Origin of the sequence: Acinetobacter sp. SWAC5 (assembly GCF_003419885.1) — a bacterium.
Taxonomy (GTDB): Bacteria; Pseudomonadota; Gammaproteobacteria; order Pseudomonadales; family Moraxellaceae; genus Acinetobacter; species Acinetobacter cumulans.
Window position 1 is genome coordinate 1 of sequence record NZ_QUWR01000007.1, and the last position, 55,834, is coordinate 55,834.

Below are 55,834 nucleotides of genomic sequence, written 5' to 3' on the forward strand. Positions count from 1 at the left end.
ATTAAGCAGCATTGGATGGCTGCGTCGGAGTAGGTTTGATTTCGCCCTTGTTTGCCTTTTGATGGCGCATACCATTGCGTAGCAGGATCAAACCAAATGGCAATATTTCCGCGACTCATAAGTGCTCGGTTATATGCGGGCCAATTGGTTGTGCGGTAGATTTTGTGTGTAGGCTTCTTCATTTGAAAATTATATCGCTGAAAAACCCTTTACAGATAGGTTTGTGCAACAAAGCCTACATAAGAGCAAACGATCTTCCAACGGTAATTTATGCGGTCGTCCTTTACCAATATGACCAGGTAAATGCTTATTTAGCTCGGCCAACATGAGGTTAAATGTAGCCCAACTAACACCGGTAAGCCTACGAAACTTAACGTCTGATAATTTTTGAATATCTTTGAATTTCATCCAAGGATTATCTCTTGAATTAAATAATTTTGCTGATTAATTTAAGATCAAATAAATTGTACGTTTTTTGATTTATGACGGAAGTCTATTGTATTAAATGAGGGGAAATGAGCTGAGTTTAAGCATTGTTTGTATAAAGCTCAGAAGCTTAATACAGATAAAATCCTCCTCAATTGATTTATATATTTAAATGAACTTATGCTCTGTAGCGATAATAATTCATCTCACTGTAATGTGAGTCGTTGGGAGTACTACATCTTAGAAGACTTTTATTTAGAAGAGACTTGTGAAAATGGGGGAAAAAGCTTAAAACTTCTTCTACGCGGATTGTAGTTTCATACAAAGTGGCGACATATATAAGACATCTAGTTTAAAAGTTGACTTACCTCATTGGATGAATGAAGTCGCGTGAATTATCTTTTTCATTTTATATGATGAGGCGTAAGAGATGAGTCAAATGGTTCAACTTTTTCTTCGTTATGTAACTGTGCAAAGAAAAACGCCTAATGCTGAGCATTAAGCGTTTAAAAATTCTCTTTCAGATTTGTGTATTAATTCATTCGAATTAATGACGGCGATATTTTTTACCGTGCTTTTTGCTGTATTTACGGCTACTGTTGTCGTATTGCTTATCTTTAGAGATTTTATTCCCTAAAGCAGCACCACCTGCAGCACCAAGGGCAGAACCTACATAACCACCATTTGTGCCACCCATGCTTTTACCTACGGTATAACCCGCACCGCCACCAATAGCACCACCAATCGCAGAATCTGTACGGTTACGACGGTCACTTGCTACCGCTGCACCACCCGCACCGCCAAGTGCTGCACCAATGGTCGCACCCGTGTTGCCACCCATATTTTTACCAATTGCAGTTCCTGCAACACTACCAAGCGCACTAGCAGCGGCAACGCGAGTAGTGCTGTCAGCGTGGGCGCTAACCGTAAAAACTGAAGTGAGTGCCAAAGCACTGCTCAGTAAAAGGGTATTCATTTTCATGGTTAACTCCATGTCCAATCTTATTTGGACTCTTTAATTTCTTTGATGGGGTAAATGTAACAAAAGACTTCTTTAAAAATATGGAGAGCCTTCCCCAAATTAATGTGCTTTGGTGTAAGCAATGTTTCTGTTTGTAACAAATGTGAAAAAACTGCCTTTAATTTCACCCATTGCAGGCAATGATGAATAAATAAAGTAGAACGATGGGCATCACATATTTAAATATGCGACCTAAAAACAGGATTTATCGTAGATATAGAGTGTAACTTGTAATTTTTTTCCGTTTCTATTCATCCTGCTTAGTTTAATTTACCCAATATGCTAAGTTGAACGGCTTAAATTTATCTGAAACCATGATGATTTAAAATACAATTTTGTCGGATTAAAAATTTTAAAGTTAAAGGGACTTTAAAAGTCCACATTCTATATAGATGCTGTGACATATATAGGCCAAAGCGATAAGTCGCTGACTAACAATAAAGATGTCATTTAAAACTGAGAATCTGTAAACTAAGCGCAAAATGAAGATTTGTCTGCTCTAGCTGGATTGTATTTGCTATATCAGGGCAGGCGTTAAAGAGATATTTTGTAAAATGAAAGAATCACTGCGTTTGCGGTTGGATCAATTATCTGACCGTCACGAAGAATTAAATGCCTTACTCGCAGATGTTGAGGTAATTTCAGATAATAAACGTTTTCGTCAACTTTCACGCGAACATAGTGATTTGAGCGAAATTACTGAAGTATGGCACAAATATACTCAAGCTGAGGCAGATATAGAAACTGCTGAAGCTATGTTGTCTGATCCTGATTTTAAGGAAATGGCTCAGGAAGAAATTAAAGAAAATAAAGCTTTGATTAGCACTTTGGAAGCTGACCTTAACATCTTAATGATTCCTAAAGATCCGAATGATGCGAACTCTGCATATTTGGAAATCCGTGCAGGAACGGGTGGTGATGAAGCTGCGATTTTCTCAGGCGACTTATACCGTATGTATAGCAAATATGCCGAATCTAAAGGTTGGCGTATTGAAGTACTTTCAGAAAATGAAGGCGAGCATGGCGGTTATAAAGAAGTCATTTGCCTTGTAAATGGCGAAGGCGTGTATGGCCGTTTGAAATTTGAAAGCGGTGCGCATCGTGTACAGCGTGTACCAGCGACAGAATCACAGGGTCGTGTGCATACTTCAGCATGTACCGTAGCAATTTTGCCTGAAATAGATGTAGACACCACAGTAGAAATTAACGCATCTGATTTGCGTATTGATACTTATCGTGCGTCAGGTGCGGGTGGTCAGCACATTAACAAAACCGATTCGGCAGTTCGTATTACCCATCTTCCAACAGGAACTGTGGTGGAATGTCAGGATGAGCGTTCACAGCATAAGAACAAAGCCAAAGCGATGGCTTTACTTGCTTCACGTCTGGAAAATGCAAAACGTGCAGCTGCAGATGCGACAACGTCTGAAATGCGCCGTGACTTGGTTGGCTCGGGCGACCGCTCTGAACGTATCCGTACCTATAACTATCCGCAAGGCCGTATGACCGATCACCGTATTAACTTAACGCTATATAAGTTAGATGCTGTGATGGAAGGCGACTTAACAGAATTGCTGGATAGTTTGCACCGCGAATATCAAGCCGACCAATTGGCAATGTTAGCTCAGCAGAATGGTGGCTAATGAATATTGCACAGGCGTTGGCCTATCGCGGTGAACCTGAAAGCTATGAGCGTCAGGAAAATGCATGGTTGCTCGAGCACATTACGAAAATTGATTCTTTTGATTTAATCATGAAGAAGGATCAAGCGTTAACCGCAGAGCAAGAACAAGCTTATCTCGCTGGTTTAGAACGTATTGCAGCGGGTGAGCCTTTGGCTTATGTTACGGGTTCACAGCCATTTTGGACTTTAGACTTAAAAGTGACTAAAGACACTTTGGTACCGCGTCCGGATACTGAAGTATTGGTTGAAACCGTGTTGCGTTTAGACTTGCCTGAAGATGCGCGTATTGTAGATTTAGGCACAGGAACAGGTGCCGTTGCTTTGTCATTGGCAAGTGAACGGCCTGATTGGTCTGTTACAGCGTCAGACATTTATGAGCCGACACTGGAAGTCGCAGAATACAATGCCAAAGCACATGATTTAGCGCATGTGAAATTTGTATTGGGTTCATGGTTAAAGCCATTTGGCCGTGAATTCTTTGATGTGATTGTGTCGAATCCGCCGTATATCGATGCAGACGATGTGCACATGAAAGATCTAGCGACAGAGCCTGAGCGCGCTTTAGTGGCAGATAAGCATGGTCTTGCAGATATCGAGCAAATTATTCAGCAAGGCAAAAAGCATTTAACCGTGAATGGCTGGGTTGCGCTCGAACATGGATATGATCAAGGTGAAGCGGTACGTCATCTATTTTTACAAGCAGGCTATCGATATGTCCGTACTGTAAAAGATTATGGCGGAAATGACCGTGTGACCTTAGGGCAATGGCAACAGTAATGTAGCTGAGCCAAAAACAAATTATAAAAGCGCATTCAATGCGCTTTTATTTTGAAAGGCGGTTACTGTTTAATAACGTCTCGCCAGCGAAGTAACCAAGTTTCTAGTGCTTGCATGACACGATCGGTTAACTTACCTAATATTGCCAATAAAATAATCGCTAAAATGACAATATCTGGTCGCGAGGTTTCTCGGCCATCACTAAGTAAATAGCCAATTCCTTGTGTTGCTGCAATTAATTCAGCAGCAATCATAAACATCCAAGATAAACTCAGACCATTACGTAGCCCAGTCAATATGCCTGGGGAGGCTGCTGGTAATATGATTTGCTGTACAACTTGCCAATATTTTAAACGATAGACTTGAGCGACTTCGATTAATTTACGGTCTACGCCTTTAATTGCTGCTACGGTATTGGTATACACAGGAAAAAATGCACCAATTGCAATTAAAGTAATTTTTGAAGCCTCATCAATACCCAGCCAAAGGAGCAAAAGTGGTATCCATGCTAAGCTAGGAATAGACTTAATGGCTGAAAAACTTGGTTCTAAAAAGGCTTCAGCTTGTTTGCTTAGACCAACCCATACTGCAAAAAACAAGGCTAAAAAACTGCCGATTAAAAAGCCAATTAATACACGTAAGCTACTTGTCCAAATATGTTGCCATAAATCTCCAGCTGCCAATTCTGTGAAGCTTTGCCAAAGGCTACTGGGCGCAGGGAGTAAATACGGTTCAATCCAGCCTGCACGAACCAAATATTCACATAATATAAGAACTAAAACTGGGATCGTGAGCGCTTTTGCCCAAGTGCTTAACTTGGGCCTAGATGCTTCACTTTCAATTTTCAGTTTGAGTGAAGTAGGTGCTTTCGGTATTGCTTGAGAATGTGTCATAAGTCAAAAAATGCCTTTTACTTCACAGCATTTTGTGCAAATTTTGCATCAAGTAATTGAGTCACTACTTGGTTTACATCCGTGCCTTTACGTACTAAATCTTCTTCAGTCAAAATATTGCCTGCTTTTTGTAAGGCAGCAATATGTTTTGCAGTTGGAACGTTTTGATCGAAGTTGGTACGGCTAATTTGTAGTTTTGCAACATTTAAAGGAAGCTTAGATTCCTTGGCTAATAGTGTGGCAACTTGATCAGGATGTGCTTTGGCCCATTTTCGTGCTTGTTCATACGCCTTAATCACCGTGGTCACAGTTTCAGAGTTTTCTTTTGCAAAAGCATCTTTTACGCTTAAAACGCTATAGCTATTGAAGCTTACATTGCGGTAAAGCAGTTTAGCTCCAGACTGTAGTTGAGCCGAAGCCATTAATGGATCAAGTCCTGCCCAAGCATCGACTTGGCCACGCTCTAATGCCGTTTTACCATCTGGGTGTTGTAAATGAACCAGTTGTACATCTCGTTTAGTTAAACCAACTGTTTCTAACGCTTGTAAAGTAAATAAATAGGGATCAGTACCTTTGGTTGCTGCAATTTTTTTAGCTTTTAAATCTTTTAAATTCTTAATATTTGAGTTTTTAGCCACCAGTAATGCGGTCCATTCAGGTTGGCTTTGAATATACACTGTTTTAATAGGGCTACCGTTGGCCTTGCTTAATACCGCAGCTAAACCTGCAGTGGAAGCAAAATCGATACTACCACTATTTAAATACTCTAATGAGCGGTTTGAACCTTGGCTAAATACCCATTTGATTTGGCTTTGAGGGAAGGCTTTTTCTAAGAGTTTTTGATCTTTAACCACTCAACTGGTTGGGGCATAGTAGGCATAATCCAGTTTGATTTCTTTTGGTGGTGCTGCCAAAGTCACTGTGGTTACTAAAGCCGTAGTAGCCAAGATAGCAAGTTGACGAATCGTTTTCATATAACCCCGAAAATGTATAGCGCAAAAATAATTCGTTATAAATACGTGCTGAAGTTAAATAGAGCAAAATAGAAAAAGTGATAACAAAATGAAAAATATAAAAATAGAGTATTTTAAATATTAAGTTATTGAAAAATATTTATTTTAAAAATTTAGTATGTGATTTTGTTTTATATATCAAATAGATCATAAAATTTCAGTTAAATTGATAAGTGTAGTTTAGGGCTGTAAAAAGGTTTTTTATACAAAATAAAGCGGCCATGTCGGCCGCCGTATTTTTAATGATTATTGTACTACTGTGATAGATTACATTGGGTAATCTTGTAGACATTCTGCCACTTCAACTTGGTTGAAAGCATCAGTTTCTACTGCAAGACAATAGGCAACAATTTTAGTAGTTGCTGTAATGTAAGCTTCATCTTTTAAATTGGCACCAGCTTGAACTTCTTGAATGGTTTCCGTTGAAATATCCAAGTGTTGTGCAATTTCAAGTGCCTGCTCATTTAAGAAAAATGTAGAGACAATATTGGCTAAATCAATATCAGAAATCTTAAGTAGTTCCTGATGAAACTGAGCTTCAGTCTGTTCAGTTGCTTGAAAAATTGATTCAGAGAAATTTTGTACCAAGCTTTGCTCGAGTACGTCTATCATCTTAAGCATGTGGGAGCCTTCGAGGTGATGAGATCAGGGAGTGAGATACAGCCAAAATAACAATAAGCAAAATGCTTTAAATTGAGTGAAAAATAACCTATTTAAAGGGGGTTGGCAATCTTCTAGCGATGAACGTACAGTCGTATTTGTGTTTTTTAATAAACTATTGATAAATTTGTAAATTTTTCAATTAATCTAAAATTAAGCTTATTTGAGTGATTTTAAATATTAGACTTCTGAAATTTCATTCTGTTGTTTTTGGCGGTACATTCCTGGGTTGACGCCTGTCCATTTTTTAAAGGCACGGTGAAATGCACTTGCATCATGGAAGTTCAGTTGTTCACTAATATCTTGCAAGGTTAAATGGCTTTGTGCGAGCAAATCAATGGCAAGGTCACGTCGTATGTCATTTTTGAGTTGTTGAAAATTAATGCCTTCTTGCTTAAGTCTACGTTGCATCGTGGCTTCCGACATATTAAAAAGGGGCGCTAGTTCGGTCAGTTCTTTCCAATCAGCCGTTGCGGTTTGCATAAAGTGTTTACGAATTTGATGGCCCAATGCATTGGGGTTTTTATAACGCACCAATAAGTTATATGGTGTATGCAGAATAAATTGATGCCAAGTTTTTTGGTCTTGCTTAATGGCTAAGTTTAAGTAGTTGGCATCAAACTGAATATAGTTTTCGTCGGCAGCATATTGAATATCATCACAAAATCGAACTTTATAGTCGTGATCATCGCTCGGCGCAGTGCAACGTAGCTGAATTCGATTCAAAACAATACGTTGTCCACATAACCAGCACATCAGGCCATGAATTAACATTAAATACGTAGCATAACTGAACATGCGTTTGGGCAAGGTATTTTCTTGAATCACAATATATACATAGTGTTCTTCCACAAAAAACTTACTTTTAAAATCATCTAAAATAAGATTTAAAAATTGAAGAATTTGCGTTAGAGCTTGTTTTAAATCAGTGCTTTGCGTAACTGATTTGGATAAGAATGTATAACTGCCTCGGCGCATGGGATGCGAGTCCATCCCAAAAAACTCATCATTCATTGCATCGGCAAGTACAATCCAAAGCTGTGCATATTGGCTTACCGACACACGAGTTTTATCCGAATGCAGCAGTTCAGGTGCAATACCCGCTTTTTGCAGTAAAGCAAAAGTGTCATAGCCTTGTTGTTTTGCATGAAGGAGTGCTTCATGTACAAGGCTAATTGAAATTGTCCCTTTGAAATAGTCGTGATCCAATCTAAATTCCATGATTGAGCTGAAGTATATTTTCTATTGTTCAAATACATCACGCGCGATGCAGTATTTGGAAATTGTACTCAATTTATTCTGTGATTACTCTGTGTCTTAAGTCGAATTTTAAAACATGTTGTTTAGGATAAAAGAAAATGAAAATCCAAGGAAAAGTGTTTGTAGTTACAGGTGGTGCGTCTGGTTTAGGGGCGGCTACAGCTACTTATTTGGTTGGGCAAGGCGCAAAAGTCATTATGGTCGATATGAACCAAGACTTAGGTGAAAGCTTACAACATCGCCTAGGTGAGCATGCTGAATTTGTCATGTTAGATGTAACTAGCGAAGCTGCAACAGAAGCTTTTTTTCAACATGTTGAGAATAAATATGGTCAATTAAATGGTTTGGTCAATTGTGCGGGGATCGCACCTTCTGCAAAAGTATTGGGTCGCGATGGTTTGCATGACTTGGCAATGTTCCAAAAAGTATTGAATATCAATGTGTCTGGTACATTTAATATGATTCGTTTTGGCGCGCGCTTAATAGCTAAATATGAATTAAAAGCGGGTGAAGAAGAGCGTGGTGTGATTGTGAATACAGCCTCTGTGGCAGCTTATGATGGTCAGATTGGGCAATCTGCCTATGCAGCTTCAAAAGGTGCAGTTGTCGCAATGACTTTACCCTTAGCTCGTGAGTTGGCTCGCGAAGCGATTCGAGTAATGACCATTGCGCCAGGGATTATGGAAACGCCTATGCTTAAAGGCCTACCGCAAAATGTACAGGATGCTTTAGGGCAAATGGTGCCATTTCCACCGCGTTTAGCAAAACCAGAAGAATTTGCGCACTTGGTAGGGCATATTTTTGAAAATGGCTACCTAAACGGCGAAGTGATTCGTTTGGATGGTGCAATTCGTATGCAACCTAAATAATTCATTTTAAGGAAAAACTTCTTGTTTCCTTTTGATGGGTGAGCAACGAAACTTAATTTATTGCTGGCTAAATGGGATGTTTGGCCAGCAGGTGGCGCAACCGCCACTGCAATGTATTTGATAGTGAAAATAATTAAATTTTAAAAGGATGTAAGCATGATTTTGAATGATGAACAAAAAATGGTTCAGGAAATGATGCGTGATTATTCACAAAATAAACTGAAACCTACTGCTACAGAACGCGATAAAACTTCGCGCTTTCCAGCGCAAGAATTAAAAGAATTGGGCGCCTTAGGTGCTTTAGGTATGACTGTGTCTGAGCAATGGGGTGGTGCAGGCATGGACTATGTGTCTTTGGTTGTGGCTATTGAAGAAATTGCCGCAGGTGATGGCGCAATTTCGACCATTGTAAGCGTACAAAACTCTTTGCCATGTGGAATTACCCAGCGTTATGGAACAGAGCAACAGAAGCAGCAATACTTAAGCAAATTAGCGACTGGAGAAATGTTAGGCTGCTTCTGCTTAACAGAGCCACAAGCTGGTTCAGATGCCAGTGCATTGATGTGTCAGGCTGTACGTGATGGTGATGAGTGGGTTATCAATGGTACCAAGCAATTTATCACCACCGGTAAATATGCTGATGTCGCATTGGTGTTTGCAGTGACAGATAAAGCAGCTGGCAAAAAAGGGATTTCATGCTTTTTAGTACCAACAAGTACTGAAGGTTATATCGTATCGTGTTTAGAAGAAAAAATGGGCCAACATTGCTCAGATACTGCAACGATTATATTTGATAACTGTCGTATACCTGCTGATCATTTATTGGGTAAAGAAGGTGATGGCTACAAAATTGCTTTATCCAATTTAGAATCGGGCCGTATTGGTATTGCAGCCCAGTGTATTGGTATGGCGCGGGCGGCTTTGGATGCAGCCATTGAATATGCCAATGAGCGTCAAGCATTTGGTGTCAATATTGTAGAGCATCAAGCGGTGGCATTTCGTTTGGCCGACATGGCCACACAGATTGAAGCCGCACGTCAGTTGATTTTTCATGCGGCCACTTTAAAAGATGCCAACTTAGCCTGCTTAAAAGAAGCGTCTATGGCGAAGCTATTTGCCTCAACTATGGCAGAGCGGGTGTGTTCAGATGCAATTCAAATTCATGGCGGCTATGGCTATGTTTCGGATTTTCCTGTTGAACGAATTTATAGAGATGTGCGTGTCAGCCAAATTTACGAAGGCGCATCCGATATTCAGCGCCTCGTAATTGCGCGTGAAGTTGCCAAGTCATAAACATGCAGAGTCATAAGCATGAAGGCCGAAGTCATTAGACTTTGGTCGATGTTCAAAGCCTGCAATACAGATGAGGTTTATGGAAATTGCAGGCCATCTTTAAACGTGTTTTTCTAATTATATAAAAAAGGCGTGAGTTTAACTTAGGCCAAATTGAAGTACGGGATGTACAGCGCCACACAGCAAGATGTGTGTAAGCAATATAACAATGCTGAAGTGACATAGAGCAGATGCCAAGTCCTCAGCCCACATGATATAGGGAATACCATGAAAACACTTGAACAAGCATATCTCGATTTTGATTTTGAAAAATTAATTACAATGCAATTACAAGGTCATTCTAAGGAAGTAAATGCCTATGTGGAATGTTGCCAGCGGTACGTTGGACAGCACAAAACAGCGTTTATTTGGGAAGGTAAGAATGGCGAATCGGCAACATGGACTTTTGAACAACTAGATGAAGCCTCAGGCAAGCTTGCAAATTATTTTAAAGGTTTAGGTATTCAAAAAGGAGATTGCATCGCGGGCTTATTGCCACGTACAGCAGAATTACTCATAACTGTATTGGCTACATGGCGTATTGGAGCAATTTATCAACCCTTATTTACTGCGTTTGAATCTAAAGCAATTGAGCACCGTATTGAAGTTGCACAGACTAAACTGATTGTGACCAATACAGAGCAACGTGCAAAATTAAACAACCTTAAAGTGCAGCATATTTTAACGGTTGGGCAAGTCGATGTAATGCCTAACTCGATAGCTACTGAGGCGGATTTTTGGACAGTGATGGCCCAGCAATCTGTACACTGTGATGCAGAAATGCAAAGCTTTGATGACTATTTTTTAATGATGTTTACCTCAGGTACGACAGGTTTGGCGAAATCTGTACCTGTACCTTTAAAGGCAATGTTAGCTTTTAAAGGTTATATGACCCATGCTGTCGATTTACGTGAAGAAGATTCATTTTGGAACTTAGCTGACCCTGGTTGGGCTTATGGTTTGTACTATGGTATTACAGGGCCATTAAGCTTAGGTCATAGCATTATTATGGATGAGCGTGCATTTAGTGTAGATAACGCATTGCAAATTATTCAAAAATATAAAGTGAGTAACTTAACAGGATCGCCAACAGCATTTCGTTTGTTTTTTGGCTTTAAAGAAAAGTTTGATGAGTCAATTAAAACCCATTTGCGTGTGGTGAGTAGCGCGGGTGAGCCACTTACACCTGAAGTTATTCATTGGTTTAACCATGATCTAAATGTCAATATTTACGATCAATATGGTCAGACTGAATTGGGTATGGTAATTGCCAACCATCATGCCTTAGCGCATGAAAAGAAAGTAGGTTCTGCTGGGTATGCAATTCCTGGGCATCGTTTTGCTGTATTAGATAGTAATAACCAAGAAGTAGTAGCAGGCGGTATTGGTACCTTGGCCATTGATTGCTCACAGTCACCTTTGTTTTGGTTTAATGGCTATGGGGGCAATAATCGTAAATCATTTGTCGGGCACTATTATTTAACAGGTGATACTGTACGTTTAAACGAACATTTGGGCATCGATTTTATTGGTCGTGCTGACGATGTCATTACAACGTCAGGCTATCGCGTGGGTCCTTTTGATGTGGAAAGTACTTTGCTTGAGTGTGAAGAGGTTCTAGAGTCAGCAGTTATTGGTAAGCCAGACCCTGAGCGTACTGAGATTGTGAAAGCTTTTGTGGTGCTTAAAACACAATATGCTGTTACGGCAGAACTCATGAAAAAACTACAAGAATATGTACGTTCACGGTTATCAAAACATGCATATCCAAAAGAAATTGAATTTGTAGACAGCTTACCTAAAACATCAAGTGGTAAAATTCAGCGTAATTTGCTCAAGCAACAAGAAATTGCAAAATTAGAGCAGTTAGCCAAAGTGGGTTGAATAATTTAATTTATCTAAATATAAGGCGGTCAAATGACCGCCTTTATTGTTGATGTAATTTGTTATTTTTTAATATGTCGCATCTTTTTTAATGGTTGGCCATCGGGAGATGCTTTGGAAAAAACACGAAGCAAGTGATGGTGGCAAGCAATGCACAGGTGGCCATAATACTAATTAAGCCTATAGCGCCTACAGCTGAAGTACTTCCCGTAATTGCGGTAATGATTGCACCAAAGCCAAATTGCAGTGCACCCAATAAAGCTGAAGCTGTGCCTGCATTTTGGTGTTGAAAAGTTAATGCCAATTGTGTTCCTGTTGGCATAATAAAACCAAGCAAGGCAACAGCTATAAAGATAATAATACAAAATAGAATTAACTGATTTATACCAAAAACAAGACAACAGAAAAGCATAGCCATGACGATGAGTAAGGCAAATGTTGTAAATTTATAGGCGTTGAGGAGCCCAAACTTTTCATGCATTTTTGGCGTTAAAATGGCCGTAATAATTAAGCCAAAAGCATTAAAGGCAAATAGTAGGCTAAATTGGGTAGAACTCAGCTGATATTGAGAAATAAGGACACTTGCTGAGCCTGCAATGTAGGCAAAGAAAGCAGCCTGTGCAATACATAAGCTCAGTGCATAAATAATAAATTTACGGTCTGTAATGATGCGACCATACAGTTTAAATGTCTGTGAGAGCTTAAATTGTTGACGTAGCTTGATATCACGTGTTTCTGGTAGGTAAAGCGCGACAGCACTCATCACCACAATGCCATATACGGCAAGAAATGCAAAAATATTGCGCCAAGAGCCCAAGGTTTGTAGGCCATTGCCGATCAGTGGTGCAACTACGGGTGATAAACCTAGAATTGCCAATACCATAGACATCATTTTACCCATGGCAGGGCCTTGATATTGGTCTTTAATCATCGCAAAAGCGATCACCATTCCAATAGACCCTCCAAGGCCTTGTACAAAACGAATGATTTGGAGTTGCATGACATTTGTTGCAAAAGCGCAGCTGATTGATGCGATTATAAAAATACTCAGCCCTAAATAGATCAGTGGCTTACGACCAAATTTATCTGAAAGTGGGCCATAGACCAATTGCCCAAGCATTAAACCCACAAAGAATGTCATTAAACTTAATTGTACTGCACCTTCGCTATTGCCTAGTGCCTCGGCCATTGCAGGTATGCTAGGCAAATACATATCAATGCCAATGGGGCCAAGTGTTGCAAGCAATGCAATAAGTATTGGCATTGCGCGATTGGGGGATGCTGTCATAATAAATCTGAATTGTTTAAATGGCGCACATTATGAAACTCACTGGTTTCCTAAGTCAAGGAAGAGTACATGGCTAAATTGGGTAGACCTTTGGCAATGACAGTAGAGCAACGCCGTAAAGAAATTTTTGCAGTTGCAGAACAGCTATTTGGTAATTATGGTTTTGAAAATGTCACGATGGCTCAAATTGCCAGTGAAGCAGGAATGTCTAAAAAAACGTTATATGCATATTTTGCAGATAAACGCGCCTTATTGAACTCATTGGTTGAGTCTTCTTATATTTGGCCTGAAGAAGCTTTTTCAGATTCTCCTTTGAATGCTGTAGACAGGTTAAAACAACACATGAAAATGATAGCTGAGCACGTACTTTCTGAGCGTCATATAAAATTATGTCGTCTATCCATTGCGGAACACGCGGATATGGACGGTATGACACATACGTTTTATGAAATGGGGATTGCATCGAGTCGTAATCACCTCATTGTAGCTATTGAGCGTATTTTGCCCTCAGACTGGCGTTTAGCGTTAACTGCAGAGGTTTTGGCAGACATGCTTTTTGGTGCTTCAATTACTAAACCTTTCATTGATGCTTTATTCATCAACAAAGAAGCAAATTTAAAGGAAATTCATCAAAGAATTGACAATACTATCGATGCAATGCTGATAATAGCTTGAATATCGATACCATAATTGTTTAAACGGATATTGAAATCGTGAATCAGTCATCGGACTTGGACTTAGAACTCAGCGAAGCAGAAATGCACCTGTATAGTCGTCAAATACTCTTAGAGGGATGGGATCTTGAAGCACAAGAAAAGCTCAAACTTTCTAATGTGTTGATCGTAGGCTGTGGGGGGATTGGTTGTGCATTGGCTGAGTTATTGGCACGCGCAGGTGTGGGAAAAATTAGCTTAATTGATGCAGATAGCATTGAAGTGAGTAATTTGCAGCGCCAAATGGCTTTTGGACCTGCAGATATTGGTTTTTATAAAGCAGATATATTGGCAAAACGTTTAACACAAATTAACCCACATATTCAGGTGCACAGTATTGTCGCTAAGTTGGATAAAACCAATGCAGATTGCCTAATAGCATCGCAAGATTTGGTGCTCGATGGCTGTGATAATTTCACAACACGTTATTTGGTGAATCAAATTTGTCAGCAACACGGTGTGCCATTAATTAGTGCTTCAGCAATTGGCTTTCAGGGGCAATTGTTTATGGTTGAAGGCGATTCGGCTTGTTATGAATGTCTGTTTCCAAAAGAAGAACAGCAAAATGAAAGCCTACGCTGTGCGGACTCAGGTGTACTCGCGACCACGCCGAATGTGATGGCCAGCTTACAGGCGCATCATGCGTTATTATATTTGGGTTTAAACCTTAGGCCACTGAAGCAAAAGCTTTTATTGTGGAATGGTTTAAATATGACGCAGCGAATTTTAAATTTTATGCATGATGAAAATTGTGCAAGCTGTCAGGCAAGATAATCCTGCAAGGGCATAAAATTTTGCTACACTCACTACACTTTATTTTTCCTCAGACATTATGAAAAACAATATTTGGCTTGATGGATTACGTTCTGTTGCCCGTATGGGTGAAACAGCTGTGGTGGCAGCCAAGGCTGGCATTAAATACGCCACAGAAAAACCAAGCAATGCAAAACTCATGCGTGAAACTTTTGAATCGCTCGGTTCTACATATATTAAATTAGGGCAGTTTATTGCAAGTACGCCTTCGCTATTTCCACGTGAATATGTGGAAGAGTTTCAAGGTTGTCTAGATCAGACACCAAGCTTGCCGTTTAGCTATGTACAGCAGGTATTGGCTTCGGAGTTTGCAGGCCGTAATTTAGATGAAATATTTGCATCTATTGATGAAAAACCACTTGCGTCCGCATCTATTGCACAGGTACATGCAGCCACTTTAGTGAGTGGTGAAAATGTCGTAATTAAAGTCCAAAAGCCAGGTGTAGAAACCATTTTATACACTGACTTAAATGTCTTGCATTGGGCGACTAAATTACTTGAAAAAGCTGTACCTAAAGTTAAATTTGCGTCTTTAGCAGATATTGTTGAAGAAATAAAAACACGTATGGTGCGTGAAGTTGATTTTATTGAAGAAGCACAAAATTTAGATGATTTTGTGAATTATTTAAATATTACCAATAACCAAGCAGCAACAGCACCTAAGGTTTATCATCAATATTCAACTCGTCGTGTGCTGACTATGCAACGCTTGTATGGTGTACCTTTGACTGATTTTGATATGGTTAAAAAAGTTGCAAAAGACCCATCACAAGTTTTAATTACTGCCATGAATACATGGTTTGGTAGTCTGATGATGTGTAATAGCTTCCATGCGGACTTGCATGCGGGCAATCTTATGTTCTTAGAAGATGGTCGTGTCGGCTTTATCGATTTTGGTATTGTGGGTCAGTTAAAGCCAGAAGTATGGACTGCCTGTATTGCATTTATGGATGCATTGCAAAAGACCGACTATGCTTTAATGGCTGAAAATATGCTGAAAATGGGCATGACGGATCATAAAATTGATACCAAAGTTTTGGCTGATGATTTAGAGCGTCTGTTTAGTGGTGTATTGCTGGCAGATCCGCAAGAATTGCTCACATCAAATCCTTCGGATATTAATGACATTATGATGGATATGGTGGGTGTAGGCGAACGTCATGGCATCCGTTTCCCACGAGATTTTGCCTTGTTATTTAAGCAAATGCTGTACTTTGATCGTTTTATGCGTATTCTAGCGCCGTATACAGATATTTATGCTGACCAGCGCTTACAGATGGTACAAAGTATAGACCCTAATCTGTTGCTAAAGCACTAAGCTTTAATGCGCTTACAGTCTTTATTACTTTGACACACTTTTTTAAATCCCCCTTATATAAGGGGGACTTTTGTATTTGAGAGATTTATGGACGCGATTATTATTGAAGGCTTAAAGGTAGAGACAGTGGTGGGCTGTTTCAATTGGGAGCGTCAAATTATTCAGCCTTTAATGCTCGATTTGCAGATTAATACCAGTTTAGAGCAGGCATCTAATTCTGATGAGTTAGACGATACGCTCAATTATGCGGAAATTTGTGAAATTTCGGCAAAAGTGATTCAAGAAGCGCAACCTAAATTGATCGAACATGCAGCAAAACTGGTTTTGAATGCACTTTTTACTACCTTTCCTGTAGTGGAATCTATTATGATTACCATCCGTAAGCCTGCCATTATCCCGCAAGCAAATTCTGTAGGAATTCGTCTTGAACGTCACCGAAACGATATTCGCCTTAGCACTGGCGAGTAATTGCAATCCAAAACAGCATTTTCAACAAGCAATTGCACAACTCGCTCAATTCGGTAATTTAAGCTTTTCCAGTATTTATTTAATTCCGTGCCGAGATGCGATTGGCGCGGATTATTGGAATGCTGCGTGTTTATTGAAAAGTCATTTATCCGTAACGGATTTAGTCCTGCAATTAAAACGTATGGAAACCGATTCAGGGCGTATTCGACCTTCACATCAAATTACTTTAGATATCGATTTAATCGCATGGGGTAGTTGTTTGTCCAATATGCAGTTTAATGCCAAAAAATTACCTTTGGCATTGGATGTGAAAATTCCTATGTATGAGATTTGGTCAGATGCAGCTTTTGTACATGAGAAACATCACTTTCCTGTGGTCTCATGTCATGCATAGACTTGATTTCTATAATTTTATGTATTCAAATGTTGAGCACTTAGCGTTTGATTTGGGTGCTAGGTTGGGTTATCGCATAGCAGATCATTTGAGTCTGTAAAACAGCAGTCATGCTAGATTCAGTGCTAAGATAGAAAAAATAATCATCATCAAGTTGTTGGCTGTATGAATTGGACTGAGCTCATTCAGCATTATGGCTATTGGGCCATATTTGCAGGAACTTTGTTTGAAGGCGAAACAGTACTTATGCTGGGTGCTTATGCAGTGCATCAGCATTTACTTAATTTTTGGCTATTACTTTCGGTTGCTATGCTTGGAAGCTTTATTGGTGATCAATTTTATTATCAATTGGGCGCACGCTATGGGCAAAAAATGCTTGAATCTCAGCCAGAGTTTGCCAAAAAATTTCAACGTGCCAGCCAATTTATCGATCGTTATCCAATTTTAACTATTCTGGGTATGCGCTTTGCGTGGGGACTTAGAACAGTATTGCCGATCGCCGTAGGCATAAAAGCTTATCCAATTTGGAAATATGTACTCATTAACATTGTGGCCTGCTTCATTTGGGCATGGGTAGTGATTAGTGCTGGAGTACACATCACGCATGCCTTACATGTATTTTGGCAGTACATATTGCCTTATGACGATGAGCTTTATACGATTGTTGCTGTGATTGCTTGTATTGGGCTTGCGCGGTTGGTGTATGGCTATCGAAAAAAAGTAGCTGAGCAAAGCTCTAAACATTAATAAAAGATAAACGCCGCTATGCATCGCTAATTAATAATGAAAAGCTATATGCTCAATTTAAAATACTAGTTTCTAAAATTTAAAAAGCCCGCAGATTAGCGGGCTTTTACATCTTATGTATGGCTTAAATAAAATAACTAGTTTTGGTCATGAGCTTTGAAATGGCTGTCATGGTGATTTTAACAGGTGCTGGAAGGTCAACACCGCCTGCATTAAGCGCCGTATCGCGATGGTGCAACTCATCAATGTTCATTTGATTTAAAATTTGATATGAGCGCTGATCTTGTACAGGTAGCTGACTCATGTGGTGTTCTAAATGCATGCTCACTTGACGTTCTGTTTCAGCGACAAAGCCCAAGCTATATTTATCGCCCGCAATACCTGCTAAAGCACCCATACCAAAAGACAGACCATACCATACAGGGTTTAGTAAGCTGGTATGGCTATCCAGTTCTTTGAGTCGATCTTCACACCATGCTAAATGATCTTGCTCTTCAATGGCTGCTTGTTGCATTTCACGACGTACATTGGGTAACTTTGCAGTGAGCGCTTGGCCATGATAAAGCGCTTGTGCGCATACTTCGCCACTATGGTTGACACGCATTAAGCCTGCAACATGGCGAGCTTCACTTACAGCCAATTGTGTGTTGGTTCCATTGGCAGGGTTCTCACGTTGCGCAGAAGTGCTTCCAGGAACTAAACTGCGTAGCGCTTGGTCAAAAGAATGGATGAATTTGTCTAGACCGGTGTATTGACGCATGAATTAATCCTCCAACGAGACGTGCGCAGTTTTAAGCATAGGTTTTAAACGCAGGAGGAGCCAAATAGAGAAAATAGCACTCAACACTGCGGTTATGCAGAAAAGTATTTTAATATCAATCTTCAATATACTTAAGATGATAATTGAAAATATAGCAGAAGATACCATGAAAACAGCATTTAATATGTTGTTTGCCGCTACGATGCGCGCACGATGTGAGCGAGGTGAATAGGCTTGCATCATGGCATAGAGTGGCACAATATAAAAACCACCACTAATACCAAGTAAAGTCACTGCAAACATCACATTATAATAACTCCAGCCCCCTTGGAATACATCACTGAGGCTGAGTAGCGCACCAGTACGCTCTGGTACAAAAGTAAGGCTGGCTGCTAAATATAAAGCGAATACTGTAAGACCAATGGCACCTAATGGGACCATTTTAATATTGACTTCAGCACCCCCAATTTTACGACACAATAATGAGCCTACACCAATACCAACAGAAAAGAAGGTCAGTAATAAACTCACAACATTTTCAGAAGCATGTAAATTTTGCTGTGTCAGCTGTGGAATTTGAGTGAGGTAGGTTGCACCATAAAACCAATACCATGAGTTGCCTAATAAAATCGTAAAAATTAAAGGCAGGCTTTTGGCATAGCGCAAGGTTTGACCACTGGTACGAAAGAAATTCCAGTCAATGTCTATATTGGGTGAGGTGACTTGCTGTTTTAAAATAAAGCGACTTGATAAATAGCCTAAGCAAGCAATTGTGATTACCGTGAGGCTAATCCATAGCAAATTGCCTTGTGATAGGGAAATCACCGCACCACCCAAAATCATCCCGATCAAGATGGCCATAGATGTGCCTGATTGGAATAGTGCATTGCCTGACATAAGCTCTTGTGGCTTAAGGATTTCAGGCAAAATAGCGTATTTGATGGGCCCAAAGAAGGTGGAATGTGTGCCCATTAAAAACAGTGCGCACAATAATAGCCATAAATTGCCTAATAAAAAGCCTGCAGTCCCTAAGAGCATAATCAAAATTTCAGCAATTTTAAGCATTCGAACAAGCTGTGAACGCTCGTACTTATCTGCAAGCTGTCCAGCCGTCGCAGAGAAGATGAAGTAGGGTAAAATAAACAGTAAGGCTGCTAAGTTATTTAAAGTACTAATACTTGCTGTTTGTTGTTGAATCCATCCATACGTGATAACGAGAAGTAAGGCTTGCTTATAAACATTATCATTTAATGCCCCAAAAAATTGGGTGAGAAACATGGGTAGGAAACGACGGCTACCGAGTAAATGTTCACTGTTCTTCATATGATATGTGCTACATAAAGTTTTATTAAGAAATGTGAGTGTTTAGTAAAACAGCGAAGAAAATCATGTAAGATACTTTAAAGCCTAGGAAAATGGATCAATTCCATTGAAATTCAGTTCTTGAATTTAACTTCAATGGGGTTAAAGATCTATTTCATAAACACGTATGTTTAGAGTTCGCTATGCCAGAAAAAATAAATTTTAAAAAGACCACACTTAATTTAAGTATAAGTCATTTGACACTCGGGCATCATAACAACAAACGTTTGTGTTTAAGTATCTTTTTAACATTGTTTGCGCAGCACGTAATGGGTCAAACAGTTGAAGAACATACGCCTGTCGCCGATGCAACTCAAGTGGAAATGGTGAATGCATTAAAGGCTGAAGCCAGTCAACAAGGTGTTTCTGAGGAAGAACTTCGTCAAAAAGTTGAACAGCAGTTGACTCAGCCAGCTTCTGCTGACAGCGTACAAATGTTACAAGAACAACAAAATTCTCAGACCCCTATTGAGGCGTTTAAACCGATTGAGTTTGATGATTTAGAAAATTTGCCAGTTGAACCAATTGATCAACAGCTTGCAAATGAAATCTTTAAAGTTGCAGAAGAGGCGAAACAGTCTGCTCAGAACTATAGAGCAACACAAAATAATGAAGTTGCAGTTGCAGATATCACCCAACAAGAACTGCAAGAAATTAACCAAGCTCCAGTCAATGTAGATGTATTAATGCAATCTATCCGTGCGGATAGCGACATTGCGATTCAAGAAAATCAAACGGGTCGTGAGCTGGTGGTGGGTTTAGATAATCAAGAAGCTGTTGACGATAAGCAACCCAATTTCTTTAAGCGATTATTATATAAAGTGCGCCCGCCACGCCAAATGAATACAGCGAAAGTGCCACGGATTACTGCAGATGTTGTTTTGGTGTCTTCGCAAAATGAAAGCAATGTCTCAAATAAAGATTATGCGGAAGCATTAGAAAACTTAAAAGCCAATATTAAAGGTAAGTTGTCGAGTTTTACGCAAGAATCGTTCAGCGACTTTCCTTCCGCTTTACCTCAGCTACGTGCGTTGTCAATTCAGGCTTCACAGGCTGTGGGTTTTTATAATTCTGAGTTTAAATTTGAGAAAACTAGTAATTCTCGTGTTCGCGTACTTGTTACACCAAATAGCCCTGTAGTCATTCAACAGCAAAATGTTGAGTTTACAGGCCCTGGGGCGAATCAAGCACAGTTCAAAGTGATTGGTGTATTGCCAGATCAAGAAGAAGGTGGTGTGTTTAATCATGGTTTATATGAAAACACTAAAGTTCGTATAGATAATGCAGCATCTAATAACGGCTATTTTGACTCATATTGGCGTTTGCATGATGTGAAGGTTGCGCAGCCACAAAATACTGCCGATATTAACTTGCGCTTTGAAACAGGTGAGCGTTATAAGTTGGGTGATGTCGAATTTAGAATGAGCGACCCAACTAAACCATTCCCTTTGAATGAGAAAATTTTACGTAGTTTAGTGACATGGCAAGAAGGTGCGGATTATGCTTTTTGGCGGGTAAATGGCTTAGCCAATAACCTAACCAATTCACGTTACTTTAACTACACTTTGGTGGATGCAGTCCGTCCAGATCCAATAGAAAAAGAGCTAGACTTACCGCCAGATTTACAAAAGCTGGTCGATCAAAATAAACTGTCAGCAGATGATTTAGCAGTACAAGATAAAAAAGCGGTAGCTTCAGATCATGAAGTCACACAGCATGTAGTCAATGAAGATCAATTTGCAGGTGTGAAAGACCCAGAGCAAAAAGCGAGCCTACGCAGTTTGGCGGAGCAACAAGAGCAAAAAGATAACGAGCAAGATGTATTAAAAGATAAAGCACGTGAAAGCAAAGTTGTTCCTGTGATTGTCACTTTAAATGCTGACAAGCTAAATAGTGCAGAAATGGGTGCTGGTTTTGGTACAGATACGGGTGTTCGTTTACGTGGGCAATATCGCCGTGCAATTGTAAATGAACATGGACATTCATTTGATGCCAATATGGAGCTGTCACAAATTCGACAGTCTTTAGATGGTCGTTATAACATCCCTTATAAACACCCACTGAATGATTACATTAGCCTAGTAGGCGGTTATGAGCGTGAAGAGCGTGATAATGTTGGTGGTGATGTTAACTTGTTAATTGAATCCGCGGTTGCAGGTGCTGACCGAATTATTAAAAACCCACGTGGCCAATGGCAACAAACCTATGGTCTGCGCTATCGTTTAGACCGTATTACAGAAAATGGTTTAGCTGCTGTCGATATTGATAAAATACCTGAAGCCTTTTTAGTAAATGCCAATAGCCAGCAACAATCATTACTGATGGGTTATGAAGTGTCTAGAACAGATACGGACAAACGTGTAAACCCAACGGTTGGCTTTAAGCAGACTTATAAAGTCGAGCTAGGTTCCGAAAAATTATTGACCGATGCCGACATGGCAATCGTGAATGCAGGTTGGCGTTTTATTTACTCTTTAGGTGAAAATGACAACCATCAATTTGTGGGTCGTGCCGATGCAGGTTATATTTTTACTAAAGATTTTAGTAAAGTGCCGTATAACTTACGCTACTTTACAGGTGGCGATCAAACCATTCGTGGATTTGACTACAAGAGCTTAGCTGCATCTGAGTCGGGCTACAAAATTGGTGGTCAAGCTTTGGCGGTCGGTTCTTTAGAATATAACTATCAATTTAAAGATGGTTGGCGTGCGGCAATTTTTAGTGATGCAGGCAATGCCTATGACAAAGATTTTAATACTAAAACCGCTTATAGCGCAGGTTTAGGTATTCGCTGGGCATCACCAATTGGGCCAATTCGTATTGATGTTGCATCAGGTTTATCGGATGATAATCACCCAATACGAATTCATTTCTTCATTGGCTCACAATTATAAAATACGGTAATAGAGAGAGTTATGGCTGATCAAGAACAGCAGCAAGAAAACAATAATCTACCAGAAGAAAGTGTACCCAAGCGACGCCGTATTTTAAGAAGTGTCTTGCTTACACTTGGCTTTATTATTGTATCGCTCGTGGCTGCCTTAGCTGTGATGTTTTCTACAGACAAGGGCAGTAAGTTTTTGCTCGACCGTGTTTTAGAGCGCCAACAAATTATTCAGTATGAATATGAAGGTGGTAATTTATGGCGAGGCATTATTTTACGTAATGTATTGGTGAGCCTAAAACCTGTTGACGTCAAAATTGATCGTGCTGATGTAAAATTAGGCTGGCGTGCAATTTTAAATAAAGAAATTCACTTAAGCCATGCGGATGTTCGGAATCTACAGATCATCACTAAACTCCCACCAAGTGATACACCTTTTAGCTATAGTGATATTCGTTTGCCATTTGTATTACGTGTAGATGATGCAGATGTAGACTATATGCTCATTAAAACCCATTCAGCAGGCGTAGATTTTTATGATATTCATTTAAATGATGCCTTGTGGTCAGGTACAAAGCTTGAGTTTAAGGACTCACGTGTTGATATGGGCTATTTAGCCGTCCGTGGTGCAACGGGTTCAATGGACTTTACAGGTCGTTATCCAATTCATGCAGATGCTGTGGTGAATTTACCTTCATTACGTGAAAGCTTAAATATTCATGATATTAACGTTGCAGCTCGCGGTACTTTAGAAAGTATTCAGGCGGGTGTGGCAACCAATACGCCAGACTTACTGACGGGTTGGGCAGTTGTACGTCCAATGGATCATCACGTGCCAATGAAAGGTGCATTAAAGTTTAAAAACTACAATTGGCCACTCTTAACAGACTTCAAGCTACATTCTAAAAAAGGTGTGGCAGAGTTTCAGGGCAATATCGATCGTTTAGACTTAAATGTCAGAACGGATCTGAAAGGAAAAGATCTACCCGAAGGCCAGTACAGTGCCATCATGCATACCGATTTGATTCATCAACTAAATATTGACGACTTAAATGCACAGTTAATGCAAGGTGCCGTGAGCGCTGCTGGTGTGGTGAGTTGGAAGGATCATGTCACTTGGGATATTCGTGGTGCATTATCCAAAATTAATCCTAAAGATAAATTAATTCCACAAGTGGTACAGGACTTTTTACCACCAAGTCTAGACGGCAAAATAGGCTCTAAGGGTACACTAGAAAATGGTTTGCATTTAACAGCTTTGGTTGACTTTGATAAATACGAAACATGGAATCTAAAGTTAGATCAAAATCCAGTTAAAAATGATAAACCACAGCCAATGCTGATGAATGTGTCTTGGAAGAATATTGATCGCGCTGTGCCTTATGTTGGATGGTTAAGTAGTGCTTCTGGTGATGCGAAATTAGCATTGGTTGAAGGTCAGCAAAATATTTTTGTTGCAACAGCTGTGTCCGCACATGATAAAGGCATGCTTCCTGCAGGCCAGTATCAGGCTCAATTAAACCTCAAAAATAACAATTTGAATGTGCCAAGCTTTAGCTATATTGCACAGCAAGGCGCACTTAAAGGCAGTGCCGTGGTTCAGCTTCCAGATGACAAGCGCATGCTGAAGTGGAACGCACAGCTTTATGCAGATCATTTTAATCCGCAGAGTATTGCTGCTGCCGCACCTATCGATGTTTTAAATGGTCAAGTAAAAGCCAATGGTTATGCCAAGCCAAATCAGCAAATTATTCACTTAGATGCAGTTGATTTAACTGGGCGTTTAGTGGGTCAAAAAGATACTGTTCGTTTGACAGGTAAGAGCACAGCAGCCTTACTTTTCCAAGATGCTAAACAAGGCGGTGCGTTTAAAAGCTTTGCTGTGCAATATGATGGCGGTTTAACCGCAAGTCAGTTAGCAGCCAGCCAAGGTGTATTAAAGTTAAATGTAGCAGGCACACCTGAGTTAATTAAAATTTCAGAGTTACGCCATGATGGTGTCGCTGGCAAAATTTTGGCCAATGGGGTTTTAAACCTTAAAGATGGTTTGGCTTGGAATGTGAATGCCTCATTGGTACGTTTTAAACCGCATTATTTTGCATCGAATGTGCGTGGCGAATTATCAGGTAATGTAAAAACACAGGGCCAATGGTCAGATCGTTTGAAACGCGTGCAGTTAGACGGTTTGAATTTGGCGGGTGTAATTAATGACAAGCCTATACGTGGTAAAGGTAACCTAGCTATTGTGGTTAATTCAAATCAAAGTGGATTATTGCCACAGCAGTTTGAAGCCAATAATTTGTACTTGGCGTATGCAAGTAACCAGATACAAGCCACAGGTAATGCACAAAACTTAAGGCTTAAAGTCAATGCGCCAGCTTTATATGAAATTTACCCAGGTTTAAGAGGTCGGGCATACGGCTATTTAAATATGCAAGTGCAACCTCGACTACAAGCCTCTGCAAACTTAGCGATTGATAATTTCGGTTTAAATAACCTGTTTAGCATTCAAAAAGTACGCATACAGGGACAATTGCCAACATCGCAAAGTGTTCCGTCATTGTTGACCGCAACTTTAGACAACTTACGCAGTGGTAACCGTGGTATTTCGAAGGCCTCACTGTCACTGGCAGGTACACGTAATGCACATGTGCTCAAAGTAAATGCAGAAAATAAAATTACTAAATTTGGCGTACAGTTTGCAGGCGGATTTAATGCGCAAAATAACTGGCTAGGCCAAATCCAAAAAGGTGATTTCGACTCACTGCGTACTCGTCTTGTACAACGTCAAAATGCTTCGATTATTTATAATACAGCACAGTCGGATGTTTTTATTGGCGCACATTGTTGGATGAGTCAGCAAAGTGAGTTGTGTTTTGATCAACCTATTCGTGTTAATCCCAACCGTGGCAATGTGTCATTTACTACGCGTAACGTGGACTTAAATGACTTTGCGGCCTTCATGCCCGACGGTTTAGCGCTGACAGGTAAGGTCAATGGTTATGCCAAAGCCTCATGGGCAAAAGGTGCAAAACCTAAAATTGATGCACGTTTACTCACGCGCGACGGGGTAATGGGCTTGGCTGCAGAAGATCCGCAGTATCTTGGCTCAACCATGAAATACGATGAAGTGGCGTTGGTACTCAAAAGCGTTGCACAAGGTTTACAGCTTCGATTAGATGTAAAAGCCCCTGATATTGGTACAGGTTATGCCAATGTGGTAATTGATCCTTATAAAGAGTCAAAACCAATGAACGGTGAGATTGCCTTTAATCAAGTGCAATTGAAAATTTTGAAACCGTTTATTCAAGATGTGCGCGCGTTAGGGGGCACCATCTCGTATGCGGGTAAAATCAGAGGAACACTGACATCGCCATTATTAGAAGGTGAAGCACGTATTAAAGATGGTTCAATCAGTATGATTTCTTTACCTGTGAACCTAACCAATATTCAGTTGTATTCTGCCATTCGCCAAAACAATGCTTCAATTAACGGTGCATTTAATAGTGGACGTGGTGTTGGTAAATTAACAGGTAGTGTGGATTGGAAAGATGAACCACGGGTACAGCTCAGCTTAAAAGGCAGTGATCTGCTTATACGCCAAGCACCACTGATTACGGCCCAAGTCACACCAGACTTAAATTTAGATGTTTACCCATTTAAAAAACGTTTAACTCTGAATGGTACGGTTGAAGTACCGCGTGCACTTATTTCAATGCCTGAGTCTTCAGTGCCTGTTACGGCTGTTTCATCTGACGTTCGTATTGTGCATGAAGGCGATAATCAGCTCGAAATTTTAAAATCAGCACGCCCTTGGGATATCCGTGCTGACCTTAGTGTAAGCTTGGGCAATCAAGTGATTTTCCAAGGTTTTGATAGTCGTATTCCATTAATTGGTCGCTTGAATTTATCACAACGTGGTTTAGAAACAGCAATGCGTGCCAATGGTGCAATTGGTGTATCTAAACGTGTGAAAATTGAAGCTTATGGCCAAAGCCTAGATTTGAATCGTGCGATTGCTCGTTTCAATGGCCCATTGTCTAATCCAACCTTAGATGTGGATGCCAATAAAACTATTCAGAGCAGTACTGTGGGCGTACGTGTAACAGGAACTGCAACAAGTCCGAGTATTCAAGTGTATAACGATGCTGGCTTATCTGAACAAGAAGCGATGAATGCATTAATTACGGGACGTATTAATGAAGGCGCGACAGGCTTAAGTCAAACTGAGAGCTTTAAGTCCGATGTAAACAATACCATTGCAGCTGCAGGTATTAGTATGGGCTTGGGCGGTACACGTGCCTTAACCAATCAGATTGGTCGTACATTTGGTCTAAGTGGTTTAGCATTAGATGCACAAGGTACAGGTGATGATACCCAGGTATCTGTAACGGGTTATATTACGCCAGACTTGTTTATTCGTTATGGCGTAGGTGTATTTACTCCAGTCAATAAATTGACATTGCGTTATCAAATGAACCAACGCCTGTATTTAGAAGCAAGCCAATCTTTAGAACGCGCAATAGACGTATTTTATAACTGGCGTTTCTAAGGGTGAGAACATTTGAATTTATGTAAGTTGTTGTTATGTATGTTCTTATTTGGTTGTTTGTCTACATGAAAAATAACTGTGTAGACTATATGTAGACTGTTGAGTAATTTCAGGCTTAAAATGCAAGTGTCGAATTTGTAGATTAAGTCTGAAATGAAACTCAACAAGACTAATGTTGATGCTATTGCATTGACCGAAAAAGGGCAAGCCATCCATCGTGATGCAGACTTAATAGGTTTTGCAGTTCGGGTAACGACCAAAAGCAAATCTTATATTGTTGAGCGTCGACATGCTGGAAAGTTATTCCGCGTGACGATTGGTAAAACCAGCGAGATTACGCCCGCTGAAGCTAGAAAAAAGGCTCAATCGATTTTAGCCGATATCTCCAATGGAATTTTTGAAAAAAAGAAAGATATCCTAAATAATGAAATGACCCTAAGCCAGACTTTCGACTTGTATCTCAAGCAAAGAAAATTAAAGCCACTTTCAGTGAATACATACCATCACTGCATCGATACCTTCCTTCCGGACTGGAAAGAACGCCCTATATTTGAAATCAATAAAAAGGATGTGTTTGACCGTTTCATTAAACTGACTGAATACAGTCCAGCTCAAGCCAATCTCACGTTAAAAATGTTTGGATCTATGTGGCGGTTCGCTCAAGTGCATTGCTCCACAGATGAGAATCCAATTTTAAAGCACAATCCAGTCGATGTAATTCCGGCAAAACGCGGATGGAATAAAACAAAAGCTAGGACTCGCCACCTTGATGAAAGTAGCATTCATACTTTTTATAATGCAGTTCTTAATTACTTTACCGAACGGTCTTTGTATGAGGATGCCTCAAAAAATGCTGTAAGAGATTTAGTGTTATTTATCATGTATACCGGGTGTCGTAGAAATGAAGCCCAGACACTGAAATGGGAAAATGTAGATATTGAGAAGGGCTTGTTTGTTTTTAAGGACCCTAAAAATGGCGATGATCATTTGTTGCCAATGGGTGATCATTTATTTGAAATTATAAAGAAGCGTTATGAGCTACGTAGAAATGACTATGTTTTTCCTGGATCAAGTATGACTTCAAGCGCAAAACATATTGCAGGTGCTCAAGGCTTGTTGAATACGATTAACAAGCAGACTGGTATTGAAATATCCCTGCATGATTTGCGTCGAACCTTTGCCACAATTTGCAACAACTTGGATTATGGTCCGTATACCATCAAGCGACTTTTGAATCATCGCTCAGGTGCTAAAAATGATGTGACTGGTGGATATGTTCAGGTTTCACTTAAAAAATTACGGCTTGCAATGAATGACATTGAAGCCGTATATCAGGGAAAGCTAAATTGCTTTGATTAAGAGGCAAGTTGAGCGGTATTCATTACAGTTTGTCGCTCTTGGTAGGCTAGGACATCTGACTTTTTGTAAGTGACACAACGACCAACCTTAGTGTATGGAATGCCACCACCTACACAGCGTAAGCGCTGTAAGGTATGTGTAGAACAGGATAGGTAAATTGCTATATATTCCTGTGTGAATAATTGTTGATCTGGTGCAGCAAGGAAGCGTTCTAAACACATGTCTTTGTCTTGCTGCGACATTTCACTAAATTTAACCTTGCTCATGACACCTCCTTCAAACTTTCAATTACAGATCTTGGTAAAGGATCTTCATCTTCATACCAATAGATATCCATCACGCTACCTTCGCTAAATTGATTTGACGTTGCACTTCCACAAATTTACACATCATTGAATTATCCAGCTCTTCAACCCATGCTTTGCCATATTTCAACCACTGCAAGCTAAATAATTTAAAGCGCTCAATCAGATATTCATTCATAGCGTAATCGGGTTGGATCGAGCCACGTTTTGCAAGAATTTCACCAGTCTTCGAACCTTTTTTAATAACTACACGATCCTTTTTGACTTTGATGTCATGGCCACCACGGACTAACCATTCCAAGAATGCGGTACAAAGTTCATTAGGAAGCCGTGTGATGACTTTGATTTGCTCAATCATGGCGATACCCCCAACTATCTACAAACTGCTTAATGCAATCTTCAATGCCAAACAGGTTGATATTGCGGTAAGTTTTAACCCTTGCGCCGTGCTGAATAATCAGCACGCGGGTTATGGATGAATAGTGATAAGTCATTGGCCAACTCCATCAGCTAAAATTTTCATGCTTGAGTTCCTTCTTTGGCAAGTTGATCAATGTCTTGTTTTACCAATTGAATTTTTGTTGAATCGATTTGCATCAGTGAATCAATGCCTAAGTGTTCACATACTGTTTTCACATCTAAGCCACGTTCAGTAATGAAAGCTTGTAAATCATCTCGCTGGGTATCGTTAATGCCATTAAATTCAGGAGGACTAATCCACATTTCCTTGTGCTTATCAAAAGTGCATTTCAACTCTTTGGCCTTCAAAAGCATGGCTTGGCGCATGTTTTGGTAATACGTGTGACTTTTATCAAGTGACTCTGTTAATTGATTTAGATCGCTGGCATATACCGCTTCTTCACAGCTTTGCTTCCAGTTTTCTAAATCTTCAAGTGCTTTGGCAGAAGCCAATTGGGCAGGCGTTAAGGTATTAATGTGTGCTTTGGCTTGTGTAATTAAATCAGCCAAAAACGTAGGATTCGCTTTTAGATCAGGCAACCAGACTTCACCCGTTTCACCACCTAATGCACCAGAATTTTTAGCATGATGAGTAGGTGATGGTTTGAAGTTGATTACACGGGCATTTTTACCTTCACCTGTCGTGACAGTGGTTAAATAGCCCATAATGTCCGCAATGCGATACAGCTCATTACGGTTCTTACCACCAAGTTCTGGGCGGTAAATGACTTGATCGCCATTTTGATCCTCAGAAGCATGGGCGATGAAAACCACATCTTTGCCATAGCTGAGCAATGTATTGATGTATTGCTTAAACTTCATGTTGGCCAAACCTTGGGCTTTCAGTTTTAAAGCACCATCTTGCTGGCGGTTGTTTGCCGTCTTAAGCAGGTGAGTCTTAATAGACTCAAGCATTGCGCCCACGGTATCAATGACAACTGTATTAAAGGGAGCGAGATCCTGTTCTTTAATATTTTCAATATCAGACCACTGCTGTACAGGTACTACGGCACCACGACGAAGTTCGCCAGTACGGTGTGCACCACGGTCAAAATCGAAAGAAATTGCTTTATCAGCCGTAAAGCCGAGGGATGTTTTACCCACACCCGGATCTGCATAAATATAAGTAATGATAGCGCTGACATTTAAGGCTTGATCAGCAGGAATTATTTGCAAAGACATGATGATTCTCCTTAGTTAAACGTACGGCCAAAGGCATCGGTATTGTTCTTTTTAAGCTTGTACTGCTCACATTCATGGCGTGAGTTCCAGCGGTTTAGGTTGTGGCGCTGTGCTACGCGATCAGATCGACGTCGTGCATTCAGACATGCCTTAAATACGCGCTGAAATTCTGGATGACTGACTTCGTTTTCAGTGACAGCACGTAAGGTACCATTGTCATTTACCAGTAGATGGCTAAAAGAAAACATTGGTGCATAAGTGCTGGCATAACTGTCTAAGCCACTAGTGGGATCTGTTGTTACACGTGCTGTGTACTGAACGTCATTTACTTCAATCACATACCCACGACGGCTTTTGAAAGCAAAGTGCGCTTTAAATTTTAGAGTTTGGCCAAGGACTTCATCTACATTGCGACGGATCCAAGGCTTCGCAGTTAGGATGCTTTCATCTACCTGTGTCAGTTGGCCATTTTCAGACGTATAAATGACATTGTTTTTTACGCTGTATACGGTATTGCCCATGCGAATGCGGTGGAAGCCTGCATCATCAAGGCCTAAATCTTCACGGAAAGGTTTGGTATAAGCATTCATTAGACAGCCTCCAACATTTTGTTTTGAAGCATGTGAGCAACCAACATGGCATTGATGGTCAAGTGGTCATTGAAGTCGGTAAAGTCTGAGATTGGGTAACCAGATCTGTCCGTAACGTTATCTATACGTAGGTTTGTGATATCGGCATTGGTAAATTCACTACCCGGTACGCCGTATGAGTCATCTACACGGTCGAAGTCGAAACTCACGTCTAGGGTGAAACCATCTAAACGAATGACGGCGGTGCCTGAATGGTCTGAATTGAAGTGCATAGCTGCAACTGCAGTTTGAGCAGGTTCGATTTGCTTTGATGTTTGAGTTGAAAAACCAAAGTCTGGTTGATATGCGTATGCTAAAACACCAATTGTTACGCTGGCAGTAAGCGCCGTAACAGCAAAGGTATTGAAAGGGGTTAAGGTTTTGTTCATACTTATCTCGCAAAGTTTGCAAAGCACATCGGGGTTCGAAGATCGATGTGCTTTTTTGTTGTTTGTGAGATAAATATTACCTAAAAGGTAATTTATTGCAAGATAAAATTATCTTTATTTATCTTTTTGGTTGATTTGTTTTATAGTAGACAAAAGAAAATCCAACTATCAAAGGTGAGAAGATGAGCCTAGGAAATGAAATGCACGAATGGCGTAAGCAGTTGGTAGAAAAATTACTGCTGAATGGTGTAATAACTGAGGATTTGGAGGGGCAAGTGAGTGTAGCTGAGTTAGCTGTGTTTGGTAGTCACACGATTGAGACAACCATTAAGCATTCAATCAAGCTTACACCTAAGCTAAAAGCCACTCTCCTTGAATTTCAAGAAAAGAATGGCTGTTTTTTAGATATCAGCGCGAAAGGTTAACGACCAAAAATTGGAATGTCAGAAACATCTACAGCAGTCGGATTGGCTTTAGCAACAGCCTCCTTAATTTGTTTTTCTGATTCAAGATAGGTTTTCACCCAAAGATCAGCGCTTTTAAAGTTAATGGTTTGAGGGTCAGTATCAGCAATAGTTGCCTTAGTAAGCTCTAACGCTAAAGCCTCTATAATTTCAGGTTTCATATTTTCTCCGATATTAATGGGTAGTTAAGATCAATGTTGGCACAAAGTCTTAACTCCATAATATCAGTGAAAATTTGAGAACTTTTAGAAAATTCTTATGAAGTGAGTAGAATGTTTAAGAAGGGGAAAAATATTTTTATCTCACAACCAATATGAACCAAAAAACCTATATCATATAGGTTGATGTGAGGTTTATTTAAGATATGCAAATTGAAGCAGTAGATTTGTTCTGTGGTGTCGGTGGCTTGACTGCAGGATTAATTAAATCAGGAATTAAAGTTAAAGCAGGGTATGACATTGCAAATGAATGTCAATTTGCTTACGAGCACAATAATAATGCAACTTTTGTTCATAAGGATGTTGCAGAGGTAAGCGCTTTAGAAGTTTCATCTTGGTATTCCAAAGATAGCATCAAACTACTTGCTGGTTGTGCTCCATGCCAACCTTTCTCTACATATAATCAAGGAAAAGACACGACAAAAGACAAAAAGTGGCCTCTACTTTATCATTTTTCACGGCTAATTAAAGAAGTGAAACCAGAGTTAGTAACGATGGAAAATGTTCCTGAGGTAATACGTCATAAAGTCTATCAAGATTTTATTGATGAATTAAAGTCGTTAGGGTATGAAGTCTTTTCAAAGGAAGTTGTATGTGTTCAGTATGGTATCCCTCAAACTAGAAAGCGTCATGTAGTATTAGCTTCAAAAATTGGAAACATTGAATTGATTCCTCCGACACATGATGTAGCTGTAACGGTCAAAGATGTTATTGGTAAGTTGGAAAAACTGCGAGCTGGAGAGAAATCTACAAATGATGCATTGCATGCATCTGCAAATTTAAGTGTAATAAATTTAGAAAGAATTAGACATTCTAAGCCGGGCGGTACTTGGCGTGATTGGCCTGAGGAATTGCGGGCGGATTGTCATAAAAAAGAGTCGGGTCGCTCCTACCCATCGGTTTATGGAAGAATGGAATGGGATAAACCTGCTCCAACTATGACAACTCTTTGTTATGGTTTTGGTAATGGTCGTTTTGGTCACCCTGAGCAGGATCGTGGAATTTCATTAAGAGAAGCGGCGCTTTTTCAGACTTTTCCGGAGAATTATCAATTTACAGAAACCCCAAAAAAAATCAGTTTTAGGGGGGTGGGCAGAATGATTGGCAATGCAGTTCCTGTAAGGTTGGGTGAAGTTATTGGTCTTAGTTTTAAAAGCTTATAAGTAACTTTCTTGTTGCATAAAATTATTTAAACCATTAAATATTGATAGCATCATATTTTTAGCCTCATTATATTTGGGTGTCATAGAAAGAATCGGAATAGCCTGACCGCACTCTTCAAAGGAAAGCGCGCCATGAGCTAATTCGTTTCTTTTTAACTTAATTTCACGAATGGTTTTGGGTGAATATAAGCTACTCTGTCCATTAAGTGGATAAGATTGAAACCCATACTTTTTCTCTATTTTTTTTAAAACGTCGGCATCGAAATTCCCACTGAGAAGATCTTTTTTATTGTATCCATGTTTCATTATTATCGGTCTTAAATCAATATTGGAACTTATTAGATTGTCTATTGATTGTTCTCCTAGTCCTTTTTTCAGGTTGTTGTAAATAATACGTTTAATTTTAACAGAAACTTTCTGTATATCTATTTTCTCAGTTTCTAAAGTTTGATGCACTGCATCAAGTGCATTACACATCGAAGATTCCAATAAATTATAGATTAGTAAATAAGTTGAAGCTCTAATTGTTTTTTGAACCTCACGGCTTATTATGCTAGTTTCCCAGATGTTTAAATCATTTTTAGACAGAAGATGATTATCAGAACCTGTATCTAATTTGTCTAAAAAATTCAAATATCTTTCAATTTCAGCACATTTATCCTCAAATTCCAAAAAGGCATTCAGCAAGTGAGAATTAGTTATATTCAGTGAGCACATCTGTATCCAAACCTAATAGCTTATGTTTCACAAATTCGATTCTTGCTTTCACTTTTGGCTTTGAATTGCTGGCATCGGATCTCATCATTGATAGAAATGGCTCTTTGTAAGCCCAAGAAGTATCGGTTGATGAATAACTAGAAATAGCTGGATTTTGCTCTAAAGCAAGTGAACAACCAACAGCTGTAGCTTCAAATCTAATTCTTGATACGTTTGATGCTCTTTCGCCTTTTCTAAATTGAAATCTAAAATTGACTTCAATAAAATCTAGCATGTTATTAAACATTTTTTCTAAACGAATTTCTTCTGCTTCATTGAAATATTTTGATTTTTCATCTAGATAGTCATTTAAGAAATCTCTCACACTTTTTTCGAAATTTTCATAATTTTCACGATAAGCAAAGAACCTCAAAACATATTCAGCACGCTCACGCCTTGTTTCTTTTTTGCTAGGCATTGGTGTTAAACGTACAAAATTTTCATCACTAGCAAGACGTCTTAAAAATTCAATAAATCTACCACTTTCAGTGCCTAAGCGTTTTTCCATTTCTGTAAGAGGACTACCTCCTGTATTTAGGCGATCAAACATTAACCGTCGACCATCTTCATTAATATTTTTTAATTCAATTAAACGGACAGTAGTTCTATTGAAGCGACGTTGCCTTGCGATAGGTAGGTCTGAATAACGTGCCCCTTCTAGTGAAGGTAGCCTTTCCATATTGCATAATTTTAATTTATTTTTTCTAAATTGATATATTGTTCTTGTGCGCTGCGCTCCATCAATAATTTCAATTCGCCCATCGGCATCATCAAGTTCACTATCATCAACATCTGCTACAAAAATATAGGGTATCGGTAGGCCGATTAGTAGAGATTCTATAAATAATGATTTTTGTTTGTCTGACCAAACGTCATCACGCTGATATTCAGGAATAAAAATATCTGAATTTCCATCAGGATTGGGATTGAATTGTTGAACTAAAAAGTCAACAGTGTATTCCCGAATGTCAAAATCAAAATCTTTTTGATTAGTCTTAATTTGATCTTCAATTAAATGTTGATCAAAAGTAGAAAACAGATCTGATTGGAATAACTCTTGATCTACCATTGCTCCTCCTGAGTATTATATAAAAGAATAAATTTAGCTTTATACATCACGATATAGGCCAACAACCTTACCAACCAACTTACAACCATCTTCTAAAGCAATCGCTTTTTCAGACCACTCAGGGTTTAACGGTTGCAAATACATATTGTCTGTTTCTACGATCAGCTTTTTAAACGTTGCTGCTTTATCGCCCTCACAAGAAACAATGACAAGATCCCCGGTTTTTAAATCACTGACCTGAAAGTCAGGGTTTACATAAATTTTGTCGCTAGGACGGAAGTCGGGGAGCATTGACTCACCAACCACCTCTAAACCGTAGCCATTTTTTCCGCATTTAGGGTTTGGTGGTAACCATTCGTCAAACTGTGTACCCGCAGGCACAGATTCAACAGTAGTCCATGCTCCAGCTTGAACCCAAGAGATAACGGGTACGAATTTCCCACTTAATGGAATTGGATCTGACACATTCTTTTCAATAGTTTGTGTGCCTTCTTGTGGAATATCCAACCAGCCATGAGGTTTATCAAAAGCTTCTTCAATTTCACGTGCTACTTTATTACCAATACCTTTAATTGGATTGGTGCCTGCAAATTGACTGGTCTGAGATTGTCCCTTACCAATTTTGTCAGCAAAACTGGATACACCGCCAACTTGATCAACAAGTAAGCGAGTGTTTTGGTATCTAATTGATTTGCTGTCCATATTTTTCCTAAATCTGTTGTGACATGTCACATCTGTCAATTGTAGTTTTATCACCAAAAAGGTAAACAAGAAAAAAGGTTGTATTTACATTACCTAAAAGGTAATATTTGGATTGATACGAGAGGATCAATCTATGAATTTTCGAGACTTCATTCTTAAGCAAAGCCCAGCAGACTTAGAACAATATGCAAAAGATGCAGGAACTACAGTCGGTTATATAAAGTCACACTTGTTGTACGGATACAAAGAACCGCGTCGGAACCTACGTAAAGCTTTAGCAGAAGCCAGTAAAGGTGAAGTTTCTGAAACTGAGATTCATCAGCATTTTGGGTTATTTCCTGTTCAAACTCTTAATAACCAAAATGGTAATAACCCAGCTATCTAATAACCACGTTCAAAAGGAACTGCCATGAACATATTGGATGCTGCTTACAACACTGTTCACGACTACCAAGGTGGAGCGAATGCACTCGCACCACGCATGGGCATCAAAAGCCCAGCAGTACTGAACAGCAAAGTGAATCCCAATACGGAAACACACCACATCAGCTTGCTAGAAGCTTCAAAACTTATGGAGCTGACAGGGGATTACCGCATTTTGCAATGCCTAAACGCACATCACGGAAAAGTGGCCATTAACTTGCCAAGTATCCCTGAATGTAGAGACACGGCACTTACGGATCTAGTTTTGAATTTTGGAATGGGCGGTGGAGACATCTACGCGCTATTCAAAGAAATGATGGCAGATGGCCGTATTACACGTGGGGAAGCCATAGACATGTCGCGAGTGATTCATTCACTACACGAAATATTGGCAGAGCTGGAAATGCAGATCAACAAATGCGTAGAGCAATAAAAAAGCCTGATCTCGTACATCAGGCTTCTAATTCAAAACTTAGGGAATTGAATATGAAACAGAATTTACCACATAACTGCGAAAAGTGCACCTGTACACATACTGAATATATGGCTGGGGATGTTGTGGTGTTTATAGATCCCAATAAACCGAATGGCCTAATGACCGTACATAAAGTCGTTGGTGATGGCGTGTTTTTAGATGGAAACGACAACTTTGCACTTACACATTTGATTCGTAATGCATCTGTAGCCGAAGTACTAGCAAAGCGCAGATTTACTCAAACTGAACATGCTTTAGCGGAGGTTTCATGATGACCAATAAAGCCATTCTGCAAAAGCCTGAACACAAGCAAATGCAGTGGACGCAATCATGGTATGAGCCTGCGCTACGGTCACTAGATACATTTCTAGAAGTCAGAAAAGCAAACTTGCGCAAGATTAACCGCGATGAGAAAAACGCAGCGATTACTCGAAATGAGTTTATTGAAGCATTGGTCAATGAACATCGAATCTCTGTGTATCAAGCGAGTGAAATCGTTTCAAGCTTACATCGAGCCAATAAAATTTTAATGCATGGCAGTTTTATTTATGAAATGCCAAAAGGGGATGCTCAATGAGATATTCAACTAAACGCACGAAAAAAGACGTCCAGTCCCCAGCACCAATTGAGGTGATTATTCCGCTACTTGATCCAGTGAAGATATACACGCCCAAAGAACTTGTTGCTATGCCTTTGTCTGTAATGAATAAAGCTATTGAGGCTCAAGAAGCATATTTCGTTCTTGAGCACACCACCCACATGGGTGAAAAAGCAATAACGATACGCCGTCAATTGCAGGATGGAGTACCACTGATTCAGGTCAAAGAAAAGTCGCGAACGCGCTACAAGATCAACAACGAATTTGTCGAGCCTCGAATTATTCGTCAGTTGGAAAAACGTGGCCTAGTCAAATTGGAGTGTGCGCAATGAATTACTACCAACACCATATTGGTGACTTTAATAACGCTACACGTCACTTAAGTCTTATTGAACGAGCGATCTATCGTGACTTGCTCGATATGTATTACGACACTGAGCAACCACTTGATGCTTCAAATTTGGATCGTTTAGCACGACGTGTCCAATGCTCAACTGAAGAACAAATCAAAGCTCTTCAATATGTGTTAGATGAGTTCTTTATATTGAATGATGGTATTTACATCAATAATCGTTGCGAACGTGAAATTGCTGAATATCATGGCAAACGCAAACAGGCGAGTGAAGCTGGTAAAGCATCAGCGAAAAAGCGTGCAGCGAAAAAGCAACAACATCCTAAGGGTTCTACATCACTGGTTGGACAAGTAGATAGCGACAGTTCAACGACCGTTGAAAATTCGTTAAACGAGAATTTAACGAACGAGCAACTAACCAATAACCATGAACCAGTAACCAATATTATTGATAGTAGTAGTAATACGCGTGAAGAAAAAATTTCTTTGCCACCAATTCAATTTTCTCAGTACCACGCTGAAGACAGCAAACGCTATACGATTCTGGAATGCGTAAATCTATATCCACTCCAAAACGATTTTATTGAACTTGGAAAACAAAGATTCTCTGAAGTTGAGGATCAAGACATGATTTCCATGTTTACAAACTTTGGTGATTTCTTTTGTGCCAAAGGTGATGAATCGAAAAACACAGCAAGCCTTTGGTTGGTGAAATGGTTTACTTGGATTCAGAACAACAAGGATGATGCGCGCCGTAAACGTGATACTCAACACATCCCTCAAAAACAAAAAAATTATTCAAGTGCATCAATGCGAACCTCGAATGAAGCGAATGCATGGATGGATGAAATTGGTTCTGTTGAACCAGCACCGTCGATCCGTGATGTGCATGAAGTGGAGGGAATGAAATATGCGTAATGATTTAGCACAACGCGAACAGCCACATGCTGTACAACAATTCAGTGAGCAAGATGCACGTAAGCTCGTTGAAGACATGCTCTTCATGTATGGCAAAAAGTTTACAGACCAATGGTCTGGCTTGAAAAAAGGACAAGTGATTGAAAAGTTTGTCGAGAAATTGTCTGACCTCACTTATGAACAATTCCTACGTGGATTAAAGCGACTTGATACGGCTGATTGGCCACCGTCAATTCCTGAATTTAAGAACTGGTGCAAAGGTGGTTATGAATATCAAACCCATGATGATGCATGGTTGCAGGCGTTGATGTATGAAAAAAACAATCGTTCTCACGAAATCAAAAAGTTTGCTAAGCAAGCATTTGAAGAAGTAATTCGACCATACGGACATCTTGGTTCATCTGATACGTTCTACAAAGTTTTTTGCAGTGTTTATAAGCGCATTATCAATGATGCTAAGGAGCGTAGTGAAGTGGATGTGCTTTACGACGCTGTACCACAGGTGGGTACTAGCAGTGATCAAGATAGCAACCATGTATGCGTTACGAATGAAGAGGCAAAGAAGCATCTTGAAGCGCTGAAGAAAAAACTGAATGTGAAAAACCGTGCGGTACCACAACCACAAAAATTACAACCAGCGCCAAAACAATCACCAGTTCATACGTATTGGCCAGATCCATTTGATAATCCAGATGAATATCGTGCCATGACATCAAATGGCTTTAATCACATATTTGGGGGCTAGTTGTGAATACAGAGAAACCCACTGTGAACGATCGCATACTCAAAAATCAGACTAAACAATCTCAATCTGCAGATCAATTTGAACTAAGGCTTGGGCTTCTACGTTATATCGCGCATCTCAATAGATCCGTGAGTATCTCTGAAATTCAAGAAGCTGAAATTGATAAAAGCCCTCAAATAATTCGTGGGTATTTAGCGGACTTAATTCAACTGGGATATGTGCAAAAAGCTTCGGTATGGACCTATAGCGCGACTGAAAAAGCAAAACAGTTATTTGGGGTGAAGTCTTGACCAGTATCTCACTCGCTGAATATCACGATCGGTACACGCCCAAGGCTAAAACAAAGTCAGGGCCTTCTAAATACAAGGCACAGCGCATTGAAAAGGATGGAATGAAGTTTGATAGCGTCAAAGAGTACAAGCGCTATATCGAGCTTACAGCGAGGATGCAACGAGGTGAAATCTCAGAATTACAGTGCCAGGTTAAATTTGAGTTAGCACCTAAGGTAAAGATTGCAGGTGAAAAGAGAGCCAAGCCTGCATTGAGGTATTTTGCAGATTTCACATACATCGAAAATGGAGTGCAGGTTGTTGAAGATGTGAAGTCAGCAGTCACGCGGAAATTAGCAAGTTATCGCAATAAAAAGCACTTAATGAAAACAGTACACGATATCGATATTAGAGAAGTTTGAGGGACAAGGGATGAATGTAGCGTCGGAAAAGTTTGAACAATTTGAATGGTTGACTCATGGCATCTCTGCTAAGTCACCAAATTTTGAACCAAATGTGCGTGGCACTGGGGAGAAGCCTTTGAATTATGAAGATCGTTTAGGTGCCATTGCTACAATGGATACCCAGCTGGCGAAGTCGATTACTTCATTAATTGTCTTTGATGGTAAGTGTGAAAGTGATTATGAATATGTGCGTATGCACCTGGTAAATATTATGCTTAAAAACGCCGTGGTTGATAAGAAGCGAGAGCCTGAGCAAATCACTATGAAGCACTTGGCTTACTTGATTGCGCGTATGGTTATAGATTTCTCTTTAGATCCCCAGCTTGAGAATAATTTTACTGCGCAGGGCCGCTTGTATTATGCTGGGATTAATGGGCAGCAGATGGATACCGAGAGCTATCGTAAGACATGGAAGTGTTATGAAAAATTAATGAGCTTGGCCATTGAGTCAGCAATTAATGAGGCCTCACAGGCTATTAAGCTATATAAGAAAAATACTTACAGGAGTTAACCGATTTTAAAAGCCTGATTTCAATAATTTATATAGCAAAAGGTCACACTTAACAGATATATTATCCTGCAGAAAAAGATTCATTGTAATCGCATTTCAATAGGTTGAAGAATGACCAAAAAAAATGACTTTAAAATTGGACAATGCAAGCTTTGTTTAAAAGATGATACGACTTTAGTTGATAGTCACATCATCCCAGATTTTGTATTTCGGTGGTTGAAGAAAAATTCTTTTAACCGTTATTTACGTACAAGCATTGTGCCAAACAAAAGAGCTCAGGGGGGTATAACAGAAAAATTGCTGTGTGAGAAATGTGATAATGTGACATTTGGTGGGGAGCTAGAGGCTCCATTTGCGGATACTATATTTAATCCAATTTTGCTCAAACAAAAAGATAGTGAACCTTTTATCTACGACAAAGTGCTATTGCGATTCTGTGTCTCAGTATTATGGAGAGTTCTAATATTTGGTATAGAGGATGCAAAAAAAACTAAAGGATTGACAGTAAATTTAGATACAATAATTTTGGGAATGGAGGATTTAGCTAATCAGTGGAGGGAATATCTTGTAGACAATCAATCTAGCTGGACAGGCCTCAATGTTTATTTTTTACGTTTTGGAGGGGCTGGGCTAGACCCTAGAGATATTGGTCCAGGTATGCACACATACTCACAATTAACCATAGATATGGGGAGTTTTGTAGATCCATATATGTGGGAGCCAAAGATTTATGCGAAATTGGGTCCATTTGTAACATTTATTCCAATAACTGATTATTATTTGCCTTTGTGGGAAAAAGAGGGAATTTCATCACTTAACGAAAATGGTGGATTATTATCCTTTAAGGGAAGAAAGCTTCCAGAGCATTTTAAGCTTTTCATGCAACAAAGATCTGACTCTTCATCAGGTATGTTTCAACGAATGAGTGATATACAGAAGAGCAAAATATTAAAAATTAAAAATGAAAATCTAATAGAGTATGAGCAAAGCGATGAATACCTTTTGGCAATCAAGGATATTCAAGAGATTAATTTGCACGATCAAAGTTGAGACTTTGAATATCCTATTGTTCGAATTCAAACTTAATAAGCATTCTTGAATTTTTGATTGAAATAGGATTCCATTTAAATGGAATCTAAGCTATAGTTTTTCTATACTGGTCGTATTACGGTTTATCCGAGACCAAACAAGATTCTTAGTTGGTAAGTTGGTTTTAACACCAACTCCAACACTTGGAAGCTTGGACTTTTGTTCGCTGTTCAGCGTCTTTGCATTCCTTGCAGGCTGGCTATTCACGTTAATAGCCATTCAAAACAACCTTAAAAAGTTTAGAGGAGAAGAACAATGATCAATTTTAATTGGAAGAGAGCGTGGAGAGTTATGAGTGTGCTGTGGAGTGCAAAAAGCCTCGCGTGATCGTGTGAACAATGGTTTGAGTGGATGAGTTGAATAGCCCTCTGGGGTGAAAAACCCCCTCTCCACACCAAATTCAAAAAAGCTCGCCAAATGGTGGGCTTTTTTATTGCCTAGTGATTTTGATACACAAATAGATTTGTCTCTCAGAATTACCGAAAAAGGAGAATAAAAAATGCCAGCATTTGCTTAACCAGCTTTTAAGCTACGCCTAGGCCCCGCGAAAGAGGGTACAACCCATGCAGTTCATCGAGCATGAATAGGATATGCAGGAAAGTGAAATCAGAACTGGGAGTGATGCCCCACCCAAAAAAATGATAATGAAACCGAAAATTGATTAGTACCGTGCCTATTAGGTGGCAATCAAAGTAGGGAGTAGCTATGGACCACAGCATAGATCTTCTGTGGTGATCTAGCGCTATTAGCTCAGTTGGATAGAGCATCCGCCTTCTAAGTGGATGGTCACAGGTTCGAGTCCTGTATGGCGCGCCATTTTAAAGTTTTAGCGTTTTTATCGTAATGTAGATTGTGTTCTTTAGCATTGGGATTAGTTTGCCTCACATTGAGAATAATGACTGGTTTTTTTGACATTGTATATTCTCAAATAAAAGTCATAATAAAATTTTATTTTGAGCTTGAAGCGGAATGTCTATTTTAACGGTTAAGAAACTAGAAGATACTCTTAGTAAAATAGTGGTTGAAGGGAAAAAACCTGAAAAAATATTATTAGGATATAAAGCTTACGCAGAGTTAATGGATGATCGTAAGTTCTTTGAGACTGTAGCAGGCTCAGCAATGGATCCTAACAAACGAAAATACAAGAATATAAAAATCAAAGTTACCCAAGATGAATATCAATTTGAAGTTAAGTGCACCAAAGATTAGTTTCTTATAGAAATTTAAATTGTTAGTTGCTGATTATGTGGAAAATCATATTTTATTAAGATTTCCAAAATACTTGGTCTATATATTGATCAGCAAGAAATAAAAAAACTAAGATGTAAGAATCAGCGAATATAAACCTGCTTATTTTGAGAGAAATAAGCAGGTTTTTTAATAATAGAGATATTATTTATATAGCCTATAGACGATTTAAGAAGAGCATCAATTATTGGGTTTTTTAATTTTTAAAATGTTAGAGTGGGGGATAGCATTTAGGTAATTGGTTTTCATGATTGAATCATATAAATACATATACACACAATTTAGCATATTTGGCTCACTTCCTACGTATAAGGTCTATTTAGCAACAGGGGGCGGGAAAGCTAAATTTATTTTCGCAGACAACACATTTATATATGGAAATATTTCAGATTGGGCTTTAAATCACTCTGGCCTAAATACAAGAAAATCATTATGGTCTGAAGAGCCTAAATTGTTCTTAGAGAATGAGAAAGGCATGTTGCAAAAGTATCGAGATTTACATCCAGAATTTGTAACTGAGCCGAATAATATTCATAATTAAATATTTACTTAAATTATGCTTTAAATTTTATATTTTAAAATAAGGTTTGCTATATGTAGGTTTAAGGCGTATAAAGCTAACACATTGATGCGGGATGGAGCAGTCTGGTAGCTCGTCGGGCTCATAACCCGAAGGTCGTTGGTTCAAATCCAGCTCCCGCTACCAATAAAAAATTCAAAGTTTATAACCTAGATTGCTTAATGCTTTCTAGGTTTTTTTTTATGATGATTTAATTTCGCCGTGTTAAATTAATTTTGATGCTCCTATGTGCTGATTAATCAGAATATTTTCTTATTTAAATAATAAAGTTAGATAAAAATAGGTTATAGATGTTAAATCTGTTATAGTGAACTTGATCGAATCCGTAAGCGTAACGGTATTGTTTGAGTTGTTATAGGAACTGCGTATTCCCTTCAAAATTTCAGGCATTTATGTCGAATTCAAACAGTTAACGCATAGCATGAATTCGCAACATGCCGATCAAGAGAGGCCTACTGCTATTAGTAGGTTTCTCTAAAATTATATTTTCAAAATACTGTAAATATCATAAGTTTAAATACTTTCTTAAGTGAATTATTTCTAACCTATAATTGATTTTATCTTTAATATTTTCTTGTTTGCAAAAACTTATCATATGTGTCATTAAATGAACATTAAAAATGGCTGGACTACAGCCTTAGCGACTAATGGCGATGTCATTAAAGTAAATATTATTCCTTTAACTAAAGTCCAAAGTACGATGAAAGGTCATACTTGGGTTGAAGTTGCAAAACAAGTTGAGCTAGAGTCAGGGAAAAAAATTGAACTGAATTTAGACGGCAAGTCTTTTTATACTGAATTGAATAAACTTTATAAATTGTATTCTTAACTATCCCAAATTATTCAAATAATTGTAGGGTAAAATTTTTAATTTATTTTTTGTTTTTTATCTAATTAAACTCAGAGTATTTCGAATTTTCCTCTATTACAAAAAATCTCTAAGGAAAAATATATGTCTAATCTAACTACTGGTACTGTTAAGTGGTTTAACGATGCAAAAGGCTTTGGCTTTATCTCAGGCGATAATGGTAATGAGATTTTTGCTCATTACTCTCAGATCATGTCAAACGGCTTTAAAACGCTAATCGAAGGTCAGCGAGTACGGTTTTCAGTGTCGGAAAGTCAGCGTGGCTTGCAAGCAAGTGAAATTGTCGCGATTGATAATTAACTTATGAATACTCCATTAGAAAGAGTTCTAGTTGATGTCATTGATCAATATGGTGCTACATATACAGTTGATGCTATGTGCGAAAGAGCGAATGAGTTAAATAGTTTTGGTGAATGCATTAGATCGATAAATATAGATGATGAAGTGATTAAGCCTAGTTTTGACTTCCATTTTTATAGCGATAAAACCGGAAAGATTTTTAAACTTTCTTAATTTTGATAATGTAATTCAAGAAACCTCCTTCGGGAGGTTTTTTAATGGGTGAAATATGGAACTAGATGCATATAAGACCCTAACCAAAAAGTTACCACCTAAAAAGAAGCCACGCACAAAACCTTTACCTAAAGCCAAAGAAAAATATTTAGAAGCTGAAGAAACTCTATTCCAAGAATTAGAAGAACACTTGATTGGCTATGAGCGTAAATTTCAATTTGAATCAACAAGAAATTGGCGTTTTGATTTTCATATCGTAAAGCTAAGACTTTTGATCGAAATAGCAGGTAGTCCATGGGCTGTTGGTCGTGGTGGGAAAAGAATTGCTAACTCATTCCATAAGTATGATCTGGCTGAAGAGATGGGTTACAAGATTCAGCGTTTTGAGCCACATGCAATTGAGTCGGGTGGTGTGATTCGTTGGATCAAGTCGCAGTTAGAGGGATTACACGATGAAACTAAGAATATATAAAAAACTGTGCAGACAAGCGGTAGTAGTTCTGGTTCATGGCTTTGGATTTTCTCAAAATGACTTTAAGAATGATTCAAGTGGCGTCCCCTATGTTGTGATCGATGGGTGTTATGAGGAATTTGAACAATCAGCTTTAGATGAACTGTTGGCCATGATGGAGTGTCAAGATTTAGACATTGATGTCTACAGCCTAAAGGCTAATGCACGACTTATTAAAGAGGCTATTCAGTTTATCTATATACCGCCTCATCTAAACTCATTTTTCCGCGTTTAAAGAGCATATTAAAAATGGAACGGATCAGACCATTTCCACCTCAGGATCTGATTGATCAGGCAGATGAAGAGGAAGCTATACGCTTGACTCCAGCACCAGAGCTAAAAGAGTGGGTTTTGGCAAACTGGCTGACTTTAGGCGGTGAGCTTCATAATCCAGACCACGACCATATTGCTGAGTTACTACACGATGATGAAACCTTCCTTGCATTCGCTTGGGCCTCATCTGCCTGTATGGCTAAAAAGCGCATGGTATTGGGCCAATGTGAAAAAGTGATGTTTAACCAGGGTGGATGGAAAAAGGCTCGCCAAGAACAGCAAATGCGCGACTGGTTTGGCGCCGTACCTGTGTACCTCATAACAATTGATGCGACTTATTGTGAACAAGCTTCCGATCGTGACTTTTGTCGTTTAATCGAGCATGAGCTTTACCACATTGGTGTAGAGCGTGATGACGATGGCGAACCGATCTACAGTGATAACACTGGCTTACCTAAGCATTATTTAGCTGGCCATGACGTTGAGGTGTTCTTTGGTGAGACCAAACGCTGGGGCGCAGATGAAAATGTTAAGCGTCTAGTTGAAATTGTAAAACAGGCGCCGTTTGTGTCTGAAACCAGCATGGCCTCATGTTGTGGGACCTGTGTAATTAATTGAGCCTAGGGGCTCTTTTTTTGCCTATCTAGCGACACGTAGCGACACAAAGAGGAATTTATGGCAACACTTAAAGAGCCTGTAAAAATGTTTATTGTTCAGTCTCTTGCATGCCGTGACACCCCTCAAGAAGTCGCGGATCTTGTGAAGCAAGAGTTTGATCTGATTCTCGATCGATCTCAGGTTGCTTTGTACGATCCAACCAAGCAGCGCGGGAAAAACCTTAGCAAGAAATATGTTCAATTGTTTGAGAAAACTCGTCAGGATTTCGATGCAGGATTAATCGATATTCCAATTGCGAACAAGTTCTACCGTTTGAAAGAAATCCAAAAAATGTACGACGATTCTGGTAAAAATAAAATTGCAAAGCAGAAACTGTTGAAGCTTGCACATCAGGAAACTGATGGCAGAACAATTCGCCAGGAACACACTGGAAAAGATGGAGCGGATTTAGAAATCAAAATTATCCGTGAGTTTATTGATTAGGAGTGGCAGACGTGGAGCTAAGAATCAAAACTCCACGTTGGTCGAAGCCTTGGTTTAAGCCAGCACGCTATAAAGGTGCTCATGGTGGACGTGGTTCAGGTAAATCCCACTTCGTTGGTGAGCAACTGGTAGAGGAATGTGTAATTAATAAGGATCTACGCGCCGTATGCATCCGCGAGATCCAAAAGTCGATTAAATATTCCAGCAAGCAGTTAATTGAAGACAAGATAAAAGCATTAGGTGTAGGGCATTTATTTGATATCCAGCGCGACTTAATAAAACGCAAAGGCGGTGAAGGTGTGATCCTCTTTCAAGGTATGCAGGATCACACTGCAGACTCTATTAAGTCGCTTGAAGGCTTCAAAATCGCTTGGATTGAAGAAGCTAACCGACTTTCAGCAAAATCCCTTCGGTTGTTGCGCCCGACGATGCGTGCGGAAGGATCTCAAATTTGGGCGACGTGGAACCCCGAATCTAAAGATGACCCAATCGATGATTTTCTCCGTGGTGAGTTTGCGCCTGAAGACTCGATTGTGATTGAGATTAATATCAACAATAACCCATTTGCTCCGCAAACATTATTGGATGAGTACGAGGAAGATCGTAAGCGTGCCATTCGCATGCAGACTGCAGGTGATGAAAATGCATGGCCTATGTTTGAACATGTGTGGCATGGGGCATATTTAGAATTTAGTCAGGCGATTATTTTCTCAGGCCGTTATGTAGTTGATGAGTTTGAACCTGAGGATGATTGGACCGAAGTATTTTATGGTTCAGACTGGGGATTCTCTCAAGATCCGACGACCTTGAATAGAATTTTTATTCATGATGATGTGCTTTATATTCGAGATGAAGCACATCAAGTGGGTTGCGAAATAGACCACTTGCCACAGCTCTTTGATGAAGTACCAGGCGTTAGAACTCATAAAATCCGAGCGGATAATTCAAGGCCTGAGACTATCAGCTATATGAAGCGCCAAGGTTTCAAAATTGAAGCTGCAGATAAATGGCCTGGATCTGTCGAAGATGGCGTGACATTCATGAAGAAGTTTAAGCAAATCGTAATTCATCCAGAGTGCCCAGAGACAGCAAGAGAATTCAAACTTTACTCTTATAAGGTCAATCGTGCTGGTGATGTACTACCAGATATTCTTGATCTAAATAACCATCACATGGATGGTATTCGTTATGGCTTACAACCACTGATTAAAGGCCGAAATAGTAAAAAACCAGCTACAGCTGGAAGTCGTACATATCAATAGGAAAAATTATGGCAAAGTCTAAAAAGGGCAAAGCGTCAAAGAAGGCTTTGTCTAAGGGTGGTTTATATACTCAAGAAGCGATTTCAAACTTTTTCGTGCATTTCGGCCGACAGCCCGACAATGATGAAGTGTTACGTAAAGCAGGGATTACACGTCATAAGCTGAGGGTATTGCTGGATGATGATGAGATTGCGCAGGTAGTAGAGACGCGTATCGATGCGTTATTAGCTACGCCATTCCGCATAGAACCTAGTGATACTCCAGAGGCCGTACATCTAAAGGCTGAGCTTGATGAGTGGTACTTTGAGATCGCAGCAGGAGCATTGAATGCTTTGTTCTTTGGTTATTCAGTCCAAGAGGCTGTATATGAAGTAAAGCAAGAGGGATATCTAGGGTTGCAGTGGATTGGTGAAAAGCCAATGCAATGGTTTGAACCTAAAAATGATGGTCGCTTGATCTATCGTCAAGATGGAGGTGGTGCAGACCGGGAAGTTGATCAATTTTTAAAATTCTTCCTTACTCGCCGTAAAGCTACATTTGAACAGCCTTATGGCAAAGCATTACTGGCGACACTCTATTGGCTGTTCTTCTTCAAACAGAATGGGTTTAAGTTCTGGGCTAAATTCTTGGAGCGATTTGGTACACCTATCTTGCTAGGTAAGTGCAAAGACACTGAAACCGATGATATGAGTCAAGCGTTACTCAGTGCTCATGCACAAAGTGTACTTTCGATTGATATTGAGGATGATGTTCAGGTTCTATCAACTCAAGGATCTGGTTCAGCCAATGGTGCATTTGAGACATTCAATAAGACCTTAGCACAGCAGATTCAAAAGGTTGTACTGGGGCAGACGCTTACCAGTGGAACAGACGGTAAAGGTAGTTATGGCTTAGGTAAGGTTCATGAAAATGTTCGATTAGATAAACTCAAATCTGACATTCGATTAGTTACCCCTACACTTCAAGCTGTTGTAGATGCGCTATGTGTATTGAATGACTGGAAGCCACATAAGGTGCTTCTAGGGGAAAAAACCAAGCCGCTGAATAAGGAGCAGGCTGAGCGGGATACGCACTTAAAGAATGCTGGTGCGAATCTTTCAGAGTCATACTTCATTCGTGAGTATAACTTGCAAGAAGGTGACCTTAAGCCTGCTACAGAGCCTGTTCAGCAGGCTTTTTCCGCCTTACCCCATAAAGCATTTTCGTTTTCTGCTAGCACCAAAAAGCTTTCTGCAGAACAGCAAGAGGTTGAGGAGCTTACGGATGGCCAAGGTGAATTGCAACTATTGGAGCCAGGTCAAATAAAGGCGTTGGTATTCAAATCAGATGGCCCTGAAAGCCTAGCTTATAACTTAATGCAATTAATACCAGGTGCAACTCAGACTCAATTTACAGCCAATCTAGATCAAGCGTTATATGCTGCGGATGTATTGGGATATGTGACAGCTCAAAATGGGAAGTAAGTTATGCAACCAGTCACGTTTCTTGAAGCGCTACAGTATGCACATGACAAGAAGATCGTGCTACCTGATGAGTTTTACTCGATGGACTTAAAATCTCGGCAGATGGCGACTACGGTTAGTTTTTTGTCGAGTCTAGAGCAAGTCGAGACGGTGATTAAGTCACTGAATAAAACCTTGGCCAACGGTGGCACCTTTAAGGACTTTCGGGAGCTTGTAGCTGAATCTGAAATCATTTTGCCTAAACACTACTTAGACAACGTATTTCGCACCAATATACAAAGTGCATATAGCCATGGACGTTGGCAACAACAACAGAGGAATAAAGATAAACATCAATATCTGATGTATTCGGCGATCGATGATAGTCGCGTACGTCCCGCACATTTAGCTTTGAATCGTATTGTATTGCCGATTGATCACCCATTTTGGCTAACACATTATCCACCGCTTTCATTCCGTTGCCGATGCACTGTGATTGCTCTTACAGAGGCACAGGCACTTAAATACGGCATTACACCAGATGATAAGTTGCCTGAGGTTGCCGAGGCGTTGGATTGGAGTTCACATCCATTGCAGTTTGGAGAGTTTGAGGCATTGGTGGACCAGAAGATTTCTAAGTCAGTACTGGATAAGGAATACCTCCTCGAGCAGAAGGAAGCCATTAAAGCTGAATGGACTGCATCTAAAAAGCTGACCAGCCTTTTAGCTCCAATGAGTGATTCTAGCCGTGATCTATTTAATACGATTGCCGATACAGTTATCCCGTTAGATCCAACCATTAGGCCGAGTGCGATTAAAACGTTGTTGGATTATGTGCAAGGCAACGATGTGGCACTGACAGGCTATTTAAACCAGCCAGCCATAAGCTTGGCTGACGATGTTCTTAAGCGCTGGGTGAAGGAGGATATGGCAAAGATTCACGCCGTATCAGCTAATACTGCAGAAGTGATTTCGGGATCGACCACGCTGGCCTTTGCGACTTCGCTTGAGGTTGGGAAGGTGGTGACGCTAGATGCACCGATGTTATTGGCTGGGCAGTCTAATGTAATGATTCAGATTGAAAATGCTAAAGGTTTAGGAATTGATTTTGAAAAGTTGAACATGGACCAGGGCTTCCTAATACCAATAGGTTTGTCATTTGAGGTGGTTTCGATGGAGATGTTTGAGGGGCAGATGATTTACACCTTAAAGGCGTTACTGAATTAAATTGAAATTAACTAGAGACCGTCCGAAAGGGCGGTTTTTTTATGGAGCATGAAAATGCCAGATCCAAACGAAGAACGGCTTAAGTACTTATTCAATGCTCCTGCAATTGAAGTGCCAAAAGCCGAAGAAGGGCAAAAGCGGAAATTTAAAGGCACTGCGTATGCTGGTGGCCGTGTAGATGGTCACTGGTACTGGGGGCGTTCAGGTGTGGTTTTCGATCTTGATGGTATCGAGATTGATCAGCCTGCCGCTTTACTTGAAGAGCACTTTAGCTCAAGCCGAATTGGTGTAGTTCAAGCCGTAGATACCAATGGGAAGATTGACGTTTCAGGTGATTTCCTTACCAACCCAAAGGCGACTGAAATTGTTCAAGACTCTGACGATGGTTTTCCTTTCCAAATGTCCATGATGATCGATCCAGGATCAATTGAAGAAGTTTCCCAAGGTAAGACTGTCATTGTAAATGGCCAATCATTCGAAGGACCAATCACGGTATTTCGACAAAATCGTATTCGTGAATTCACAATTTGTTCCACTGGTGCTGATCGTAATACATCAATTAAAGCCTTTTCGGGCAAAACCAATCCAAATCCAACCAAAGAGGACACTGACGTGACCGAATTAGAACAAGCCAAAGAAGCTCAAGCGAAAGCCGAGCAAGAACGTGATGCCGCACAATCAGAGCTTAAAAAGTTCAAAGCTGATAAGCGTGAAAGTGACATTAAAGGTCTCGAAACATCTTTAAATAAGCAATTTAGCGCTGAAGAGAAGAAATCCTATACCGATATGGATGACAACACATTTGCATTCATGTCCCAGCAATTAACGCAATTTACAGCGGGTAGCCAACCACCAGCTGGACAGCACCAACAAACGCATCCTGCACCAAATGTAAATCCTGCCTTTGCACATTTATTCACTCATCAAGCGAATGGTGGGCAACAAGTGAATGGCGGTCAGCAAGGTACGGCTTTAGACCAAGCCTTTAGCCAATTTGCTGCGGCGCAACAAGGAGCAAAACAGTAATGAGCACAATTACTCAAACAATCACTACTACACAACTCGTAGTTGGTGATGGTGTTCGTACAGAGAATGCCAAAGTAAAGACAGCCACTGCATATAAGCGTGGAGATTTACTTAAGGTCGGAACAAACAATGTAGCTGATCATCCAATTGTCACTGAAGGTGCAGTAGGTGATTGGAATGCAATTGCAAATACCGATATGACCGCAGAGCAGGCAACCTATCATGCAACCAATGGTCTAGAAATGCCGATCTATGTGCAAGGTGCATTTGATATTGCTGTCGTGACTGTAAAAGGCATGCCACTCACCGAAGCGCAGTATGATGCCGTACGCGCCCAGGCCTTAATTAACAAAATTGAACTTCGTAAAGTCGTGGGGAAATAATACATGAGTCAGTCATTTACATTTCAAAATGCACCAGTAGAACTGTTGGATGTGCCACAGCTAGTATTGCTCACTGATACTACACAAAAGGTGGATACATGGTTGATGGATCGCTTCTTTCCACAGCGTGTCTCTTATACTAAAAAAGAAGTGCCAGTAGGTGAATTGAACACTGCAACACCACTGGCGCCGTTTGTTACGCCAACTGCTGCGGGTCGCCAAATTAAGGTTGGTGAATCTGGCAATGTGAAATTCGTTAAGCCTGCATACCTTAAGCCTATGATGACAGTCATGCCAAGTGATGTGCAAAATACTGCCTTAATTACTCAACTACGTAAATTTGGTGTTATTGCAACAGGTTCAAACCGTTTAAGTGATGCAGATCTTTTGCTTATTGACCAAGCGCAAAAGGCCTTATATCTGCGTCAGTCTATTGAAAATCGAAAACTACTGATTGCCCGTGATGTGTTGCTATATGGCAAAACAACGTTTGCTTCTGCAGATTTCCCAATGTATGAAGTGAATTATGAGCGTAATCCAGCATGTACGTTTGCGCCATTAATCAAATGGGGGCAAGCTGGTGCAACTCCAGTCAAAGATATTCAATCCATGATTGATTTATCTGTAGAACATTCAGGTACATCACCGAATATGGCTCTGACCACATCAAAGGTCTATAACACGTTGATTAAAGATCCAGAGTTTAAAGAAAAGTTTATTGCGCCGTATGCGGGTATTAGTGTTCCTTTAACTCCAACATTCGATCAAATGGATAAACCTCAATTCCGTGGCACGATTGATAATATTGAAATCTGGACATACGATGTTCAGCACAGTATTGGTGGTGGCACTCCAGAGCGTTTTATTCCTGAAGATTTCTTTGGCCTGATTTCAGATGCCAATGGTTGGATCGCGCACTGTGCTATTCAAAACGTAGAGGCTTTTGGTCAAGCTTTAGAATTCTATTTGAGCCAATGGCAAGAAAAGAACCCATCAAGTATTCAAATGTTAGCTGAATCGTCGCCATTGGCTATTCCTAACAATAAAAATGGCCTGGTTGGCGGTCGTGGGTTTGTATAAGGAAAATATCATGACAAAGTACATTGCGAAGCAGTCGCTTGGGCATTTCCGTCCAGGACAAGAAATCACAGGGCTTGAAGCTAAACAACTTCAGGCCCTTTTAGCATCTGGGGCTATTGAAGAATATCAAGAGCATCAGGAACAAAAGGCTGATAACACTGCTGCTAAATTAGCTAGCTTTGCCGCCGAAGTGGCAGAGCTGAAGGCAAATGAGGTAATTCTTATTGCTAGCAAAGAGCAGGCTGATAAAGAAGTGGTAGAGCTGAAGGCAAATGAGGTAATTCTTATTGCTGGCAAAGAGCAGGCTGATAAAGAAGTGGCAGAGCTGAAGGCGGAAGTTGACGGCTTGAAAAAATCACTGGCCACATCCGAAGCTGCCTTAAGGAAAGCCACTGCCGAAGCCAAGAAAGCTACTGCTGATAAGTAAGGTGATCTATGTATGCGACTGAAGTTGATTTAAAAACACGGTTTGGTTCGCAGGTGATTGATGATCTTAAGTTGGGGTGTGAAGGCGGGACAGATCCTGTTGATGTTGTGCAAGTCGCATTACAGGATGCTGAGGAAGAAATTAACGGCTACATCGGTGGCCGTTATTCTTTACCGCTTGCAAACGTACCATCGAATTTGAAGCGCATAGCGTGTGACATTGCACGCTACCGTCTTTACACAGAAGCTCCACTTGAACATATCACCAAGCTTTATGAAGAGGCTGTCAGTTTCTTGAAGTTGATCGCAACCAATAAAGCACATTTGCAAATTCAGAATGTGGAAACAAACGAGATTGTGAATGACACACCCAAAAATAAACCATCTACAGCGCCAATAGGCACGACTTATACAGGTGGTGTCTTTGGTGACGATGTCCTTGGAAAAATGCCGAGCATTAAGTGAGGTGATGTATGCCAGGCGCATTAATTGAAATCCGTGCCGATGGTGAGTCTGCTGTCGCTAAAGCTCTAAGTTTGTATGCTGACGTTGATAAACGTCAGTTGAGGCTTTATGAGCGCATGGGTGCAAAACTTGTCGACAATATCCGTAGACGGTGGGAGGTCGGAGAGGGCCTTTACGGGAAGTGGCCATTATCCGTCAGGGTGATGCGCCAAGGCGGGACAACACTCCGTGATACATCTCGACTTCTGGACTCTCTTACCAGTAACACAATTACTAATGGTTTTGAGGTTGGTACAGACATTGAGTATGGCGCGATCCACCACTTCGGTGGTGAGATTAAGCATGAGGCTCGTCAAGGCACGGTTTACTTCCGACAGAACCAAAAGACAGGTGTTGTCGGTAATCGCTTTGTTCGTCAAACACGATCTAACTTTGCTCAAGATGTGACTGTCGGTGCTTATACCGTAAAAATTCCTGCACGTGCATGGCTAGGTTTAACCCGCGACGATGAGCAGGACCTATTAAACATTATTGAGGATGTAGTGCTGGATGAGTGACGAAAATCTATATGCGGTACGTGACGAAATAGTAGAGCGCCTCGAGCATTTCATGGGTGAATGGGGTGTAAAGAAAATCTATACACCTAAGAATTTGGGTATGACAACTGAGTTGTCACAAATCACTCCGAATATCCAAGTCAATTTTCGCCGTACCAAAAGTGCAGGAGTGGTGAGCAAAGGCGATGCGCTCAAACTGAAAGTAATTTGGGAAGTAACGGCTTGCTGTAAGCATGCGGCATCACAGGTAACAGATGGTTCGAAAGCATTCGATATGGCTGGTGACTTAACAATCAAGATCATCAAAAAATTAAGTGGATGGGAACCTTCATCCAGCGCTGAGCCATTGATATACGTAAATACCGAAGAAGATATCTCTAAAAGCTGTGTTTACTCAACAGTGGTGTTGGAGTCTGAGTTATTTATTCAAACAGAACCTGATTAAGGAAGCTTATGAAATTGAAATACAAAGCCCTAAAGCCAATTGGCCCATGGGTGAAAGGTCAAACTGTTGGTGATCTACCCCAAGAAAAAATTAAACAGCTTTTAGAGGATGGCGTGATTGAAACAATCAAACCTGACTCTAAAGCAGAAGTTAAGCCAAAAACTAAAGAGGTGCCTGCAAATGGCTAAGAAGTATATTTCATTACGTGGCAAGTTCTCACTCGCTCCGATTATTGAAGGTGTAGTTGGTGCTATGCGTGAACTGGGAAATATTCCTGACTTTACGTTAGAAATCACTGCGGAAAAAATTGAGCATACAGAATCTATGTCTGGCGATGACACCACTGATTTGGTTTTATACAACACTACAGCAGTGTCATTTAGCGGTACTCTTGAACAGCTTGATCCCGAAAATTTGGCGTATATTCTGTCTGGTAAAAATGTAGCAGTGAATACGAAAACTGTAGCAGATTTGGATTTAGGTGCTGTTACGAAAGGTCAAAAGATTAAGCTGGATGGATTTAATCTCACCACGCCAACAGTTACAGATGGCGAGTCACCAGCAGTTACTATTGAATCAACAAAATACAAGCTAGATACGGTTTACGGAACTATCGAATTTCTTGAAGATCTGCCAAAGGTTGTGATTGGCTACAAGACTGGTGCAGTGACACATACCACGATTGCATCTGACTTCGGTAAGGAGTACGCGCTGTTTTTTGAAGGTATCGATAAAATTAGCAAAGAAAAAGTGTTTCTGGCCCTACATCG

65 protein-coding genes, 2 tRNA genes and 1 pseudogene (1 of these 68 cut by a window edge) are annotated in these 55,834 nt (G+C 39.9%); 50 read left to right on the forward strand and 18 right to left on the reverse strand.

Annotated features, from left to right (window positions below):
- Positions 1-182, reverse strand: a 182-nt coding sequence (locus tag DYI81_RS06445) for a transposase (protein WP_031978843.1), incomplete at its 3' end; no start/stop codon positions are given.
- Between the two features lie 791 nt (positions 183-973).
- Positions 974-1,408, reverse strand: a complete 435-nt coding sequence (locus DYI81_RS06450; protein ID WP_117007030.1) for a hypothetical protein — start codon at positions 1,406-1,408, stop codon at positions 974-976.
- Positions 1,409-2,001: 593 nt separating this feature from the next.
- Between DYI81_RS06450 and prfA the strand changes: the two genes are divergently transcribed.
- A complete protein-coding gene (prfA, locus tag DYI81_RS06455) occupies positions 2,002-3,090 on the forward strand; it encodes a peptide chain release factor 1 (protein ID WP_117007031.1) in 1,089 nt (362 codons plus the stop codon).
- Positions 3,090-3,908 carry a peptide chain release factor N(5)-glutamine methyltransferase gene (gene prmC / locus DYI81_RS06460; protein ID WP_117007032.1) on the forward strand — a complete coding sequence of 273 codons (819 nt, stop codon included), beginning with the start codon at positions 3,090-3,092 and terminating at the stop codon, positions 3,906-3,908. Before prfA ends, prmC begins: the two co-directional genes overlap by 1 nt.
- A gap of 62 nt (positions 3,909-3,970) precedes the next feature.
- Here the strand turns inward: prmC and DYI81_RS06465 are convergent, their stop codons facing one another.
- From DYI81_RS06465 to DYI81_RS06480, 4 genes and pseudogenes are all read right to left on the reverse strand, one after another.
- On the reverse strand, positions 3,971-4,801 hold the full coding sequence (locus DYI81_RS06465; RefSeq protein WP_117007033.1) for an ABC transporter permease: 831 nt from the start codon (positions 4,799-4,801) through the stop codon (positions 3,971-3,973).
- A gap of 17 nt (positions 4,802-4,818) precedes the next feature.
- Positions 4,819-5,775, reverse strand: a pseudogene (locus tag DYI81_RS06470) (aliphatic sulfonate ABC transporter substrate-binding protein).
- A 306-nt stretch (positions 5,776-6,081) separates the two neighbouring features.
- Positions 6,082-6,435: a hypothetical protein gene (locus DYI81_RS06475; protein WP_106984872.1), complete on the reverse strand. Its 354-nt coding sequence runs from the start codon at positions 6,433-6,435 to the stop codon at positions 6,082-6,084.
- A gap of 219 nt (positions 6,436-6,654) precedes the next feature.
- Positions 6,655-7,695 (reverse strand): AraC family transcriptional regulator, encoded by a 1,041-nt coding sequence (locus tag DYI81_RS06480; RefSeq protein ID WP_106984871.1) that lies wholly within the window; start codon positions 7,693-7,695, stop codon positions 6,655-6,657.
- 137 nt (positions 7,696-7,832) lie between these two features.
- On the opposite strand from DYI81_RS06480, the gene DYI81_RS06485 reads away from it, so the two are divergent.
- The 3 genes from DYI81_RS06485 to DYI81_RS06495 all read left to right on the forward strand — a co-directional run bounded on the left by DYI81_RS06485 (position 7,833) and on the right by DYI81_RS06495 (position 11,819).
- The gene (locus DYI81_RS06485; protein ID WP_106984870.1) at positions 7,833-8,603 is read left to right on the forward strand and encodes a 3-hydroxyacyl-CoA dehydrogenase; all 771 of its coding nucleotides are present in this window, start codon (positions 7,833-7,835) and stop codon (positions 8,601-8,603) included.
- 156 nt (positions 8,604-8,759) lie between these two features.
- A complete protein-coding gene (locus DYI81_RS06490; protein WP_106984869.1) occupies positions 8,760-9,896 on the forward strand; it encodes an acyl-CoA dehydrogenase family protein in 1,137 nt (378 codons plus the stop codon).
- 267 nt (positions 9,897-10,163) lie between these two features.
- Positions 10,164-11,819: an AMP-binding protein gene (locus tag DYI81_RS06495; RefSeq protein ID WP_106984868.1), complete on the forward strand. Its 1,656-nt coding sequence runs from the start codon at positions 10,164-10,166 to the stop codon at positions 11,817-11,819.
- An 88-nt stretch (positions 11,820-11,907) separates the two neighbouring features.
- Here the strand turns inward: DYI81_RS06495 and DYI81_RS06500 are convergent, their stop codons facing one another.
- Positions 11,908-13,107, reverse strand: coding sequence for a multidrug effflux MFS transporter (locus DYI81_RS06500; RefSeq protein WP_240627362.1), 1,200 nt, complete (start codon positions 13,105-13,107; stop codon positions 11,908-11,910).
- A gap of 69 nt (positions 13,108-13,176) precedes the next feature.
- Here DYI81_RS06500 and DYI81_RS06505 point away from each other — a divergent pair, with 69 nt between their 5' ends.
- The 6 genes from DYI81_RS06505 to DYI81_RS06530 all read left to right on the forward strand — a co-directional run bounded on the left by DYI81_RS06505 (position 13,177) and on the right by DYI81_RS06530 (position 17,560).
- On the forward strand, positions 13,177-13,782 hold the full coding sequence (locus DYI81_RS06505; RefSeq protein WP_117007034.1) for a TetR/AcrR family transcriptional regulator: 606 nt from the start codon (positions 13,177-13,179) through the stop codon (positions 13,780-13,782).
- An 83-nt stretch (positions 13,783-13,865) separates the two neighbouring features.
- Positions 13,866-14,594, forward strand: coding sequence for a HesA/MoeB/ThiF family protein (locus DYI81_RS06510; protein WP_117007160.1), 729 nt, complete (start codon positions 13,866-13,868; stop codon positions 14,592-14,594).
- A 58-nt stretch (positions 14,595-14,652) separates the two neighbouring features.
- Positions 14,653-15,951 carry an AarF/UbiB family protein gene (locus tag DYI81_RS06515; protein WP_106984865.1) on the forward strand — a complete coding sequence of 433 codons (1,299 nt, stop codon included), beginning with the start codon at positions 14,653-14,655 and terminating at the stop codon, positions 15,949-15,951.
- An 87-nt stretch (positions 15,952-16,038) separates the two neighbouring features.
- Positions 16,039-16,419: a dihydroneopterin aldolase gene (folB, locus tag DYI81_RS06520; RefSeq protein WP_106984864.1), complete on the forward strand. Its 381-nt coding sequence runs from the start codon at positions 16,039-16,041 to the stop codon at positions 16,417-16,419.
- Positions 16,376-16,813 carry a 2-amino-4-hydroxy-6-hydroxymethyldihydropteridine diphosphokinase gene (locus tag DYI81_RS06525; protein WP_106984863.1) on the forward strand — a complete coding sequence of 146 codons (438 nt, stop codon included), beginning with the start codon at positions 16,376-16,378 and terminating at the stop codon, positions 16,811-16,813. The genes folB and DYI81_RS06525 overlap by 44 nt, the downstream gene beginning before the upstream one ends.
- 165 nt (positions 16,814-16,978) lie before the next feature.
- Positions 16,979-17,560, forward strand: coding sequence for a DedA family protein (locus tag DYI81_RS06530; protein WP_240627364.1), 582 nt, complete (start codon positions 16,979-16,981; stop codon positions 17,558-17,560).
- Between the two features lie 124 nt (positions 17,561-17,684).
- Here DYI81_RS06530 and coq7 read toward each other — a convergent pair whose 3' ends face one another.
- Both coq7 and DYI81_RS06540 read right to left on the reverse strand, forming a co-directional pair.
- The gene (gene coq7 / locus DYI81_RS06535; RefSeq protein ID WP_117007035.1) at positions 17,685-18,320 is read right to left on the reverse strand and encodes a 2-polyprenyl-3-methyl-6-methoxy-1,4-benzoquinone monooxygenase; all 636 of its coding nucleotides are present in this window, start codon (positions 18,318-18,320) and stop codon (positions 17,685-17,687) included.
- 3 nt (positions 18,321-18,323) lie between these two features.
- The gene (locus DYI81_RS06540) at positions 18,324-19,643 is read right to left on the reverse strand and encodes an MFS transporter (RefSeq protein ID WP_117007036.1); all 1,320 of its coding nucleotides are present in this window, start codon (positions 19,641-19,643) and stop codon (positions 18,324-18,326) included.
- A gap of 182 nt (positions 19,644-19,825) precedes the next feature.
- Here DYI81_RS06540 and DYI81_RS06545 point away from each other — a divergent pair, with 182 nt between their 5' ends.
- The 3 genes from DYI81_RS06545 to DYI81_RS06555 all read left to right on the forward strand — a co-directional run bounded on the left by DYI81_RS06545 (position 19,826) and on the right by DYI81_RS06555 (position 28,477).
- A complete protein-coding gene (locus DYI81_RS06545; RefSeq protein WP_117007037.1) occupies positions 19,826-22,576 on the forward strand; it encodes an outer membrane protein assembly factor in 2,751 nt (916 codons plus the stop codon).
- 21 nt (positions 22,577-22,597) lie between these two features.
- Positions 22,598-27,118 (forward strand): translocation/assembly module TamB domain-containing protein, encoded by a 4,521-nt coding sequence (locus DYI81_RS06550; protein ID WP_117007038.1) that lies wholly within the window; start codon positions 22,598-22,600, stop codon positions 27,116-27,118.
- Between the two features lie 153 nt (positions 27,119-27,271).
- Positions 27,272-28,477: an integrase family protein gene (locus tag DYI81_RS06555; RefSeq protein ID WP_117007039.1), complete on the forward strand. Its 1,206-nt coding sequence runs from the start codon at positions 27,272-27,274 to the stop codon at positions 28,475-28,477.
- Here DYI81_RS06555 and DYI81_RS06560 read toward each other — a convergent pair.
- The 5 genes from DYI81_RS06560 to DYI81_RS06580 all read right to left on the reverse strand — a co-directional run bounded on the left by DYI81_RS06560 (position 28,474) and on the right by DYI81_RS06580 (position 31,441).
- A complete protein-coding gene (locus DYI81_RS06560) occupies positions 28,474-28,743 on the reverse strand; it encodes a helix-turn-helix domain-containing protein (protein ID WP_117007040.1) in 270 nt (89 codons plus the stop codon). The genes DYI81_RS06555 and DYI81_RS06560 overlap by 4 nt on opposite strands.
- A 70-nt stretch (positions 28,744-28,813) precedes the next feature.
- Positions 28,814-29,140: a hypothetical protein gene (locus DYI81_RS06565; RefSeq protein ID WP_117007041.1), complete on the reverse strand. Its 327-nt coding sequence runs from the start codon at positions 29,138-29,140 to the stop codon at positions 28,814-28,816.
- Between the two features lie 161 nt (positions 29,141-29,301).
- Positions 29,302-30,423 carry an ATP-binding protein gene (locus tag DYI81_RS06570; protein WP_117007042.1) on the reverse strand — a complete coding sequence of 374 codons (1,122 nt, stop codon included), beginning with the start codon at positions 30,421-30,423 and terminating at the stop codon, positions 29,302-29,304.
- An 11-nt stretch (positions 30,424-30,434) separates the two neighbouring features.
- Positions 30,435-31,013, reverse strand: coding sequence for a hypothetical protein (locus tag DYI81_RS06575; protein ID WP_117007043.1), 579 nt, complete (start codon positions 31,011-31,013; stop codon positions 30,435-30,437).
- Entirely contained in the window at positions 31,013-31,441 is a 429-nt protein-coding gene (locus tag DYI81_RS06580; RefSeq protein ID WP_117007044.1) for a hypothetical protein, read from the reverse strand. The genes DYI81_RS06575 and DYI81_RS06580 overlap by 1 nt, the downstream gene beginning before the upstream one ends.
- A gap of 182 nt (positions 31,442-31,623) precedes the next feature.
- On the opposite strand from DYI81_RS06580, the gene DYI81_RS06585 reads away from it, so the two are divergent.
- Positions 31,624-31,866, forward strand: coding sequence for a hypothetical protein (locus DYI81_RS06585; protein ID WP_117007045.1), 243 nt, complete (start codon positions 31,624-31,626; stop codon positions 31,864-31,866).
- On the opposite strand, the gene DYI81_RS06590 is transcribed toward DYI81_RS06585, so the two are convergent.
- A complete protein-coding gene (locus DYI81_RS06590; protein WP_117007046.1) occupies positions 31,863-32,066 on the reverse strand; it encodes a hypothetical protein in 204 nt (67 codons plus the stop codon). The two genes, DYI81_RS06585 and DYI81_RS06590, sit on opposite strands and share 4 nt — an antisense overlap.
- Positions 32,067-32,269: 203 nt before the next feature.
- Between DYI81_RS06590 and DYI81_RS06595 the strand changes: the two genes are divergently transcribed.
- Entirely contained in the window at positions 32,270-33,286 is a 1,017-nt protein-coding gene (locus DYI81_RS06595; RefSeq protein WP_117007047.1) for a DNA cytosine methyltransferase, read from the forward strand.
- Here DYI81_RS06595 and DYI81_RS06600 read toward each other — a convergent pair.
- Genes DYI81_RS06600 through DYI81_RS06610 form a run of 3 tightly spaced genes read right to left on the reverse strand, consistent with a single transcriptional unit; the run spans position 33,281 to position 35,813 of the window.
- Positions 33,281-34,003 (reverse strand): MAE_28990/MAE_18760 family HEPN-like nuclease, encoded by a 723-nt coding sequence (locus DYI81_RS06600; protein ID WP_117007048.1) that lies wholly within the window; start codon positions 34,001-34,003, stop codon positions 33,281-33,283. The two genes, DYI81_RS06595 and DYI81_RS06600, sit on opposite strands and share 6 nt — an antisense overlap.
- Positions 33,981-35,111, reverse strand: coding sequence for a DUF262 domain-containing protein (locus DYI81_RS06605; RefSeq protein WP_117007049.1), 1,131 nt, complete (start codon positions 35,109-35,111; stop codon positions 33,981-33,983). The genes DYI81_RS06600 and DYI81_RS06605 overlap by 23 nt, the downstream gene beginning before the upstream one ends.
- A 39-nt stretch (positions 35,112-35,150) precedes the next feature.
- Positions 35,151-35,813 (reverse strand): S24 family peptidase, encoded by a 663-nt coding sequence (locus tag DYI81_RS06610; RefSeq protein ID WP_117007050.1) that lies wholly within the window; start codon positions 35,811-35,813, stop codon positions 35,151-35,153.
- Positions 35,814-35,946: 133 nt separating this feature from the next.
- On the opposite strand from DYI81_RS06610, the gene DYI81_RS06615 reads away from it, so the two are divergent.
- From DYI81_RS06615 to DYI81_RS06780, 34 genes are all read left to right on the forward strand, one after another.
- Complete coding sequence (locus DYI81_RS06615) at positions 35,947-36,198, forward strand: hypothetical protein (protein ID WP_117007051.1); 252 nt, start codon at positions 35,947-35,949, stop codon at positions 36,196-36,198.
- Positions 36,199-36,222: 24 nt separating this feature from the next.
- Positions 36,223-36,669, forward strand: coding sequence for a phage regulatory CII family protein (locus DYI81_RS06620; RefSeq protein WP_117007052.1), 447 nt, complete (start codon positions 36,223-36,225; stop codon positions 36,667-36,669).
- 53 nt (positions 36,670-36,722) lie between these two features.
- Positions 36,723-36,983: a hypothetical protein gene (locus tag DYI81_RS06625; RefSeq protein ID WP_147316029.1), complete on the forward strand. Its 261-nt coding sequence runs from the start codon at positions 36,723-36,725 to the stop codon at positions 36,981-36,983.
- On the forward strand, positions 36,980-37,288 hold the full coding sequence (locus DYI81_RS06630) for a hypothetical protein (protein WP_117007054.1): 309 nt from the start codon (positions 36,980-36,982) through the stop codon (positions 37,286-37,288). The genes DYI81_RS06625 and DYI81_RS06630 overlap by 4 nt, the downstream gene beginning before the upstream one ends.
- On the forward strand, positions 37,285-37,641 hold the full coding sequence (locus tag DYI81_RS06635; RefSeq protein WP_117007055.1) for a hypothetical protein: 357 nt from the start codon (positions 37,285-37,287) through the stop codon (positions 37,639-37,641). The genes DYI81_RS06630 and DYI81_RS06635 overlap by 4 nt, the downstream gene beginning before the upstream one ends.
- A complete protein-coding gene (locus tag DYI81_RS06640; RefSeq protein ID WP_117007056.1) occupies positions 37,638-38,579 on the forward strand; it encodes a YdaU family protein in 942 nt (313 codons plus the stop codon). Before DYI81_RS06635 ends, DYI81_RS06640 begins: the two co-directional genes overlap by 4 nt.
- On the forward strand, positions 38,572-39,324 hold the full coding sequence (locus tag DYI81_RS06645; RefSeq protein WP_117007057.1) for a hypothetical protein: 753 nt from the start codon (positions 38,572-38,574) through the stop codon (positions 39,322-39,324). Before DYI81_RS06640 ends, DYI81_RS06645 begins: the two co-directional genes overlap by 8 nt.
- A 2-nt stretch (positions 39,325-39,326) precedes the next feature.
- Positions 39,327-39,614 (forward strand): hypothetical protein, encoded by a 288-nt coding sequence (locus DYI81_RS06650; RefSeq protein ID WP_117007058.1) that lies wholly within the window; start codon positions 39,327-39,329, stop codon positions 39,612-39,614.
- Complete coding sequence (locus tag DYI81_RS06655) at positions 39,611-40,015, forward strand: DUF1064 domain-containing protein (protein WP_117007059.1); 405 nt, start codon at positions 39,611-39,613, stop codon at positions 40,013-40,015. Before DYI81_RS06650 ends, DYI81_RS06655 begins: the two co-directional genes overlap by 4 nt.
- 10 nt (positions 40,016-40,025) lie before the next feature.
- A complete protein-coding gene (locus tag DYI81_RS06660) occupies positions 40,026-40,568 on the forward strand; it encodes a hypothetical protein (protein ID WP_117007060.1) in 543 nt (180 codons plus the stop codon).
- 111 nt (positions 40,569-40,679) lie between these two features.
- Positions 40,680-41,618: a hypothetical protein gene (locus DYI81_RS06665; RefSeq protein ID WP_117007061.1), complete on the forward strand. Its 939-nt coding sequence runs from the start codon at positions 40,680-40,682 to the stop codon at positions 41,616-41,618.
- A 778-nt stretch (positions 41,619-42,396) separates the two neighbouring features.
- Positions 42,397-42,473, forward strand: a tRNA-Arg gene (locus tag DYI81_RS06670).
- Between the two features lie 153 nt (positions 42,474-42,626).
- Entirely contained in the window at positions 42,627-42,866 is a 240-nt protein-coding gene (locus DYI81_RS06675; RefSeq protein ID WP_117007062.1) for a hypothetical protein, read from the forward strand.
- A gap of 286 nt (positions 42,867-43,152) precedes the next feature.
- Complete coding sequence (locus tag DYI81_RS06680) at positions 43,153-43,446, forward strand: hypothetical protein (RefSeq protein ID WP_117007063.1); 294 nt, start codon at positions 43,153-43,155, stop codon at positions 43,444-43,446.
- An 88-nt stretch (positions 43,447-43,534) separates the two neighbouring features.
- A tRNA-Met gene (locus DYI81_RS06685) sits at positions 43,535-43,611 on the forward strand.
- A 481-nt stretch (positions 43,612-44,092) separates the two neighbouring features.
- Complete coding sequence (locus DYI81_RS06690) at positions 44,093-44,314, forward strand: transposase (protein WP_117007064.1); 222 nt, start codon at positions 44,093-44,095, stop codon at positions 44,312-44,314.
- A gap of 123 nt (positions 44,315-44,437) precedes the next feature.
- The gene (locus DYI81_RS06695; RefSeq protein ID WP_117007065.1) at positions 44,438-44,653 is read left to right on the forward strand and encodes a cold-shock protein; all 216 of its coding nucleotides are present in this window, start codon (positions 44,438-44,440) and stop codon (positions 44,651-44,653) included.
- Between the two features lie 3 nt (positions 44,654-44,656).
- On the forward strand, positions 44,657-44,866 hold the full coding sequence (locus DYI81_RS06700) for a hypothetical protein (protein ID WP_117007066.1): 210 nt from the start codon (positions 44,657-44,659) through the stop codon (positions 44,864-44,866).
- Positions 44,867-44,921: 55 nt separating this feature from the next.
- On the forward strand, positions 44,922-45,338 hold the full coding sequence (locus tag DYI81_RS06705; RefSeq protein ID WP_117007067.1) for a hypothetical protein: 417 nt from the start codon (positions 44,922-44,924) through the stop codon (positions 45,336-45,338).
- Positions 45,319-45,612: a hypothetical protein gene (locus DYI81_RS06710; RefSeq protein WP_117007068.1), complete on the forward strand. Its 294-nt coding sequence runs from the start codon at positions 45,319-45,321 to the stop codon at positions 45,610-45,612. Before DYI81_RS06705 ends, DYI81_RS06710 begins: the two co-directional genes overlap by 20 nt.
- A 14-nt stretch (positions 45,613-45,626) precedes the next feature.
- Entirely contained in the window at positions 45,627-46,268 is a 642-nt protein-coding gene (locus tag DYI81_RS06715; RefSeq protein ID WP_117007069.1) for a putative metallopeptidase, read from the forward strand.
- Between the two features lie 57 nt (positions 46,269-46,325).
- Positions 46,326-46,751 carry a DUF2280 domain-containing protein gene (locus tag DYI81_RS06720; RefSeq protein ID WP_117007070.1) on the forward strand — a complete coding sequence of 142 codons (426 nt, stop codon included), beginning with the start codon at positions 46,326-46,328 and terminating at the stop codon, positions 46,749-46,751.
- Between the two features lie 11 nt (positions 46,752-46,762).
- A complete protein-coding gene (locus DYI81_RS06725) occupies positions 46,763-48,013 on the forward strand; it encodes a PBSX family phage terminase large subunit (RefSeq protein ID WP_117007162.1) in 1,251 nt (416 codons plus the stop codon).
- A gap of 8 nt (positions 48,014-48,021) precedes the next feature.
- Complete coding sequence (locus DYI81_RS06730) at positions 48,022-49,476, forward strand: DUF935 family protein (RefSeq protein ID WP_117007071.1); 1,455 nt, start codon at positions 48,022-48,024, stop codon at positions 49,474-49,476.
- Positions 49,477-49,479: 3 nt separating this feature from the next.
- The gene (locus tag DYI81_RS06735) at positions 49,480-50,682 is read left to right on the forward strand and encodes a phage minor head protein (protein ID WP_117007072.1); all 1,203 of its coding nucleotides are present in this window, start codon (positions 49,480-49,482) and stop codon (positions 50,680-50,682) included.
- Between the two features lie 54 nt (positions 50,683-50,736).
- The gene (locus tag DYI81_RS06740; RefSeq protein ID WP_117007073.1) at positions 50,737-51,708 is read left to right on the forward strand and encodes a hypothetical protein; all 972 of its coding nucleotides are present in this window, start codon (positions 50,737-50,739) and stop codon (positions 51,706-51,708) included.
- A complete protein-coding gene (locus DYI81_RS06745; RefSeq protein WP_117007074.1) occupies positions 51,708-52,091 on the forward strand; it encodes a hypothetical protein in 384 nt (127 codons plus the stop codon). The genes DYI81_RS06740 and DYI81_RS06745 overlap by 1 nt, the downstream gene beginning before the upstream one ends.
- 3 nt (positions 52,092-52,094) lie before the next feature.
- Positions 52,095-53,171 (forward strand): major capsid protein, encoded by a 1,077-nt coding sequence (locus DYI81_RS06750; protein ID WP_117007075.1) that lies wholly within the window; start codon positions 52,095-52,097, stop codon positions 53,169-53,171.
- 10 nt (positions 53,172-53,181) lie between these two features.
- Positions 53,182-53,598 carry a hypothetical protein gene (locus DYI81_RS06755; RefSeq protein ID WP_117007076.1) on the forward strand — a complete coding sequence of 139 codons (417 nt, stop codon included), beginning with the start codon at positions 53,182-53,184 and terminating at the stop codon, positions 53,596-53,598.
- Between the two features lie 8 nt (positions 53,599-53,606).
- Positions 53,607-54,062: a DUF1320 domain-containing protein gene (locus DYI81_RS06760; RefSeq protein ID WP_117007077.1), complete on the forward strand. Its 456-nt coding sequence runs from the start codon at positions 53,607-53,609 to the stop codon at positions 54,060-54,062.
- Positions 54,063-54,070: 8 nt separating this feature from the next.
- Positions 54,071-54,619, forward strand: coding sequence for a phage virion morphogenesis protein (locus DYI81_RS06765; protein WP_117007078.1), 549 nt, complete (start codon positions 54,071-54,073; stop codon positions 54,617-54,619).
- The gene (locus tag DYI81_RS06770) at positions 54,612-55,064 is read left to right on the forward strand and encodes a hypothetical protein (RefSeq protein WP_117007079.1); all 453 of its coding nucleotides are present in this window, start codon (positions 54,612-54,614) and stop codon (positions 55,062-55,064) included. The genes DYI81_RS06765 and DYI81_RS06770 overlap by 8 nt, the downstream gene beginning before the upstream one ends.
- Before the next feature lie 8 nt (positions 55,065-55,072).
- Positions 55,073-55,252 (forward strand): hypothetical protein, encoded by a 180-nt coding sequence (locus DYI81_RS06775; protein ID WP_117007080.1) that lies wholly within the window; start codon positions 55,073-55,075, stop codon positions 55,250-55,252.
- Positions 55,245-55,834 carry the 5' portion of a hypothetical protein gene (locus DYI81_RS06780; protein WP_117007081.1) on the forward strand. 154 nt of this gene lie beyond the right edge of the window, so only the first 590 of its 744 coding nucleotides appear in the window; the start codon lies at positions 55,245-55,247; the stop codon falls past the right edge of the window. The genes DYI81_RS06775 and DYI81_RS06780 overlap by 8 nt, the downstream gene beginning before the upstream one ends.

What these genes read in the sequence shown, in the direction of transcription:
- DYI81_RS06630 (WP_117007054.1), top strand. Translation starts at nt 36,980, where the DNA reads ATGATGACCAATAAAGCCATTCTGCAAAAGCCTGAACACAAGCAAATG.
- DYI81_RS06500 (WP_240627362.1), bottom strand. Translation starts at nt 13,107, where the DNA reads ATGACAGCATCCCCCAATCGCGCAATGCCAATACTTATTGCATTGCTT.
- DYI81_RS06565 (WP_117007041.1), bottom strand. Translation starts at nt 29,140, where the DNA reads ATGATTGAGCAAATCAAAGTCATCACACGGCTTCCTAATGAACTTTGT.
- DYI81_RS06750 (WP_117007075.1), top strand. Translation starts at nt 52,095, where the DNA reads ATGAGTCAGTCATTTACATTTCAAAATGCACCAGTAGAACTGTTGGAT.
- DYI81_RS06450 (WP_117007030.1), bottom strand. Translation starts at nt 1,408, where the DNA reads ATGAAAATGAATACCCTTTTACTGAGCAGTGCTTTGGCACTCACTTCA.
- DYI81_RS06590 (WP_117007046.1), bottom strand. Translation starts at nt 32,066, where the DNA reads ATGAAACCTGAAATTATAGAGGCTTTAGCGTTAGAGCTTACTAAGGCA.
- DYI81_RS06775 (WP_117007080.1), top strand. Translation starts at nt 55,073, where the DNA reads ATGAAATTGAAATACAAAGCCCTAAAGCCAATTGGCCCATGGGTGAAA.
- DYI81_RS06710 (WP_117007068.1), top strand. Translation starts at nt 45,319, where the DNA reads ATGAAACTAAGAATATATAAAAAACTGTGCAGACAAGCGGTAGTAGTT.
- DYI81_RS06600 (WP_117007048.1), bottom strand. Translation starts at nt 34,003, where the DNA reads ATGTGCTCACTGAATATAACTAATTCTCACTTGCTGAATGCCTTTTTG.
- prmC (WP_117007032.1), top strand. Translation starts at nt 3,090, where the DNA reads ATGAATATTGCACAGGCGTTGGCCTATCGCGGTGAACCTGAAAGCTAT.
- DYI81_RS06620 (WP_117007052.1), top strand. Translation starts at nt 36,223, where the DNA reads ATGAACATATTGGATGCTGCTTACAACACTGTTCACGACTACCAAGGT.
- DYI81_RS06660 (WP_117007060.1), top strand. Translation starts at nt 40,026, where the DNA reads ATGAATGTAGCGTCGGAAAAGTTTGAACAATTTGAATGGTTGACTCAT.
- DYI81_RS06530 (WP_240627364.1), top strand. Translation starts at nt 16,979, where the DNA reads ATGAATTGGACTGAGCTCATTCAGCATTATGGCTATTGGGCCATATTT.
- prfA (WP_117007031.1), top strand. Translation starts at nt 2,002, where the DNA reads ATGAAAGAATCACTGCGTTTGCGGTTGGATCAATTATCTGACCGTCAC.
- DYI81_RS06645 (WP_117007057.1), top strand. Translation starts at nt 38,572, where the DNA reads ATGCGTAATGATTTAGCACAACGCGAACAGCCACATGCTGTACAACAA.
- DYI81_RS06545 (WP_117007037.1), top strand. Translation starts at nt 19,826, where the DNA reads ATGCCAGAAAAAATAAATTTTAAAAAGACCACACTTAATTTAAGTATA.
- DYI81_RS06475 (WP_106984872.1), bottom strand. Translation starts at nt 6,435, where the DNA reads ATGCTTAAGATGATAGACGTACTCGAGCAAAGCTTGGTACAAAATTTC.
- coq7 (WP_117007035.1), bottom strand. Translation starts at nt 18,320, where the DNA reads ATGCGTCAATACACCGGTCTAGACAAATTCATCCATTCTTTTGACCAA.
- DYI81_RS06715 (WP_117007069.1), top strand. Translation starts at nt 45,627, where the DNA reads ATGGAACGGATCAGACCATTTCCACCTCAGGATCTGATTGATCAGGCA.
- DYI81_RS06605 (WP_117007049.1), bottom strand. Translation starts at nt 35,111, where the DNA reads ATGGTAGATCAAGAGTTATTCCAATCAGATCTGTTTTCTACTTTTGAT.
- DYI81_RS06770 (WP_117007079.1), top strand. Translation starts at nt 54,612, where the DNA reads ATGAGTGACGAAAATCTATATGCGGTACGTGACGAAATAGTAGAGCGC.
- DYI81_RS06720 (WP_117007070.1), top strand. Translation starts at nt 46,326, where the DNA reads ATGGCAACACTTAAAGAGCCTGTAAAAATGTTTATTGTTCAGTCTCTT.
- DYI81_RS06575 (WP_117007043.1), bottom strand. Translation starts at nt 31,013, where the DNA reads ATGAATGCTTATACCAAACCTTTCCGTGAAGATTTAGGCCTTGATGAT.
- DYI81_RS06765 (WP_117007078.1), top strand. Translation starts at nt 54,071, where the DNA reads ATGCCAGGCGCATTAATTGAAATCCGTGCCGATGGTGAGTCTGCTGTC.
- DYI81_RS06680 (WP_117007063.1), top strand. Translation starts at nt 43,153, where the DNA reads ATGATTGAATCATATAAATACATATACACACAATTTAGCATATTTGGC.
- DYI81_RS06550 (WP_117007038.1), top strand. Translation starts at nt 22,598, where the DNA reads ATGGCTGATCAAGAACAGCAGCAAGAAAACAATAATCTACCAGAAGAA.
- DYI81_RS06540 (WP_117007036.1), bottom strand. Translation starts at nt 19,643, where the DNA reads ATGAAGAACAGTGAACATTTACTCGGTAGCCGTCGTTTCCTACCCATG.
- DYI81_RS06480 (WP_106984871.1), bottom strand. Translation starts at nt 7,695, where the DNA reads ATGGAATTTAGATTGGATCACGACTATTTCAAAGGGACAATTTCAATT.
- DYI81_RS06635 (WP_117007055.1), top strand. Translation starts at nt 37,285, where the DNA reads ATGAGATATTCAACTAAACGCACGAAAAAAGACGTCCAGTCCCCAGCA.
- DYI81_RS06625 (WP_147316029.1), top strand. Translation starts at nt 36,723, where the DNA reads ATGAAACAGAATTTACCACATAACTGCGAAAAGTGCACCTGTACACAT.
- DYI81_RS06760 (WP_117007077.1), top strand. Translation starts at nt 53,607, where the DNA reads ATGTATGCGACTGAAGTTGATTTAAAAACACGGTTTGGTTCGCAGGTG.
- DYI81_RS06640 (WP_117007056.1), top strand. Translation starts at nt 37,638, where the DNA reads ATGAATTACTACCAACACCATATTGGTGACTTTAATAACGCTACACGT.
- DYI81_RS06580 (WP_117007044.1), bottom strand. Translation starts at nt 31,441, where the DNA reads ATGAACAAAACCTTAACCCCTTTCAATACCTTTGCTGTTACGGCGCTT.
- DYI81_RS06700 (WP_117007066.1), top strand. Translation starts at nt 44,657, where the DNA reads ATGAATACTCCATTAGAAAGAGTTCTAGTTGATGTCATTGATCAATAT.
- DYI81_RS06555 (WP_117007039.1), top strand. Translation starts at nt 27,272, where the DNA reads ATGAAACTCAACAAGACTAATGTTGATGCTATTGCATTGACCGAAAAA.
- DYI81_RS06615 (WP_117007051.1), top strand. Translation starts at nt 35,947, where the DNA reads ATGAATTTTCGAGACTTCATTCTTAAGCAAAGCCCAGCAGACTTAGAA.
- DYI81_RS06585 (WP_117007045.1), top strand. Translation starts at nt 31,624, where the DNA reads ATGAGCCTAGGAAATGAAATGCACGAATGGCGTAAGCAGTTGGTAGAA.
- DYI81_RS06505 (WP_117007034.1), top strand. Translation starts at nt 13,177, where the DNA reads ATGGCTAAATTGGGTAGACCTTTGGCAATGACAGTAGAGCAACGCCGT.
- DYI81_RS06595 (WP_117007047.1), top strand. Translation starts at nt 32,270, where the DNA reads ATGCAAATTGAAGCAGTAGATTTGTTCTGTGGTGTCGGTGGCTTGACT.
- DYI81_RS06515 (WP_106984865.1), top strand. Translation starts at nt 14,653, where the DNA reads ATGAAAAACAATATTTGGCTTGATGGATTACGTTCTGTTGCCCGTATG.
- DYI81_RS06755 (WP_117007076.1), top strand. Translation starts at nt 53,182, where the DNA reads ATGACAAAGTACATTGCGAAGCAGTCGCTTGGGCATTTCCGTCCAGGA.
- DYI81_RS06570 (WP_117007042.1), bottom strand. Translation starts at nt 30,423, where the DNA reads ATGTCTTTGCAAATAATTCCTGCTGATCAAGCCTTAAATGTCAGCGCT.
- DYI81_RS06465 (WP_117007033.1), bottom strand. Translation starts at nt 4,801, where the DNA reads ATGACACATTCTCAAGCAATACCGAAAGCACCTACTTCACTCAAACTG.
- DYI81_RS06735 (WP_117007072.1), top strand. Translation starts at nt 49,480, where the DNA reads ATGCAACCAGTCACGTTTCTTGAAGCGCTACAGTATGCACATGACAAG.
- DYI81_RS06695 (WP_117007065.1), top strand. Translation starts at nt 44,438, where the DNA reads ATGTCTAATCTAACTACTGGTACTGTTAAGTGGTTTAACGATGCAAAA.
- DYI81_RS06665 (WP_117007061.1), top strand. Translation starts at nt 40,680, where the DNA reads ATGACCAAAAAAAATGACTTTAAAATTGGACAATGCAAGCTTTGTTTA.
- DYI81_RS06560 (WP_117007040.1), bottom strand. Translation starts at nt 28,743, where the DNA reads ATGAGCAAGGTTAAATTTAGTGAAATGTCGCAGCAAGACAAAGACATG.
- DYI81_RS06610 (WP_117007050.1), bottom strand. Translation starts at nt 35,813, where the DNA reads ATGGACAGCAAATCAATTAGATACCAAAACACTCGCTTACTTGTTGAT.
- DYI81_RS06690 (WP_117007064.1), top strand. Translation starts at nt 44,093, where the DNA reads ATGAACATTAAAAATGGCTGGACTACAGCCTTAGCGACTAATGGCGAT.
- DYI81_RS06730 (WP_117007071.1), top strand. Translation starts at nt 48,022, where the DNA reads ATGGCAAAGTCTAAAAAGGGCAAAGCGTCAAAGAAGGCTTTGTCTAAG.
- DYI81_RS06705 (WP_117007067.1), top strand. Translation starts at nt 44,922, where the DNA reads ATGGAACTAGATGCATATAAGACCCTAACCAAAAAGTTACCACCTAAA.
- DYI81_RS06485 (WP_106984870.1), top strand. Translation starts at nt 7,833, where the DNA reads ATGAAAATCCAAGGAAAAGTGTTTGTAGTTACAGGTGGTGCGTCTGGT.
- folB (WP_106984864.1), top strand. Translation starts at nt 16,039, where the DNA reads ATGGACGCGATTATTATTGAAGGCTTAAAGGTAGAGACAGTGGTGGGC.
- DYI81_RS06490 (WP_106984869.1), top strand. Translation starts at nt 8,760, where the DNA reads ATGATTTTGAATGATGAACAAAAAATGGTTCAGGAAATGATGCGTGAT.
- DYI81_RS06745 (WP_117007074.1), top strand. Translation starts at nt 51,708, where the DNA reads ATGAGCACAATTACTCAAACAATCACTACTACACAACTCGTAGTTGGT.
- DYI81_RS06740 (WP_117007073.1), top strand. Translation starts at nt 50,737, where the DNA reads ATGCCAGATCCAAACGAAGAACGGCTTAAGTACTTATTCAATGCTCCT.
- DYI81_RS06510 (WP_117007160.1), top strand. Translation starts at nt 13,866, where the DNA reads ATGCACCTGTATAGTCGTCAAATACTCTTAGAGGGATGGGATCTTGAA.
- DYI81_RS06675 (WP_117007062.1), top strand. Translation starts at nt 42,627, where the DNA reads ATGTCTATTTTAACGGTTAAGAAACTAGAAGATACTCTTAGTAAAATA.
- DYI81_RS06495 (WP_106984868.1), top strand. Translation starts at nt 10,164, where the DNA reads ATGAAAACACTTGAACAAGCATATCTCGATTTTGATTTTGAAAAATTA.